Genomic DNA, 55,063 nt, shown 5'->3' on the forward strand with positions numbered 1-55,063 from the left:
CGGCGTGCCCCGGTCGCTGGCCGCGACGGGGGGGATCCTGCTGGGCAAGGACTATCATTTCGACCTGTGCCGCCCCGGTGTCGGCCTCTACGGTGGCCACCCCTTTGTCGAGGCGCGGCCCGTGGTGCGGCTGGACCTGCCGGTGATCCAGATCCGCGATCTGGCCGAGGGCGAAGTCGTGGGCTACGGCAACAGTTGGCAGGCCGCGCGGCCCAGCCGGATCGCCACGCTGGCGGCGGGCTATGCCGATGGTATCCTGCGGGCCCTGTCGAACGGCGCGACCCTGTGGCACGGCAAGACGCCTTGCCCGCTGGTCGGGCGGGTGTCGATGGACCTTCTGACCATCGACGTCACCGATCTGGATGAAGCGCCCCGCGCGCTGACCCTTCTGGGGCCGCGCCAGACCGTGGACGATCTTGCCGAGGCCGCGGGCACCATCGGATATGAAATCCTGACCTCTCTGGGCCATCGCTACCAGCGGCGGTATACCACGTCATGATCCGGGCGCTGGCCTCTGTCGGGGCGGGGGTTCTGGCCCTGCTGGCCGTGGTCGGACGGTTCGCGATCTTCACCGGCCAGACGATCAGCCACCTGTTCCGCCCCCCGTTCTACCCGCGTGAATTTGGCGTGGCGCTGATGCAGATCGGCTATTTCTCGCTTCCCGTCGTGGGGCTGACGGCGCTGTTCACCGGTGGGGCACTGGCCCTGCAGATCTACGCAGGCGGAGCGCGCTTCTCGGCCGAGGCGGTGGTGCCGCAAATCGTCGCCATCGGCATGGTCCGTGAATTGGGGCCGGTTCTGGTGGGGCTGATGATCGCGGCGCGGGTCACGTCCTCCATCGCCGCCGAAATTGCCACGATGAAGGTGACCGAGCAGATCGACGCGCTGGTCACGCTGTCCACCCATCCGATGAAATATCTGACCTTGCCAAGGGTGCTGGCCGCCACGCTGGTGATGCCGGTGCTGGTCGGGGTCGGCGACGTGATCGGGATTTTCGGTGGGTTTCTGGTGGGGACGGAACGGCTCGGCTTCAACGCGGCGACCTATCTGAAAAACACCGCCGATTTCCTTGAACCGCTGGACGTGATCTCCTCGCTGTCCAAAGGCGCGGTATTCGGGTTCATCGCCGCGCTCATGGGCTGCTATTTCGGGATGAACTCGGCGCGGGGCGCAATGGGCGTGGGCCGGGCGACGAAAGGGTCGGTGGTGGCTGCCGCCGTTCTGATTCTCGCCGCGAACTTCCTTCTGACAGAGGCGTTCTTTTCCGCATGATCGAGCTTCGGGATGTTCATAAGGCCTTTGGCAGCAACCACGTCCTGCGGGGACTGAACCTGACCGTGACCTCGGGCGAAAGCATGGTGGTGATCGGCGGGTCGGGGTCGGGCAAATCGGTTCTGTTGAAGAATATCCTTGGGTTGATCCAGCCCGATCAGGGGAAGATCCTGATCGACGGGCAGGACGTGACCCAACTGCCCCGCGATGCCTTTCTTGCCCGGTTCGGGATGCTGTTTCAGGGTGGCGCACTGTTCGACAGCCTGCCGGTCTGGCAAAACGTGGCTTTTCGCCTGCTGCGCGGGTCGCTGAAACGTACCTGGGACGAGGCGCGCGAGATCGCCATCGAAAAGCTGCGCCGCGTCGGGCTGGGCCCGGATGTGGCCGACCGGTTCCCGGCGGAACTATCTGGGGGGATGCAAAAACGGGTCAGCCTTGCCCGCGCCATCGCCGCTGGGCCCGAGATCATCTTTTTCGACGAGCCGACCACGGGCCTTGACCCGATCATGGCCGGCGTCATCAACGACCTGATCCGCGAGATCGTCACCGAAATGGGCGCGACTGCGATCACCATCACCCATGACATGACCAGCGTCCGGGCCATCGCCGACCGGGTGGCGATGCTGCACAACGGCAAGATGCGCTGGGTCGGGCCGATTGCGGAACTCGACACGTGCGGCGATCCCTATGTGACGCAGTTCGTGTCCGGCAGCCCCGACGGGCCGATCGAGACCCTCAGGTAAGGTAGGCGATGGAAATGGACCCAACCGCTGCAAACGGGCTACTGGCGATGGCAGTGTCTGGTCTTGTGGCCCTGCTGGCACTTTTCGGAATTGTCTGGGTCTTTCGGCGCGGGCCAAGATGGGCGCGCATACTGGTTGTGGTCGTGGTGATCCTCTTAGTCTTGGCGATCATCGCAGGCTATCTTTATATCCTTGCGCTGGCGCGGGCCTTCGCTGGGCCGTGACGCGAAACGTGAAGCAGGTAGGTGCCAAGTGAAAACAGTTCTGAAATTCGCAAATCTCGCCCTGCTGGTCCTGTTCCCCGTGGCCTGGTTTGCGCCGCTGATGCGGGCGGGGCTGGGGCTGCCGCTGTTCGATCTGAGCGAGATCAGCGTCATCTCAGGTCTGCAGAGCCTGTGGGACAGCGACGTGTTCCTGGCCCTGCTGGTTACCGCCTTTGCCTTGTTCGCGCCCTACCTGAAAACCATCGGGCTGGCGCTGATGCATTTTGGGCTGTTGCATCGCAAGGTGCTGCCGGTGCTGAACTGGATGGGCAAGCTGGCGATGGCTGATGTCTTTCTGATCGCCCTCTATATCGTTGTGGCCAAGGGGGTGGGCATCGGCAAGGTGGAAACCGCCTGGGGGCTCTACCTGTTTACCGGCTGTATCCTCGCCTCGCTCGCCATCTCGGCCCTGAGCGGTAAGGCCAAGGGGGCGGTGGGTTAAAACCCACCTTACATCAGGGGCGCTGCCCCTCTGGCCCTTTCGGGCCATTCACCCCGGGATATTTATTGACCCAAAGAAGGGGGCTGGACTCAGCGTCCATTCCTTCTTTGGGTCTCAAATATCCTCGGGGGGTCCGGGGGGCGAAGCGCCCCCGGGTAAGGTGGGTCTTGACCCACCACCCCTTGCGGATTGCCAAGCAGGCGACATTGGTCCAAAAGGTGAACATGGCCAAAGATCTGTCTTATCTCTGCTCCGAATGCGGGGCCGCGTTTTCCAAGTGGTCGGGCCGCTGCGATGCGTGCGGCGCGTGGAACACGATTGTTCAGGAACAGCCCCTATCGGCCGGTCCTGCATCGAAGTCCCTTGGTGGCAAGCGGGGGCAGGCCCTGACCCTGACCGATCTTGCCACGGAAGAGCCGGAGCCGCCCCGGACCGAGGCGGGCGTCGCCGAACTGGACCGGGTGCTGGGCGGCGGCTTGGTCAAGGCCTCGGCCCTTTTGGTCGGTGGCGATCCCGGCATCGGAAAATCCACGTTGCTGTTGCAAGCGGCGGCGCGGTTTGCCCGCAACGGGCTGAAGGTGATCTATGTCTCGGGCGAGGAGTCGGCGGCGCAGGTGCAGATGCGTGCCCGCCGTCTGGGCCTGACCGAAAGCCCGGTGCAATTGGCGGCGGAAACCAACCTGCGCAACATCCTGACCACGCTTGAGGCGGAAAAGCCGGATCTGGCGATCATCGATTCGATCCAGACCATGTGGGCCGATAACGTGGACAGTGCGCCGGGGTCGGTGTCTCAGGTCCGCGCCTCGGCCCATGAACTGACTACTTTCGCCAAGCGGCACGGGATCGCGGTGGTCATGGTCGGCCATGTCACCAAGGAAGGCGCCATCGCTGGCCCCCGCGTGGTCGAACATATGGTCGATACCGTCCTGTATTTCGAGGGCGAGCGCGGCCACCAATTCCGTATCCTGAGGGCGGTCAAGAACCGCTTTGGCCCCGCCGATGAAATCGGCGTGTTCGAGATGACCGGAAAGGGGCTGGCCGAGGTCAAGAACCCCTCGGCCCTGTTCCTGTCCGAACGGGGCAAGCCCGCGCCGGGCTCTGTCGTCTTTGCCGGCATCGAAGGCACGCGCCCGATGCTGTGCGAGTTTCAGGCCCTTGTCGCCCCGTCCCCCACGGCCCAGCCCCGGCGTAGCGTGGTCGGCTGGGACGGCGGGCGGCTGGCGATGATCCTTGCCGTGCTCGAGGCGCGATGCGGCGTCACCTTCACCGGGCTTGATGTCTATCTGAACGTCGCGGGTGGCTTGCGGATCAGTGAACCGGGGGCCGATCTGGCGGTCGCGGCGGCGCTGGTCTCGGCCCGCGAGGACGCGGCATTGCCCCCGGATTGTGTCATATTCGGCGAAATCAGCCTGTCTGGCGCCCTTCGCCCGGTGGTCCAGACCGAAAATCGGTTGAAAGAAGCGCAAAAACTTGGTTTCACCTCGGCCATCCTGCCGGAACTGCCCAAACGGGCGTCGGCTGCCGGACTGTCGCTGCGGGAAACCGCCGATCTTGCCGGTTTTGTGGAACAGGTATTCGGTCCGCGGCAGGCGGGCTGACGGGACAAGAGGGACATATGGAAGGCTTTACCATCATCGACGGTGTCGTCGCGGTCACGATCATCGTCTCCGCCCTTCTGGCCTACAGCCGCGGCCTTGTGCGCGAGGCATTGGCCATCGCGGGCTGGATCGGGGCCACCATCGTGGCCTTCATCTTTGCCGATCAGGTGCAGCCGCTGGTCAAACAGGTGCCGGTGCTGGGCGATTTCATCGGCGACAGCTGTGAATTGTCGGTGATCGCGGCCTTTGCCGCGGTATTTGCCGTGGCCCTGGTGATCTTCTCGATCTTCACGCCGCTGTTTGCCTCGGTGGTGCAGCGCTCGGCGCTGGGCGGGCTGGATCAGGGGCTTGGGTTCCTCTTTGGCGTGCTGCGCGGCATCCTGCTCGTGGCGGTGGCCTTCTTCCTATACGACACGATCCTGTCCAGTCAGGACCTTGCCATGGTGGATGACAGCCGGTCGGCCAAGATCTTCCGCAGCATGACCACCAATGTCGAGGATCAGAACCCCGAGGCCGCGCTGGGCTGGATCCAGTCGCAATACGATCAGCTGGTCGGGGCCTGTTCGGTCGAGTAAATGCCGACAGACAGGGCAGAGACATGGGGCCGCATCTGCGGCCCTTTGCTTTTGTGATCGGTTTGCGTGTGATAGTTTGATGACATGCCCCGCCCGACCGACTATCACGGGCGCAACTGCCCCAGACGGATTCGGAGCCCGACCCCGTGCGCACACAAATGCCCCCCGCCCATCCTTTCGACGACGACAAGCTGAAGGAGGAGTGCGGGATCTTCGGCGCCATTGGCGTTGCCGACGCGGCCAGTTTCATCGCGCTTGGCCTTCACGCCCTGCAACATCGCGGGCAAGAGGCCGGCGGGATCGTGACCCACGACCCCGAGACCGGGTTCAATCAGGCCCGCCGCATGGGCTATGTCCGCGATAATTTCACCAGCGCCGAGGTGATGCAGCTCTTGCCGGGCACCATCGGTATCGGTCACGTCCGCTATTCCACGGCCGGCAACAAGGGCCAGACCGCGATCCGCGACGTGCAGCCCTTCTTTGGCGAGTTTTCCATGGGCGGCGCGGCGATTGCCCATAACGGCAATATCACCAACGCCGATGCGCTGCGCCGCGAACTGGTCGAACGGGGGTCGATCTTCCAGTCTTCGTCGGACAGCGAATGCATCATCCACCTGATGGCCCGGTCCATGGGCCGGTCGATCCCGGACCGCATGGAAGAGGCGCTGCGCAAGGTCGAGGGCGCGTTTTCCGTCGTCGCCATGACCCGGACCAAGCTGATGGGGGTCCGTGACCCGCTGGGCGTGCGTCCGCTGGTATTGGGCAAGGTCGGGGAAAAGGGCTGGGCCCTCGCCTCCGAGACCTGCGCATTGGACATCATCGGGGCCGAATTCGTCCGCGAGATCGAGCCGGGCGAGATGGTCGTGATCAACACCGAGGGCAAGGTCGAAAGCAACTTCCCGTTCCGGAGACAGAAATCCCGGTTCTGCATCTTCGAACATGTCTATTTCTCGCGCCCTGACAGCATTCTGGGTGGCCGGTCGGTCTATGAGACCCGCGAAAACATCGGTCGCGAACTGGCCAAGGAAGCCCCGGTCGATGCCGATCTGGTCTGCCCGGTGCCGGACAGCGGCACGCCCGCGGCCATCGGATACAGCCTGCAATCGGGTATTCCCTATGCGATGGGGATCATCCGCAACCAGTACATGGGCCGGACCTTCATCGAACCGACCGAGCAGATCCGCAACATGGGTGTGCGGCTGAAGCTGAACGTCAACCGCGCCCTGATCAAGGGCAAGCGGGTGATCCTTGTGGACGACAGCGTTGTGCGCGGCACCACCAGCCGCAAGATCAAGGAGATGATCCTTGATGCGGGCGCGGCCGAGGTGCATTTCCGCATCGCCTCTCCGCCGACGGCCTGGCCCTGTTTCTACGGGGTGGACACGCCGCAGCGTGAAAAGCTGCTGGCCGCGACCATGAGCGAGGAAGAGATGTGCGAACATCTGGGCGTGGACAGCCTGCGCTTCATCTCGCTCGACGGTCTTTATCGCGCTGTGGGCGAGGCCGGGGGACGCGACCCCAAGGCGCCGGCCTACTGCGACGCCTGCTTCTCGGGCGAATACCCGGTGGCCCCGTCGGACATGATCGAAAAAGGGTTCGAACTGAAGGCGGCGGAGTAGGGCAACAGGGCCCCTTTCCGGCCTGCTGCTGACGATCGGCCATTCCCGCAGGGCGCTACCCGGTCACTGTAATCTGGGTGTTCCATGACCCGCAGGCCTGGGCGAGGTCGGGCGGCAGGGGTTTGTCGGTAAACATGGTGTCGATATCGGCAAGCGAGGCGATGCGAACCGGCGCGCTGCGGGTCAGCTTTGTCTGGTCGGCCACCAGAAATGTCTTGCGGGATTGGCGCAGGATCGCCTGACTGACGCTCACCTCCTGAATGTCGAAGTCCAGAAGGTCGCCCTCCCGGTCCAGCGCCGAACACCCGATCACGGCAAGGTCGAACTTGAACTGGCGGATCGTATCGGTGGCCAGGTTGCCCACCAGCCCCCCATCGGCCCGCCGCAACTGGCCGCCGGTCACGACAACCTCGCAATCGCTGTTCCCGGCAAGGATGTTCGCCACGTTCATGTTGTTGGTCACGACCATCAGGTTTTCGTGCCGCATTAGTTCCTGTGCCACCGCCTCGGTCGAGGTGCCGATGTTGAGAAACAGCGAGATATTGTTCGGAATTCGTGCCGCGCAGGCCTGGGCGATGGCGCGCTTGGCCTCTGGGTTGAGGCGGCGGCGCTCCTCATAACCAATGTTCGTCGTGCCGGACGGCAGGACCGCCCCGCCGTGCACCCGCTCCAGCCGCCCCGCCTCGGCCAGATCGGTCAGATCGCGGCGAATGGTTTGCAGGGTCACGCCAAAATGCTGCGCAAGGCCCTCGACCGTCACCTTCCCATCACGGCGCGCGATCTCAAGGATATCGGGATGGCGGAAGGTCTGGGACATGACAGGTCTTTCGGTTTGGTCGGCCGGCGCGGCGAAATCGCGCAAATTCGCGGGTGAGGGTGGAAAAAAACGAGCAGAATAGCAATCCATAAGATGTGTTTCACGGGAACTTGCCAGGATCCGCTGGCCAGAATGGCCATTAAAGTATTGATAACACTACAATGTGGGAAAGCGAACTAAAACGAACATATTGGATTGAAAATCGCACTCCTTTCTGCCAAATAGGGCGCATTGACGCGCCCGACAGGAGATTCGCGTGGCACTGGCTGACGACACACCGGACTATGATCTTTTCATCATCGGGGGCGGCATCAACGGATGCGGCATCGCCCGGGACGCGGCGGGCCGTGGCCTGTCGGTCGCGCTGGCCGAGATGAACGATCTGGCCTCGGCGACCTCGTCGGCCTCGACCAAACTGTTTCACGGCGGTCTGCGGTATCTCGAATACTTCGAATTCCGTCTGGTTCGCGAAGCGTTGATCGAACGGGAAGTGCTGCTACGGGCGATGCCGCACATCAGCTGGCCGATGCGGTTTGTTCTGCCTTATCATAGGGATATGCGGTTCGAGGGGGACACGCCGACCTCGAAAATCTTGCGGCTGGTTCTGCCCTGGATGAAGGGGCGTCGGCCCGCGTGGCTGATCCGGCTGGGCTTGTTCCTTTATGACAATCTGGGCGGCCGGAAGATCCTTCCGGGGACATCAACGCTGACCCTGCCCGGATCGAAAGAGGGCGCGCCGCTGAAGGACCGGTTCGCCCGGGCCTATGAATATTCCGACTGCTGGGTCGAGGATTCCCGCCTCGTCGTGCTGAATGCCCGGGATGCCGAGGCGCGCGGTGCCCGGATCATGACCCGCACCCAGGTCGTCAACGCCACCAGCGAAAACGGGCTTTGGAGAATTGAAACCCGCAATACCGAAACCGACGAGGTGGAAACCCACACGGCCCGAATGCTGGTCAACGCGGGCGGCCCTTGGGTCGGCGATATCATCCAGAGCAAGATGCATCTGAACTCGCGCGAGGGGGTCCGGCTGGTGCGCGGCAGCCATATCGTGACCCGCCGTCTCTACGATCACGACAAGTGCTATTTCTTCCAAGGCACCGACGGCAGGATCATCTTCGCGATCCCCTATGAGACGGATTTCACCCTGATCGGCACCACCGATGCCGAACATGCCGACCCTTCGGAAAAGCCGATCTGCACGCCGCAAGAGCAGGACTATCTGCTGGGCTTCGCCAACCAGTATTTCAAGCGACAGCTGACGCGGGACGATATCGTCTGGACCTATTCCGGTGTCCGCCCGCTGTATGACGACGGGGCCAGCAGCGCCACCGCCGCGACACGCGACTATACCCTGAAAGTGGACACAAGCGCCGGGGCCCCGGTGCTGAACATCTTCGGGGGCAAGATCACGACCTACCGGCGTCTTGCCGAAAGCGCGCTGGAAAAAATCGGGGCGCATCTGACCGTCAAAGCGGGCGCATGGACGGCGGGTGTCCCTCTTCCGGGCGGCGATTTTCCCGTTGATGGGGTGTCCCGGCTGATCGACGACCTACAGGCCAGATTTCCGTTCCTGACCAGCTATTGGGCGGGGCGCCTGACACGGGCCTATGGCACCGAGGCCGGGGAAATCCTTGGCAAGGCCAAGTCTGCCAAGGATTTGGGGCGGGATTTCGGCGCGACGCTGACCGCAGCCGAAGTCGATTGGCTGATGGCCAATGAATATGCACGCACGGCCGAGGATGTGGTCTGGCGTCGAAACAAACTGGGGCTGCGGCTGTCACGCGAACAGATCCGCACACTTGATGAATGGATGGCGCAGCGTCGCCAATCCAACGCTACGGCGTCAGCGTGACGTGACGGGGCAATTCCTGCCCTGACCGCAGGGATCGGAGCCACTGCCCCCTATTTTATCCGCTGCGCCAGGAAGCTTCCGAAGGACGCGTAGCTTCCGGGATCAATCTGCAGGGCGTCGCGAAGTGCCCCCCCAAGGTCGAACTGGAACCTGAGTTGGTCCAGCTCGGGCCGCTGGCTGACCAGAATATTGTCTGCCGCCGTCAGGCTCCAGAAATTCCCATCGTCCGGGCGATAGTCCTCGATGACCGGGGCCGGGGCCCCAAGGTGATATGCGAGGAGTTGGAAGTAGTCGGAGGCGAGCGCCGGGACAGGATGGACCAGGTTCATCACCCTTTGCGCCGTGGTCTCGATTGCACAGAGGTGCAGGAGGCCCTCGGCCAAGTCCCGTGCATGGACAAAGGATAATTGCACCTTGCCCTTCCGGGCGAGTTTCAAGGGGGCACCGCGCGTGATCCGGTCGAGCAGGTCCGGATCACGATTGTGATCGGGAATGCAGCCAAGCAGACCGCCGCGCCCGATAACATGGTTCGTGCGAAAGATGCGCCATGCCACGTCGGACCTTTTTGAGAGCGCCTGTTCTTGCGCCAGTTTGAGCCGTTGATACGGGAAGAGATCGCTGTCGGGCGTGACAACCTCGGCGGCCTCGTCATAGATGCCGTCGGGTTTTGGGCGGTACAAGAGGCTGGACGATACCATGGCCACAGATGCCCCGGCACGCTGGGCATAATCGGCCACCTCGTCAATCCGGTGCGGCGCCAGTCCGACAACGTCGACCATGGTGACCACGCGCAGGCTGGTCCCACAGTGGTCCTCCAAGAGCCGCGAGATCGCGCCGGGCGGCGCTGTCGACAGGTCGAGAAGGCGGTTCGAATAGGCGGCAGTGTCGTGGTCGGGATCGAGTGAAATCGACAAGACAGATGTCCCGCCAGCCTGGGCGCATTGGGCAAGTTCACGACCGATAACTCCGGTGCCTCCGAAGAGAACCACCACCTCTTGCCGCGTGCTCATCAACGTACCTTTCGGCCTTCGCGTGCTCTAAAAGAAAGGGCCGGTCAACTGACCAGCCCTTTCCAATCTCAGACCTGATCCGCGGATCAGAAGTGGAACGACGCCCGCAGCGAGAGGCTCTGCATCGGGCTCGGGTTCTCCGGGTTGCCGCCCGAAGTGTAGCCGTTCATGTGACGCTGGATATACTCGGCACCGAGCGAAATCTTGTCGGTGACCATGTATTCCACACCCAGACCAACGTTCGCACCGCTGACCATGTATTCATAGTCATTGGAGTAGCCGATCCCTTTGCCGAACGACATGCCGCCGAAACCGTAGACCAGCGCATCGCCAACCGGCATGCCCAGCGACAGTTTCAGGTCGGTCAGACCGTTGAGCATGTAGTCTTCCGGATCGTTGTCACCGTCATTCAACGCGTCTGCGTTGATCGGGCCGTTGATCGCAAGCTCGACACCCATCAGCATGTTCGGGTTGATGTTCCAGCGCGTGCCGACGTGACCGCCGAAGCTTTCGCCGCCAATCTGGTAGCCTTCGTCATAGACGTAGGGCTGGTAGGGCGAGGTGCCCCAGTTTGTACCGAACGACAGACCTGCGTAGGGGCCGGTCCAGTCCTGCGCTTCCGCAACGGCTCCGCCCGCTGCGAGCGCGGTTGCCGATGCAACGCTCGTCTTCAGCGCCTTTTTCATTTCCATGTAATTTCCCCTTGGCTCCTGTTGAAAATATCAATCGTTAACAAATATACAAAACGATGGCCCGATTTGACTTGAAACCATGCCCCTGCGTCAAGTTCGATGGGTGTATTCCCCCTGAAAAGTCGGCCTAGTTTCTCAAAATTGTAGTCATTATGTATCACCTTGGGCCGCTTTGCTGGCGAAATCGGCGTATTCAGGGCGACCATAGTTCCTAGTCTGGCTGAGTCGCTTTCGCGGCGACAACCTTCAGCACCAGATCGGCGCAGGCTTGGCGGTCCGGTGTTCCGTCGGCCTTTCTGGGTATGGCGTTCACCGGGCGGCACACCCTTGGCACAAGCTCTTCGCCCATTCGTTCTTCGACGGCAAATTTCGCGCTTGCGATGGCCTGCAGTTGGTTGGCGTCCTCTTCGTAGACAACGAACGCAAAGAGTTCTTCGTCCGCGCCCGGCTTTGGGTTTCGAAAGCAAATGGCGTCCTTGATCCCGGGGGTCTGGCGGAAGATCTGGTCAAGGACGAAGCCGTTAACCTTGGCACCGTAGATGTTGATGACGTTGTCGGAACGGTCGGCAAACGACAGGCGCCCATCGGCCGTCACTTTTGCAACGTCTCCCGGATAGAACCATCCGTCCCGGAAAGAATTCGCGCTTGCTTCGGGATCATCGAGGTAGCCCTTGGCCATATAGGGATTGCGGACCCGGACGACCCCACTTTCGCCCGGTCCGACGGGGGTGTTATCCAGTCCAAGGATCTGGAATTCGCTATCGCGCATCCGACCGGTCTGAACAGGCGCGCCGTCCGCGCCCAAGGTCCAGAACGTGGAATAGCTCTTGCTTGTCTCGCTGGCGCCATAGGTGTCGTCGACGGTTTCGAATGACTTGAGGAACTCAATCGCCTCGGCTTCGGGCAGTCGCGAACCGGCAAGCTCTACCACGGGGAGTTTCGGGGACAGGACGGCCCCGTTCAGGCGGGACTTCAAGAGCGATCGCGACCCCGACACCATGTTGATCCCGGCGTCATGCCAGGCATCGGGCGCAAGATCGAAATAGAGCGTAGAGAGGTTCAGCATCGCCGCAATGGCGCGGGCCAGAAACGGCCTGCTGTAGACATGCGCCAGCAAGACATGCTTGCTGCCGAGCGAAAATTCGTCCCCGACTGCAAGTGATCGCGCCACCACCATCGACTGGCTGAGCGCGAGATATTTCGGAATTCCCGTCGTGCCCGAGGTATGAACCCAGAGCCAATCTGCGTCGGCAGCGCCAGAAGGCGAGGTCGAGACATCAAACGGATCGGTCCGTGCCGGCGACCAATCGGGGTCGATTGCTATCGCGTCCGGGGAAGGTGCCTCTTTTGCATTGGGATCGTAGAGATAATGCGTTGGTGACAGCGCAACGGGCGTGTTGCCCTCGCCGGCAAAGGGGACGAATTGTGCCCCAAGCCATGAGGTCGCGAGCAAGACAGCAAGAACCAAGGTCGGCTCTGGCGTGCGCAGTTGCACCCGCGACCCGACCCCGACACCGGCGGCCTGCATGCGGCTTGCAAAGGACAACCCAAGCCTGCGCAACTGGTCGTGGGTCAGAACCTGGTCCGGGAAAACGAGCGCGGGTTGATCTGGGTGGGTCTTTGCTGCTTCCGCATGGACAGCGGCAACGAGCTTGCTCGTCAACATGTCTTGTCCTTTTCGTTCAAAGAGGGCTTTGGGAACAACGATTTAAACAGCTTGGCGCAGTCCCGTCTCATCGGGGTTCCGTCAAGCGTAACTGGTATCTCGGGGACGACAAGGACACTCTCCGGCGTCCTCACCGGACCAAGCTTGGATCGGCAGTGGTCGGTCGCGTCACGGATGGTCCGGTCGGCATCATGGCCCGGAAAAAGTTCCAGCAATGCCACGATCCTTGATGCCGGGGCGCTTGCCGGATCAGCAAAAACCGCAGCCTTTCGAACACCGGCCCCCTCGGTCAGCGCGGCTTCGATTTCCAACGGGTCGACCTTTGCACCCCCAAGGTTCAGGACATGATCGACCCGGCCAAGGATATCGAGCGCGCCGTCTGTCGTCCAACGGGCGAGGTCTCCGGGATAGAACCAACCGTCGCGGAATGACTTGGCGGTCGCGTCCGGTGCGTCAACGTAGCCATCGGTCATATAGCCATTCGAAATTCTGACCGTGCCGATCTCACCAACGCCGCAAAGCCCCCCGTCGTCGTCTACGATCTCGACGGTTGAATCTTGCGGAACGCCGACGCAGTCGATCCCGTTCTTGGTGGCGGTGTATCGGGTTACAAAGGATTTGTTGGTTTCCCCCGAGCCATAGACATCTTCAACGATATCAAAGCGTTCAAGGTATTTCGCGGCAATGTCGGCCGTGACCTTCGCGCCGCTGACCTGAAGCGTCGAGAACCGGGTCTGATCCGGGTTTGCGGCGGCCCAATCCTGAACCTGCTTATGGGCTCCGGCCACGAGGTTGACGCCTTCCTGCGCCATAAAGCGACTTTCGAACGTGTCGACGATGGTCGCGCCATTCACCAAGGCCGCCATCGCTCGCACGAAAAACGGACGGGTATTGCAGGGAAACAGCGATGTGAAACGGGTCTTGGCCCCCTGAAAATCAGACCGGACGGCGATCGACCGGTCGAATGCCATCTGATGCGTGAGCAGGAGCGCCTTGGGCGTGCCGGTCGTGCCCGATGTATAGAGGGTCCACCATGGATCCGACGCAGCCCCGTATCCGGCAAAGCCCTGTTCCACCTCTTCTCCGACCTGCGAAAACCGTGGCGACCATTCCGGAGAGATCAGGATCGACCGTCCGACCTTGGGCGCCACCTGATCCGGGGAATAGAGGATGACGTCGTCGTTCCCCGACGGCTGTGCCGCGCCGCTGAAAATCTCGAACCGTGCGCCCAGCAGGCTCGTCGCTGCCATGACCGCGACAGACACAATGGCGTCTCTGGACAGGAGATGGACGCGCGTGCTCCGGCCTATCCCCGCGTCGTTCATCCGGACCGCGAAGACCCTACACACCTGCCACAGTTTGTCATAGCTGAGCCGGATGTCGGCGGCGATCAGTGCATCGCGATCGGGGTGGGACTGTGCCGCTCTTCGGATCGCGCCGCCAATGTTGCTGGGTTGGGCAATGGCGGTCATGCCAGCTCCCCAAGGTCCCGGGCGCGGGCAAGGACCATTCTGGCGCAGGCGGACCGGTCAGGGTTGCCATTCTCGTCGCGCGGGTAGTCGGTGACGGGTTTGATGTTCCGAAGGGTCAGCCCGAACCCAAAAGCGCGCGTGAAGGCCTCGATGATCGTTTCCGAGATACTGTGCCGCCCGTTCGCGTCTTCGAACACAACGAAGGCCAGCAAGGGATCGGCGGCATTCGGCAGCGGGTTGGGAAAGACGACAGCCTCGGACACGCCTTCGACGCTGCGCACGACAAGATCCGCGAGGCTGGCCTGCATTTTGTAGCCGCCGACATTCAGCACCTCGTCGTCCCGCCCTAGGATATCAAGGTCGCCGTTCGGGCCCCAGCACCCAATGTCGCCGGGGTAGAACCACCCATCACGGAAGGCTTTCCGGGTCGCTTCCGGGGCGTTGACATAGCCATCCACCATATAGGTGTTGCGAACCCGGACCGTGCCCAAATCGCCCGGTTTTCTGGGCTGCAGGTTGTCGTCGACGATTTCGACCTCGCTGTCACGGGGAAGGCCCCGCGCGACGACCTCTCCGGTCGCGTCAAGTTCCAGTTTGTTTGAAAAACTCTTTGACGTCTCGCTGGCGCCGTAGACGTCGATCACCGTGTCGAAACTTTCCAAGTAGTGCTTTGCCGCCATCGGCGGGATCTTCGATCCGCTGACCTCAAGGCGCTCGATCTTCCGGGGTAGCCGCCGCCCTGTCATCATCTTGGTCATATGACTTGGCGAGGCAGAGACGAAGTTCACGCCGCTGGCCAGCCAGTGATCCGTGTCGATCCCTTCGACAATGGAGCATCCCTGAAGAAGGGCGGCAATCGCCCGTGCGAAGAAGGGCCGCGATGTGGGGGGGAAGAAGGTCGCGAAGGTGGTTGCGCGGGCCGGGAAATCATCAGCCACGGCGGCGCTGCGATCCCGGACCATTTGCTGGGACAGCGTGATGAACTTCGGCGCGCCGGTCGTTCCGGAGGTGTGCAGGAACATCCAAGGGTCAGTCGGATGTGACGGCGTGTAATCCGCGCCGTCGCCCCACCCGGACACGGGCGAAAACAATTCGGCTTCCAGAACCTGGAATGGAACCGCGGGGTGACCCGCCACCTCGGGCGTCCGCAAGAAATGCGTCGGAACAACAGTCTTGAAACGGGCAAGCGTCGGGCTTGCAATACAGAAACGGGACCCCAAAAGGGCGGTCGCAAAGAGCGTTGAAAGAATGGCAACGGTGTTCGTCGAATTCAGCGCGACAAGGCTCCCCCTGCCGACGTTCATCCGCGCCAGATGCATCGCGACACCGCGGATGACCTGCGCGAGATCGTGGTGGGACAGTGCGAAATCCTTGCCGATGATGGCGGGGAAATTTCGGGCCGATCCGGCTACGTCAAAGTAGTGCAACGCAATGTTATATGGACGTTCTTGGTCAGCCAACCTTGCGGCCTCCTAGGTAGATCTGGCGGCACAGGAACCGTTTCGCACCCCCGTCATGGGCGCGCGGAACCTCGGCAATCTGGATAAGGCGACGGGGCATACGCGCCTTGCCGATCACGGGTGCAACCAGCTGTTCGCACTGTGCGGCGATGTCCGACATTTCCACCCCGGGGCGGGGCACCACGAAGGCAAGCAACTCGTTGGGGCCATCGTCGCTTGGCACGTCAAAACACATGGCATCCGCCACTGCGGGAAGCGCACGCAGGTGGTCGTCAACTTCGGCGGCATTTATCTTTACGCCACCAAGGTTCAGGACATCGCCTGCGCGTCCAATGACAATCAACTCGCCGTTCTTGCCGACCTGTCCCAGATCGCCGGTATAGAACCATCCGTTTCGGAATGATGCCTGCGTGGCCTCCGGATTGTTCAGATACCCGTCGACAAGATAGCCGTTCCGGACCCTGACAATGCCGACTGTACCTGCCGGTACCGGACCGTCGTCCTCGTCGACGATCTGGACCTCGCTATCCAGCGGCAATCCCGTGGTCACGATCTGACCGTCCGGCCCCAGGGATTTCTGGTTCTTGAACGATCTGTTGGTTTCGGTCGATGCATAAAGGTCGATGACCGTGTCGAAATTTTCGATCAGGTGCCGGGCCAGCCCGTCGGACAATCGTGAACCGGACACATGCACCAATGGCATCTTCCGGGGCAGGCTGTTTGCTCCAAAGAATTCGGCCATCTGTGCGACTGACCCATACAGATGGTTGACGCCCGCCGCGAACCAAAGGTCTGGCGACCGGCTGTCCACGACCGTCGCACCATTGACGAAGGCGCTGAGGAAGCGGGTGATGTAGGGATAGGCGTTCGCCCGGAACAACGTTGCAAAGACTGTCTGGCGGGGAACGAAATCTTCGCGGGTGGCAGCCGCACGCAAGACCTGCTGTTGCTGGGTGATGGCGATGACCTTGGGTGCGCCTGTCGTTCCAGAAGTGGCGACAAACAAGAATGGAACGTCGGGCTGGATCTCCGGAACTGTGCCAGGATCAAGCGGGTCGGCGGTGAACCAAGAGGGATCCAATGCGATCCCGGCAACGTCGCCCCGCGACGGCGCGTCCCCAATCACGAGAGTCGGCGACAGGTCTTGCGGCAGATGTTGCGAGACACGCAGGCTGACCCAGGACGCGCCCAGCACCGCACAGGCAATCATGACCGGGGCCACCTCGGCCAGATTGTCGTCGCTCTGGGCCACGATCTTGCCCGGGCCGATCCCAGCGGCCCGCAGCCGCGACGCAACGGACAGAACCGCCTGTGAAAATTTCCGGTAGTTCAGCATCGACTGATCACTGACGATAGCGAGCTGATCAGGATGCTTTTCGGCAGTTTCGAGAATCAACTGCCCGATGTTCTTGAAGTGCTGCAATGTTGGGTCCCCTTCCCACGAAAGTGGTACATCAAACTTCATTCCGATAGAATATATGCAGCGCCAAATTCTGCGGTTCCGGCTCGTATTTCCGTACTATCAGGGTAGAGTTGCCCCAAACAATCTATCGCAACCGACGGAGACAGACATGCAACAGCACCGGACGCAGGTTGTCATCGTTGGGGCCGGGCCAGCGGGGATGCTTCTGGGGCTCCTGCTTGAAAAGGCGGGCGTAGATTGCATCGTTCTGGAACGCAGATCGCGCGAACATGTCCTTTCACGGATTCGGGCGGGCCTGCTTGAGCCGGGCGCGGTCGAGTTTCTTCGCGACAGCGGAGTCGGCGAGCGGATGGACCAGATCGGACGCCCGCGCGACGGAACCCGCATCGCGTGGCAGGGTCGGCCAAGTTTCATGATCAATGTCAAAAAGTGGACCGGGCTTGAGATGATGGCCTATGGCCAGACCTTTCTGACCGAAGACCTGTATTCCATGCGCGAAGCCACGGGGACGCCCTACTTCGACCAGATAACGGATCTTGAGATTGAAGGGATTGATGGAACCCGGCCCGAAGTTTCGTTCACGACCGCCGGACATTCGGTTCGGGTTCAATGTGACTTTGTCATTGGCTGCGATGGTGCGCAGGGGCCTTGTTCGCAACTGATTCCAGAGTCGATCCGGCAGGTCTATGAACGCAAGTTCCCGTTTGGCTGGCTTGGCATCATGGTCGAGGCACCACCAATCGACGATTTCACCTACATCCGCCATGAAACCGGGTTTGCGCTTGCCGCCCAGCGCACCCCGATGCTGAGCAGGTACTACGTCCAGTCGCGGCTTGATGAAGGTCCTGAGGCTTGGTCCGACGACCGGTTCTGGGACACCTTCCTTGGCCGCTGCCCGCCCGAGATTGCCGCGCAGGTGACAACCGGCCCGTCCATCGAAAAATCATTGGCCGCGCTGCGAAGCCGGGTGGTGGAACCGATGCGCTGGGGCAGGCTGTTTCTGGCTGGGGACGCCGCGCATGTCTTTCCGCCGACCGGCGCCAAGGGGTTGAATATGGCCCTGTCGGATATCCAGCTCTTGTCGGCAGCCCTGATCGCGCATTTTTCAGAAAAGGACGATCGGCTTCTGGACAGCTACTCCGCCGATGCTCTGTCGCGGGTCTGGGCGGCGCAGCATCTGTCTTGGCGGATGACGAAACTGCTTCATATCTTCCCGACGGACGACCCCTACGACCGGAAAATCAGGCAGGCAGAATATGATCTGATCCTGAAAAGCGAAGAAGTTCAAAGGGCATTGGCGTTTGAATACGCGGGCCTTCCGAACCTGCGGGGCTAGGCCCTTGGGCGCCGTCCCAGCTGCATGAGAAGCCGAAGACGTGCCCGCAGGCCCGCTTTCACGATGTGATTGAAGGGGCTGAGGGGCATGTCCCGCAGGATTGCCTTTGCCGTGTCTGGCTTGCTGCCGGGGCCGGTCAAACGGAATTGAGCGCCCTGCATCGGACCAAACAAGACCTTGACCCACATACGCGGAGAGGTCAGCGCCAGCCGCCATAGGCGCGGATGGCACCCGATGATCCGGGCGAGGTCGTTCATGTAGCGTGCATAGTCCACCAACCCGCGGACGCGGTCCCCGGTCGCCCCGAATTGATCGGAAAGCCGGGCACTGTCGGTACTGGCTACGGAAACCATCTGTGCGCGTGACGGCAGCGTCGCTTGTCCACTCAGGACCCGCGCCACAAGTCGCGACTGTAGCTCCATCACCGGGAACTGGCTGCCGAATGTGGGGCGCGAAAATCCGACCAGCGCCAGCGCGTCGCCCAGATCGGGAACGAAGATTCCCTTGAACCACGCGCGGGGGTCAAATTCGGGCAATGTGTCGGCCAGAAAGGGGACATCGGTCCGAAACCCGGTCGCGAAGAGGATCATGTCGACGTTGTCCAGCCGCACTCCGCTGTGCGTGACCAGAACGCGGCCTTCCTCTTTGACCTGTGCAATTCCATCCGTGAGCGTGGCGCCATGTTCGACGATGGCGCGCGGAAGGCCGAGGCTCTTTGTTCCAAAGACCCCCCGTATTCCGTGTGGCGAGGCAACCATCCCGTTCAAACGCGCGACCTCGGCCAAGACGTCCGATTTTTTGCCGCGCTCACGGTCCGCTTCGATCAGGTCCTTGCTGATGCGTTGGCCAGTCCAATAGGGCAAAGTCCAGAACGCGCGGTGCGTGGATATGTCGGCGGCGATCTCGCCCCGTTTGCGCGGGACGATCCAACCGGGGCCATTGCGAAGGCTGACGAAGGTTCGTTTGGCAACGGCCGCAATTTCAAGCGTAATGTCTGCGCCGGACTCGCCCCCGCCGACAATCACCACGGTCTTGTCCTTGAAGGCTTCGGAATTCCTGTATTGGGACGAATGCAACGCAGGGATTGCGGTGACATCCGCCGCCCATTCCGGCACCACAGGTGCCACGTTATTGCCCGTGGCAACGATCAGATGGGCAGCAGCCACTGGTCCGTCGTCCGTTGCCAATTCCCAACCGCCGCCGGGCGTTCGGATCGCGGTGTTTACCTTGGTGTCAAAGCGGATATGGGGCCAAAGGTCGAATTCGGTCGCATAGGCGGTCCAGTAGTCGGTGACCTGCTGCTTGGTCCAGAAGGTGCTTGCCGTGCCCTGTTGGATCGGGAAATCCGAGAACATGCTGAAGGCCGCTGAAGACGTGAGATACAGACCGTCATAGCTGCCCGCGAATAGTCCCCCGATCCGGTCGGACTTTTCCAGAAGACAGACGTTGCGAATACCTGCCTCCAGCAGCTCTTTCAGCGCGACCAGCCCGCCCGGCCCGGCCCCGACAACCACGGCCTTGAATGTCTGGTCATGCTGCATGGGCGAAATCTTTTTCACGTCTCGGCCCCGTGGCGATGTGGGCAATGACGGATCGCCGCATCGCTTTGACAGGCAGGTCCAACGGGGTGCTTCGTGTCATGTCTTGCTCAAATATGGCTTTCGACTTCTGAAATCAGCGACAGAATTGCCGCTTGGAAATTCGACATTCGGCACGGGCACCCCAAGAAAATCAGTCAGTGGCGCCCAGCCGTCTTTGACATTGTAGACCAGCAGTCTTTCAGGCGGAATTGTCGCGGTAACCCTGTCGATGTGGTCGTTATAGACCCGGATGGCGTGGTCCTTGTCCGCAAGCCGTCCACCGAAGATCTGTTCGAGAACCAGCCGATAGATGATGTCCGACCCGGCACGCCCTTCCGCGGTTTCGTCCATCGTCCGGCCCAATTCGGATGACGGCAGGATGGTTCGGCTGATGCTGTGATACCACGCGTCCGGGTCGCGCACGGTCAACACGACCTTCGCCGTTGGAAAATGGTCCGCCAACTCCTCCCAAAAGCAGCTAGCGGGCCAATCGACCTGAGACTTGAAACCGCTGAAGATCTTGCTCCAGTCCGGGCGCCCGCCGCGCGATACCTCGGTCCACATTTCCAATTGTTCGGGCGATCTGCGGACCTCATACATGTGATGACACGGCCCAAATCCAAGGATTTCAATAGCTTGTTTGAGCGAGTGGGTCCCGGTCCGCCCAAAGCCCGCGCCGATTACCTCGAGTGTCACTCTGATTTCCCCATCTCGTGCCGACCCAAAGTATCTCATTGATGCCTCTATGCAACATGGATAAACGAGCCCTATCGGTATGGACGGCAATTTCGAGGAACGCTGTCCTTGGCCCTTGAAGACCGCACAGTGAGGCGGTTCTACTACGGGGACGATTGACGCCAATGTGACATGACACCGCGCGGCTATCCTCGGGCGGCCCCAGATGGATCGACAAGATGCAACCCGACACTGGTCTTGAACCGGACCCGACGAGCGCAGACCTCCTGCTGCACGACGGGCTTATGTCGGCAAAACTTGCAGAACGCTTTGGCGCGATGATCGCGCGGCCCTCTGTTCAGGTAGACGAAGGTGATTGGATCATGCGCCGGTCGAGCCTCTACCAGGTGGCCAGCGACGCCAAGGTTCTTGATGCCACGCTCCGTATCTCCAAGCGGAATCTTCCCGATGCGTTGCTGACCGAATTGTTCGAGTCACAGGCGCTGCTCGGTGACCTGCTTCGCCGTTTTGGGATCAATGTCGAGTTGAGAAACCGGACGATCTATAAGGTAGAGGAGTCCGGGGGGCATCTTCGTTGGGGGCGGCGACACATCATGCGATCGCCCGGCACCGAATTGGTTCTGTGCGAAGTTGACGAACTGTTGGATTGCGCCGCAAACCTCGACAAACTTCTGCTGGACCAAGCCCAGAAAACATAATCTGCTGACCGGATCGCAAAGGCCGCCGCCAGCAATGTCCCGATGCTTTCGAAGGAACGCCCGCCCATGTGGCCGGGCGCCTTGACGGGCGACAAAGCCCGGCGGCACTAGACCGCCGGTTTCACCTGCATCAGCGCCATGACATCGGCCATTTCCGGGCCGCGTGCCTGACCGGTCACGGCCTTGCGCAGGGGCATGAACAGCCCCTTGCCCTTGCGGCCCGTCGCCTCTTTCACGGCAGTGGTCCAGGTGCCCCAGGTTTCGGCGGTGTAGGGCGGCTCGCCCAGCATCGACAGGGCGGTGGCGACGAACTCGGCATCCTCGTCGTCCACATCGGCCTGCGCCTTGCCGGTGAACACCTCCCACCACGGGGCCATGTCCGACAGGTAGGTGATGTTTTCGCGCACGACCGACCAGAACTGTTCGGCCACCGCGTCCGGCACCCCAAGGGCGGCCACGTCACCGGCAACGGTCGCGAAGGGCTTGGCCGCGTTCACACGCGCAGTCAGCGGTTCCAGATCGGCAGGGTCGAATTTCGTGGGCGCCGCGCCGAATTTGGTCACGTCGAAACCCGCCACGACCTCGGACAGGTCGCCGCGCAGTTCGACCGGGTCCGACGACCCCAGACGCGCCATCAGAGAGGTGATCGCCATCGGTTCGATCCCCTGTTCGCGCAGGTCGCGCAGCGCGAGATTGCCCAGCCGCTTGGACAGCTTTTCACCGTCTGGCCCGGTCAGCAGGGAATGGTGGGCAAAGCGGGGCACGGTGCCCCCCAGCGCCTGAATGATCTGGATCTGGGTCGCGGTGTTGGTCACATGGTCGGACCCGCGCACGACATCGGTGATCCCGAATTCCGTGTCATCGACCACCGAGGCGAGAGTATAGAGGATCTGGCCGCTGTCCTTGATCAGCACCGGGTCGGATACGCTGGCCGCGTCGATCGAGATCGGGCCGAGAATGCCGTCCTCCCATTCGATCCGTTCCCAGTCGAGCTTGAACCGCCAGTGGCTGCCGCCGCGTTCTTCGCGCAGCCGGATCTTTTCGTCCTCGGATAGGTTCAGCGCGGCGCGGTCATAGACCGGCGGCTTGCCCATGTTCAGCTGCTTCTTGCGCTTGAGGTCCAATTCGGTCGGCGTCTCGAAGCATTCGTACAGCCGGCCCATCTCGATCAGCTTTTCCTTGGCCGCAAGGTATTGGCCCAGCCGTTCGGACTGCCGTTCGATCCGGTCCCAGTCAAAGCCCAGCCAGGTCAGGCTGTCCTTGATCCCCTCGACGTATTCTTCCTTCGACCGTTCCTGATCGGTGTCGTCGATCCGCAGGATGAAGGTGCCCCCGTTTTGCCGGGCGATGGCATAGTTCATCAGCGCAGCGCGCAGGTTGCCGATGTGCAGCCAACCGGTGGGCGAGGGGGCAAAGCGGGTCGTGGTCATGGGTCTGGTCTCCTGTCGCGCTTGGCTCTTTCACACCGTGGCGTTTTTGTCCATATCCGGCGCATGGACTTCACCGCGCCCACCTGTGACGAGATCGAGGAATTGGCCCGCGAAACCGTGGCGCAGTTCCCCGATGCCTTTCGTGCGGCGGCCAAGGCGGTCGCGATCCGCGTGGCAGAATTCCCGGACGCAGAGATGCTGGCCGGGCTGGAGATGGACGACCCGTTCGAGCTGACTGGCCTTTACGATGGTATCCCGCTGACCCAGAAATCCAGCTTTGACCAACCCGAGGGGCCGGATGTGGTCTGGCTGTTCCGTCGCCCGATATTGGATGAATGGGCCGGGCGGGGGGATGTGACCCTTGCCGACCTCGTGGCCCATGTAACGGTGCATGAGTTCGCCCATCACTTTGGCTGGTCGGATGCGGATATCGCCGCGATAGACCGCTGGTGGGAATGATCCCGGCGCAAATGCGCAGGGGTTCTATGCAGAAATGCTGACTGGTCGGGTCACCGCGCCGCGCTAGGCTTCTTTTCCGGGTAACGCCTTATCTGGGAGGTCTGAAATGAAACTGACACGTCGACAAGCCATCAAGGCCGGGGCCGCGCTGCCCCTTGCAGCCGCTGCCGCCACGGTGCCGGGCGCGGGGGCCGCCATGGGCCATGCCGCCCGCCTGCCGCAGTCCCGCGATTTCACCCTTGGCGATTTCAAGGTGACGACCCTTCTGGCCGGGTCGCGCCCGGTCGAGGAGCCAAAGGGCATCTTCGGCCTCAACGTCGATGACGACACCTTTGCCGAGGTCAGCGCGGCGGCCCATATCCCCACCGATGTGGCGCAGTTCTTCTTTACCCCGACCGTGGTCAACACCGGGTCCGAGGTGATCCTGTTTGACACCGGGCTGAACGCCGGTGGCCTGTTGGATGCTCTGGCGGGGGCGGGTTATTCAGCGTCTGATGTGACCCATGTGGTCATCACCCATATGCATGGCGACCATATCGGCGGGCTTGCGGATGACGCGGGCAACCCGACCTTCCCCGATGCGGCCTATGTGACGGGGCAGGCAGAGTTCGATCATTGGGACATGTCCGGCAACGAAGGGTTCGAGGCCAAGGTGCGGCCGCTGGCTGACCGCTTCACCTTTCTTGGGGACGGCGGGGCGGTCCGGTCCGGCATCACCGCCGTTGCGGCCTATGGGCACACACCCGGCCACATGGGCTATATGCTGGAATCGAACGGCGCGCAGCTTTTGGTGATGGCCGATACGGCCAACCACTACGTCTGGTCGCTGGCCTATCCCGATTGGGAAGTCCGGTTCGACATGGACAAACCCACCGCCGCCGAAACCCGCAAGCGGCTTCTGGGCATGGCAGCCGCCGACCGGTTCCCGCTGATCGGCTATCACATGCCGTTCCCGGGCCTCGGCTATGTGGACACGCGCGGCGAGGGCGGCTTCCACTTTGTCCCGCATAGCTATCAATTGATGTAGCCCTCCTTGGCATCGGGGCGAATTCCGGGCATATGTTAGCGCCATCAGAATCCCGGAGGCCCCGATGCGCCCGATCGTCACGGTCACGCTTAACCCTGCGCTTGATATCGCCACCTCGGTCACCCATGTGACCGCGGGTGTGAAACTGCGCTGCACCCCGCCGCAGATGGATCCGGGCGGCGGCGGGTTGAACGTGGCCCGCGCGATTAACCTGCTGGGCGGGAAGGCCACGGCCTTTGTCGCGCTTGGCGGACATACGGGCCATAATCTGCGTGAACTGATCGAAACGGCCGGGCTGACGCTGGTGGTGCATCCCGCGCCGGGCGAGACCCGGCAAAGTCTTGCCGTCACCGACGAAGGGCTGGGCGATCAATACCGGTTCATGCTGCCGGGGCCGGAATGGGGGGTGGAAGAGCTTGCCGCCGCTTCCGACGCGATCAAGGCCGCATCCCCCGCCGACGCCATCGTCGTGCTGTCGGGCAGCGGGCCGCTGGGTGCCTCGCCCGACCTGTATCTGGACCTCTGCGCGGCGCTGAAAGGCGAGGGCCGGGATGTGATCGTCGATACTTCGGGCGCGGCCCTGCACCGGCTGGCCGAGGGGCAACACAAGATCAAGCCGTGGATTTTGCGGATGGATCAGGGCGAGGCCGAGGGCCTTGCCGGCCATGCGCTGCGGTCGAACGAGGAAACCGCCGCCTTTGCCCGCTACCTGCTGGTGCGCGGCGTGGCCGAAACCGTGATCATTGCGCGTGGCGCGCATGGGTCGGTTTTGGTGAATGCGGACGAAAGCCTTGCGGTCAAGGCGGCAACCGTCCCGGTCCGCAGCCGGGTTGGCGCGGGCGACAGTTTCGTCGGCGGCTTCGTCAAGGCGCTGGCCGACGGCAAATCCCTGCGCGAGGCGTTGTCCTGGGGGTCGGCCACGGCCTCGGCCGCGGTGATGACCGAAGGGACCGAACTTTGCCGCCCCGAGGATGCAGAGCGGTTGGTGGCGGAATCCCCCGTGACCCCGGTTCAGGTCGGCTGAACCGGCCAGCGGCTGTTCAGGTCGTCCAGACCGGCGCGGATCAGCTCTTCCAGAACCGATAGGTCCACATCGGCCAGTTTGGTGATGTAAAGGCAGGATTTGCCCTTCTTCCACTTGCCCAGCCGGTCAAGGATCGGGCCGAAATCCGTGTAGCCCGGCAGGATGTAGATCACCTGGTTCGCCTTGCGCGGGGAGAAGCCGGTGGCAAGGAAATCACCCTCGCGCCCGCTGTCATAGCGATAGTGGTACTGCCCGTATCCGATGATCGACGGCCCCCACATGCGCGGCTGAAACCCGGTGACATGCCGGAACAGGGCGTCCAGAACCTGCGCGTCGTCCCGCCGCTGCGGATGATCCACGGCGGCGATGAAATCGGCGGGGTCGGTCGCGGTTACCTGGGTCTTGTTCTGGGCCATGTCCCGCAGCCTAGCACGGGTCGGCCCGCCGCTCTAGCGGAAGGCGGGACCGTGCGCCCAGATGGTCAGCGAATGGCGTTCGCCGCGGGTCACCGGCGTGACCCGGTGCAGCATGTAGCTGGGAAACAGGGTCGCAGTGCCGCGCGTCTTCGGCGCCTCGACCGCATGGCTTGAGGGCATGACCTCGAGCGTGCCGCCGTCATACGCCTCGGGCTCGGACAGTTGGACGACCATGGTCAGCTTGCGTTTCGACGCCAGTTGTCCGTCGCCGATATCGGAATGCCATGTGAAATGGCCCTCACGCTCGGCCCCGTAGCGGGCGACCTGCGCACTTTCGGAGAAGTCAGTGAGGGCAAAGTCAAAGACATCGCGGTTGGCGATCCGCACCACGTCGATGATCCGGTCCATGACCCAATCCGCGCCCTCGACATCGTCCAGCCAGACCAGATCGGCGCGGCGCAGGTTGTGGTCGCGGGCCTGCCCGACAAGACGCGCATCCGATGCTTCGGCGGCGCAGCCGATGGCGACGATGCGGTCGCAATCGGTGGCGGAAAACGCAGCATCGACCGAATGGATGGCGATCATGGGAAGGGTCCGTCCTGTATGAAGGAAGACCCCGCCTAGGGCCGGACCTGACCCCGATCTTGTCTGTTTTCGACCTGAAGGTCTGTTTGCGCCCTAAATCCGGGTCAGCCCATGATCCGTTCGCGCAGGCTGCGGTGGCTGACGATCGGGCCCTGGTCGAAACTGTCGGTCGCCTTGCGCGTCGCCGGAACCGGGCGCGGGGCGCGGTGCGACCGGGCCGGGCTGGGCTGGGCCGCTGGTTCTTCGGTCCTGGGGGCGGCGAACAGGTCGTCAAAGACCTTGTTCTTCGCGGCGTCGATACCCTTATCCACCGGCTTCTGGTGCCGTGCCAGCAGGGCCCGCGCGGCCGAGGCACCGGCGGCAGTCAGGATTTCGTCGGCCATTTCCCCGGCGGGGCCGTTCAGATGGGTCCAGCGGATCTGGATCTTCCTGGCAAAGACTTTGCCCTTGCCGATCTTCACCTCGACCCATTTCGTCGTGGGGATCCACCAGATCCGAAGGGTGCGCACCTGCACGCCCTGAAAATCGGACCATGGCCGTTTCGATTTCCCCATGACAGAGAACCCTTCGTCATCCGCGTAGAAACTGGGCGCCGGACGCCAGAGGGCAAAGGCGCAGGTGACCGCGGCCCAAAGTCCGAACAGAAGCGATACGCCGCCGATCAATGGGGAAAAGGCATCGGTCCCGCCCGATCCAATGGCGGCGCCGGTTAACAGGGCCTTGCCGAACAGGGCAAACCCGATCCCGATCCCGACGCCGGTGATCAGGTTCTGTTTGCGCGGAAAAAGAACAATGGCCATGAATGCCTCCCCTTGCGTTTCGCCCAAGGGTTGCGTGGGCATTCCGGCCGTTTTCGACCGCATTCAGGGTATTTTTGGGGCGGACTAGGTCGGCGCGGGGCCAAGTGACTGACGCCACTTGATCGTGGTTTCCAACTCCTCGCCCGGTCCGGGGTCGTCGCCCGCCCGCAGCGCCAGAAGCCGCCGGGCCGCCCGCCGCCCCATTTCCCGGTGGGGGACGTGCACGGTGGTCAGCCCCGGCGTCACGATCCCGGCAAGGTCGATGTCGTCAAACCCGGTGATCGACACATCCTGCGGCACCCGCAGACCCAGATCGCGGGCCTTCATCAAGGCACCTGCGGCGAACACGTCGTTGCCGCACAGAACCGCCGTGGGGCGCGGCGTCTGGTCCATCAGGCGGGCGAACCGCTCTGCGCCGTTGTCGATTGAATAGGTGGTTTCCTCGATCAGCAGGTCAGCGGGGTCCAGCCCGTGATCCGACAGGGCCGAACAGATGCCCCGGAAACGTTCGCGGGCCCGGTCGTTGCCCGATCGTTCCGCCGTAATGACGCCGATGTTGCGGTGCCCCTGCGCCAAAACCTCTTCGGTCAGTGCCTTCATCGCGGCGAAGTTGTCAAACCCGACAGAGTGCCGCCGCACCGAATTGTCATGCACCCAGGCCACGACATAGGGAATGCCGCGCCGGTCAAGAAAATCGTAGGTCTGCGCGGTGCGGTCGTGGCCGATCAGCAGCAGCGCATCGGCCCCCCGCGCGACCAACGCCCGGATCTGATCCTCCTCCCGGTCAGGGTCATAGCTGGACGAGGCGACCAGAAGGGTGATCCCATTGGCCTGCAATTCGTCCTGAAACGCCTGAAGGCCCCGGGCAAAGATGGCGTTTTCCATGGTCGGGATGATTGCGCCAAAGGTATTCGTGCGCTTCGCGGCAAGGGCCCGAGCCCCGAAATTCGGCGCATAGCCAAGATCACGGACCGCTTCCATGACCCGCTGCCGGGTGCGTTCACTGACCTGATCGGGCGAATTCAGACAGCGCGAGACCGTCGCGGTCGAGACACGCGCCCGCGCCGCCACGTCTTCCAACGTGGGCACGGTTGCGGTCGGGTCTCGCTCTTGTCTTGTCAAAACCTCTGGCTTTCCTGATGGGCGGGCCGGGCATCTGTTCCGGTCGTGGTCCCTTATCCCTTACATCATAGCGGTTGGCGGGGTGTATCCATGGATACAATGTAAGCGCTTGCATTTGAATATGTAAGCGCTTACATTTTTTGAGAATCGAAAATTCTCGGGAGCACGCGCGTGGCACTGGCACTTTCGGCACTTCTCTTCGGCTGCTTCGTTCTGGACGTGGTCGCGGGGGCTTGGTTCGACATGTCGGTTCTCAGCGATGTGCAGGAGATGCTGATTCTTGCATGCGCAACGGTCGCCTTCGTGACGGCGATCCTGAAGCGCGAACGTGATTCAAAAAAAGAACACTGACACATGCTCAATAGGGAGGAGCACATGCGTAGAACGACACCCGAACTGGCGTCCGAGGAACGCCGGAACTTTCTGAAGCTGGCCGCATCCGGCAGCTTTACCGCCGCATTGGTGGCCGGGGCAGGGGGGATGCTCTGGTCGTCCGAGGCTGCGGCCCAGACCCAGCAGGAAGAAGCGGAGCGGGAGGCTGCCGCCGAATACACCATGACGCTGGCCACGGCCTATGTGCTGGGCGCGTCGCGCAGCTATCCGATCATGCAGCTGGACCTGAAGGAAAACATCCAGAACGCCACCAACGGCAAGGTCTATGTGAAACTGGCACCGGGCGGCCAACTGGGCGCCGGTGGCGCGCTTGCGCAGGCGGTTCAGACCGGCACCATCCAGTGTGCGCAGCATTCGCTGGCCAACTTCGCGCCTTTTGCCTCGACCGTAGACCTGATCAACATGCCCTACCTGTGCGGTTCGAACCAGCGCTTCACCAACCTTGTGAATTCCGACACCTGGAAATCCGAAGTGCATCCCAAGGTCGAGGCCGCAGGCTTCAAGGCGCTGATGTACATCAACATCGACCCGCGCGTGGTTGCCGTGCGTCAGGGTGGCGATGCGGTCATCACCCCCGCCGACATGGCCGGTGTAAAGTTCCGCGTGCCCGGCTCTGCCATGCTGCAGCAGTACTACCGCATGGTCGGCGCCAACCCGACCCCGGTGGCATGGGGCGAAACCCCCTCGGCGATCAAGCAGGGCGTGGCCGATGCGCTTGACCCCTCGGTCGGCGCGCTGTTCGTCTTCGGCTTCAAGGACATCCTCAGCCACGTGACCTTTACCCAAGCCGTGCCGGACAGTCAGGTCTATTCGATGAACCTTGAATGGTTCAACTCGCTGCCTGCCGACGTGCAGGAAGGGATCGAATGGGCTGGCGAAATGACCGCGCACCAGAACCTTGCCAAGGTTCCGTCCGCCCGCACCCATGCCATGGCCGAGCTGGCCAAGGCAGGTGTCCAGTTCCATTCGCTGACCGAGGATCAGCTGGCCGAATGGCAGGCCGCGGGTGGCTACCAGCGGTCCGAATGGGACGAGTTCAAGGTCGAGCTGGCCGGGTCGATGGAGACCTTCGCCAAGCTGGAAGAGGCCGCGGGCACCCAAGGCCGCTACTACGTGCACGACGCCTGATCGGCGCCACTTGCGGACCGGCGCACCCCGCGCCGGTCCCAACCCTGATCACAACATTGCCGTGACCATAGGGGTCGGGGGCTGCCCAGTGCGCGCCCTGGCGGCGGGAGGTATGGAATGTCGGGCATCCTGAAAGCCCTCAACCAAAACGCGGAACGCTGGCTGTTGCTGGGGTTCTACGTGATGCTTGTGGCGACCATGTTCATCGAGGTGCTGCGGCGCGAGCTGCTGGCCTATTCCTCGATCTGGGGCGAGGAGATCGTCCGCTATTCCTTCATCTACCTTGCCTGGATCGGCGCGGCATCCGCCGTGCGCGAACGCGGGCACATCCGGATCGACGTGATCCTGCAATACGTCGGGCCACGGGTGAAGGCGCTTTTGTACATGTTCGGGGACGTGGTGATGTTCGCGGTCGCGCTTGTCGCGCTTTACTGGTCGTTCGAAACGGTCCTCGTTTCGGCAAAGTTCGGGTCGGTGACCCACGGGCTGCGGATAAGCCAGGTCTGGTTCCTGATGGCGGTGCCCACCGGGTTCGCGCTGGTGGTGGTGCGGCTGGTCCAATCCTTCCTGCGTGACCTTCACGATCTTCGGCACGGACGCCCCGTGTACGAAGGCGACAAGCTGTTCGACTGAGGGGGCCACCATGCTTTGGAATACACTTCAGGAACAGACCATCGACCTTGGATGGGAATTCTATGGGCCGGTCCTTCTGTTCGTCCTTCTGGTCGCGCTGGCGGTGCCGGTCTGGGCCGCGATAGGATCGGCCGCGATCCTGATGCTGATGATCTCGGGTGCCTTGCCGCTCAGCCTGATCGGCGAAAGCCTGTTTCACGGGATCGACCATTTCGCGCTGACCGCCGTGCCGCTGTTCATCCTGACGGGGGACGTTCTGGTGCGGACCGGGCTGTCGCGCAAGTTTCTGGACGTGGCCGAGGCGCTGACACAATTCGCCAAGGGCGGGTTCGGGTCGGCCACCGTGCTGGTCTGCGGTATGTTCGCCGCGATCTCCGGGTCCGACGCGGCAGGGGCCGCCGCCGTGGGCCGGATGACCATCGACCGGCTGGTCGAAAGCGGTTACCCGCGCCCCTATGCCTGCGCCCTTGTCGCCGCGGGGGCCTGTACCGGCATCCTGATCCCGCCGTCGATCGCCTATATCATCATCGGCCTCGTGCTGGGGATTTCCGCCTCGACCCTGTTCCTTGCGGCACTGATCCCGGGGATCGCGATCCTTCTGTCGATCCTTGCCACCAACATCATCATGAACCGGCTGTATGGCTGGGAAGGTGGCGGCAACATGTCGTTCCGCGACTGGGCCACGCGCCTTGGCGCGGCGCTGAAATCCGGCTGGTATGCCTTCATCGTGCCGGGGATCATCTTCTACGGCATCTTCTCGGGCCGGCTGACCCCGACCGAGGCCGGGGCGACCGCCGTGGTCGTGACCATCATCATGGGGTTCATCCTTGGGACGCTGAAACTGTCGGACTTTCCCGCGATGCTGGTCAGTTCGGCCAAGGTCAACGGGGTGATCCTGCCGATCATCGCCTTTTCCCTGCCGCTGGCGCAGGCGCTGGCGATCCTTGGGGTGCCGCAGGGGTTTGTCTCTGCCGCGACCTCGCTGAGCGACGAACCCTGGGTTCTGATCCTGCTGATGATCGGCATCCTGATCGCCGCGGGCTGCGTCATGGAAACCACGCCCAACATCGTGATCCTTGCGCCGATCCTGAAGCCGCTGGCGGATAACATCGGTATGAACGAGATCCAGTTCTGTATCATGATGATCACCGCGCTGGGGGTGGGCTTCATCACCCCGCCGCTGGGCCTGAACCTTTTCGTGGTGGCAGGGCTGACCGGGGAATCCATCCTGCGCATTGCCTATCGGGCCATTCCCTTCGTCTTCTTCATGCTGATCGTGACGCTTTTCATCGCTTATATTCCGGCGATTTCGACAACCTTTCTTCCCGACATCTACAAGTAACAGGACCACACCATGCCCAGAGAGTATCTCAAGAAGGCCAAGCTTCATTCGCGCAGCGACGCGTCCGAAACCAGAGAGATCGTTCGTGGCATTCTCGACGATATCGAGGCGGGCGGGGACGAAGCCGCACTGCGCTATGCCGCGAAATTCGATCAGTACGAGGGCGAGATCATCCTCTCGCCCGAGGCCATCGCCGCCGCAACCGAAATGGTGCCGGAAAAACTGCGCCGGGATATCGAATTTTCCCATGCCAACGTGAAGAAATTTGCCGAGGCGCAGCGTGATACCGTCGCCAATTTCGAGGTCGAGGTGGTCCCCGGCCTGATCGCCGGGCAAAAGGCGATCCCGGTTCATGCGGCGGGCTGCTATGTTCCCGGTGGGCGTTACAGCCACATCGCCAGCGCGATCATGACGGTCACCACCGCCAAGGTCGCGGGCTGCAAGAATATCGTGGCCTGTTCGCCGCCGCGCCCCGGCGTGGGCATCGCCCCGGCCATCGTTTACGCCGCCCATGTCTGCGGCGCCGACAAGATCCTTGCCATGGGCGGGGTGCAGGGCGTGGCCGCGATGACCTTTGGCCTGTTCGGGCTGCCCAAGGCAAATATCCTTGTCGGCCCCGGCAACCAGTTCGTGGCCGAAGCCAAGCGGATGCTGTTTGGCCGTGTGGGGATCGACATGATCGCGGGCCCGACCGACAGCCTGATCCTTGCCGACAAGACTGCCGATCCGATGATCGTCGCCGCCGACCTCGTGGGGCAGGCGGAACATGGCTATAACTCTCCGGTCTGGCTGGTCACGGACGACCGGGCGCTGGCCGAAGAGGTGATGCGGCTGGTCCCCACCCTGATCGACGACCTTCCGGACGTGAACCGCGACAACGCCGCCGCCGCATGGCGCGACTATGCCGAGGTGATCGTCTGCGCCGACCGCGAGGAAATGGCCGCGACCTCGGACGACTATGCGCCCGAGCACCTGACGGTGCAGGCCGCCGATCTGGACTGGTGGCTGGAACGGCTGTCCTGCTACGGGTCGCTGTTCCTTGGCGAAGAAACCACCGTTGCCTTTGGTGACAAGGCCTCGGGCACCAACCACGTGCTGCCGACCTCTGGCGCGGCCAGCTATACCGGGGGGCTGTCGGTCCACAAATACATGAAGATCGTCACCTGGCAGCGGGCCACCCGCGAAGGGTCGAAACCCGTGGCCGTGGCGACCGCCCGGATCGCCCGCCTTGAAGGGATGGAGGGCCATGCCCGGACGGCGGACATCCGGCTGGCAAAATACTTCCCGAACGAAAACTTCGACCTGACGCCGGAAGATGTCTGACACGTCCGGGTTGTTCAGCGTCGCGGGCCGCGTCGCCTGTGTTACCGGGGCCAGTTCCGGCCTTGGGCGGCAGGCGGCGCTGGTCCTTGCGCGGGCCGGGGCACAGGTTGTGGGGGTGGCGCGTCGTCGTGACGCCCTGCAATCCCTGTGCGACGCGGCCGGTCCGAATTGCGCCGCCGTCGATGCCGATATCGCCGACCGGGGCGCATTGGCCGATACGGTCGCCCGGATCGCCGCGCCTTTTGGCCCGCCCGACATTCTGATCAACGCCGCCGGGCTGAACACCCGCGAACCGGCGGATGATGTGACGGATGCAGGCTGGGACGCGACGCTGGCAATCAACCTGTCCGCGCCGTTCTTCCTTGCCCGCGCCATGGTGCCGGCGATGAAGGAAAAGGGCTGGGGCCGGATCGTCAACTTCGCTTCGCTTCAATCCACGCGGGCCTTCCCCGGCGGCATCGCCTATGGCGCGACCAAGGGCGGCATCGCCCAGATGACCCGCGCCATGGCCGAAGCCTGGTCGGCCCATGGGATCACCGCCAACGCGATCGGGCCGGGATTCTTCCCGACCGAGCTGACCAAGGCGGTTTTCGACGATGCCGGTCGCGCCGCCCGCAATGCCGCGCAGACCTGTATCGGACGCAACGGCCGCCCCAACGATCTGGACGGCACGGTCCTGTTTTTCTGTTCCGAGGCGTCGGCCTATGTCACCGGCCAAATCCTGATGCTGGATGGGGGGTTCACCGCGAAATGAAGGCGCTTGTCTATACCGGGGTGGAAACACTTGCCTATCAGGATGCCGCCGACCCGGCCCCGGCAAAGGGCGAGGTCCTGATCCGCGTCGACAGCGTCGGGATTTGCGGGTCGGATATGCATGCCTATCTTGGCCATGACGCGCGCCGCCCCGCGCCTCTGATCCTTGGGCACGAGGCGGCGGGTGTCATCACCGGCGGGCCGCGCGATGGCGAACGGGTGACGATCAACCCGCTGGTCACCTGCGGCATCTGCCCGGCCTGCCAAAGCGGGCGGGAAAACCTGTGCCCGTCGCGGCAGATCATTTCCATGCCGCCGCGCGAAGGGGCCTTTGCCCAGTGGGTCACCATGCCCGAACGCAATCTGGTCACGGTGCCGGAGCATGTATCGCTTGGGCAGGCCGCGCTGGCCGAACCGATCGCCGTCAGCTGGCATGCCGTGCGCCTCGGGCTGGCGGCGCTGCACCCGTCGGACGACCGTCGCGCGCTGGTGATCGGTGGCGGGGCCATCGGGCTGGCTGCCGCACTGGCGCTGCGGGCGATGGGCTGCGACGATGTGACCGTGGCCGAACCGAACCCGACCCGCCGCGCCTATCTGGAAAAGCAGTGCGGGCTGACGACAGTTCCGACGGCGGAGGGGGGATATCCCATTGTCGTCGATGCGGTCGGCTTTGCCGCGACCCGGGCCATCGCCTCGGCCCGGGCGACGCCGGGCGGGGTGATCGTGCATATCGGGCTGGGCGAAGACACAGGGGGTCTCGATATCCGGCGGATGACCCTGCAAGAGATCACCTTTATCGGCACCTACACCTATACCGCGCAGGATTTCCGCGACACCGCGCAGGCGATGTTCGACGGGCAGCTCGGGGCGCTGGACTGGGTCGAGGAACGGAGCCTGTCAGACGGGCAGGGGGCCTTTGCCGATATCCGCGCGGGCAAGGTTGCCGCGCCGAAGATCGTGCTGAAGCCTTAGCCCGCAGCGTAATGGAACCCGTCGGTCAGGCAGTTCGACAGGCGCAGTTCCACGGGCGTGCCGCCAAGATCCCGCGCCACCCGTTCGATGCACAACAGCGGGGTGCCCTCGACGCAGGCCAGCCGCGCAGCCTCTTCCGCGGTGGCGGACCCGGCCCGCAGCCGCTCGTCGGTGCGCCCGACACGGATACCCCAGCGTTTGGCATAGAGGTTGTAGAGGTTATTCGGGATATCCGCAGCCGCCGGGAAATCGGGAAACAGCGCCCGGACCAGAACCACCGTTTCGGAGATCACCGGGCGTCCGTTCAGGCTGCGCACCCGGTCGATGCGCAATGTATCGGCGCCGCGGTCGATCTCCAGCAGGCGGGCGACAAGGGCCGCCGCCCGTTCCTTGCGCACCGACAGCACCTCGGATGTTGGCAGCACCCGGTCGCCATCGTCGGGCTGGATGCGGAAGAACTGGAACACGAATTCCGCGTCGTCGGAACTGGCGACAAAGGTGCCCCGGCCCTGCTTGCGGCGCAGGATGTTGTCGCGGACCATCTCGTCCAGCGCCTTGCGGACCGTCCCCTGCGAGACGCCCAATTCCTGCGCGAGCTGGATCTCGCTCGGGATCACATCGCCCGCCACCCAGTCGCCGTCGATCAGGCGCAAAAGCAGGCGTTCGCGCACCTGCTGGTACAGCGGCTTGAGGCTGATCGCGTTGCTGTCCTGTGGCATCCCTTTGCCCCGATTAAATCCCTGCTTCTGTCCCAATACTCTACCGACTCGGATTGACAAGTCCATGGTCTTGAGTCTTATATAAGACAAAAGATACACGATAGGAGTCCCCGATGGCTGAAATTCCCCACCTGCTCGTCCACGAGCACGACGACAATGTCGGCGTCGTTGTTGTCGAAGGTCTGACCGCCGGCACCGACATGCTGTGCTGCGTGACCCACGACAATTCCACCTTCCGGATGACCTCGGGCGCGGATGTGCCGATTGGCCACAAGATCGCGCTGAAGGATCTCAAGGCCGGGGACACCGCCATGAAATACGGCGAGGACATCGGCAAGATCATCGCCGACATCCCCAAGGGCGCCCACGTCCACACCCACAACTGCAAAACCAAGCGCTGGTAAGGAGACCGGATCATGGCATCGAAATATTCCAACATGACTGTCCGGGCCTACCGTCGCGAAAACGGCCGGGTCGGTGTCCGCAACCACGTTGTCATCCTGCCCGTGGACGACATTTCCAACGCCGCCTGCGAGGCCGTGGCCAACAACGTCAAAGGCACTATGGCGATTCCGCACGCCTATGGCCGCCTGCAATTCGGCGAAGACCTTGAGCTGCACTTCCGCACCATGATCGGCACCGGGGCCAACCCGAACGTCGCCGCCGTGGTTGTCATCGGGATCGAACCGGGCTGGACCAAGCGCATTGCCGACGGCATCCGCGCCACCGGCAAGCCGGTCGCCGAGTTTTCGATTGAACAGAACGGCGATTTCGAAACCATCCGCCGCGCCTCCTGGGCGGCGAAGGATTTCGTGCATATGACCTCGGAATACCAGCGCGAGGAATGCTCGATCTCGGAACTCTGGGTCTCGACCAAATGCGGTGAATCCGACACCACCACTGGTCTCGGCTCCTGCCCGACGGTCGGCAACATGTATGACAAGCTGCTGCCCGAAGGGATCACCGGCTTCTTCGGCGAAACCTCCGAAATCACGGGGGCGGAACACATTTGCCAGAAGCGCGCGATCAACGAAGAGGTTGGCGAGCGTTGGTACAAGATGTGGAAGGCCTATCAGGACGACGTGATCTTCGCTCACCAGACCGACGACCTGTCGGACAGCCAGCCCACCAAGGGCAACATCGAAGGCGGCTTGACCACCATCGAGGAAAAGGCGCTGGGCAACCTTGAAAAGATCGGCCGGACCTCGAAGTTCATCGACATTCTAGAACCCGCCGAACAGCCGAAGTCGGGCAATGGCCTTTACTTCATGGACTCCTCCTCGGCGGCTGCCGAATGCGTGACCCTGATGGCCGCCGGTGGCGCCGTGATCCACACCTTCCCCACCGGGCAGGGCAATGTGGTCGGCAACCCGATCGTCCCGGTGATCAAGATCACCGCCAACCCACGCACCGTGCGCACCATGTCCGAGCATGTGGACGTCGACGTATCCGGCATCCTGCGCCGCGAACAGACCATCGACGAGGCGGGCGACGCCCTGATCGAGATGATCTGCCGCACCGCGAATGGCCGCAACACTGCTGCCGAAGCGCTGGGCCATCGGGAATTCTCGATGACGAAGCTGTATCGCAGCGCCTAAGATAAGGGGCGGGCGGCCCATCGCCGCCCGCCTTTTGCCAGGATGACCGCGACCACAGAAACCCTAAGCCTGACCGAGGCGACAGACCTCCTGCACCGGGCATTTGCCGCCAATGGCGCGCCCGATCCGGTGGCGCTGTCCGTGGCCCGCGCCCTTGTCGCGGCCGAGGCCGAGGGGCAGGTGGGCCACGGGTTTTCCCGCCTGTCGGACTATGTCGCGCAGATGCAGGCCGGCAAGGTGCGCGCCGATGCCACCCCCGATCTGACCCGCACTGGCACAGCCGCCTTGCATGTGGATGCGGGGTTCGGCTTTGCCTATCCGGCGCTGGACCTCGGGATCGAGGCGGGGATCGCGGCGGCGCGGGACTATGGCACCGCATCGGTCGCCATTTCCAGGTCACACCACTGCGGCGCCCTGTCGGTGCAGGTGGACCGCATCGCCCGCGCCGGACTGGTCGGGCTGATGGTGGCGAACACGCCCTCGGCCATGGCGCCCTGGGGGGCAAAGACCCCGCTGTTCGGCACCAACCCCATTGCCTTCGCCGCGCCGCGCCCGGACGGGCCACCGCTGGTCATTGACCTGTCCCTGTCGAATGTCGCGCGGGGCAAGGTGATGAACGCGAAAAAGACCGGTCAGCCGATCCCCGAAGGCTGGGCGCTGGACCGCGACGGAAACCCCACGACCGACCCTGACGCCGCGCTGGCGGGGTCCATGGTCCCGATCGGCGGGGCCAAGGGCACTGCCCTTGCCCTGATGGTCGAGGTTCTGGCCGCCGGATTGACCGGCGCGCGGTTCAGTTCGGAAATGTCGTCCTTCCTCTCTGCCGATGGCCCGCCGCCGGGGGCGGGGCAATTCCTGCTTCTGCTGCGGCCCGGCGACCCGGTCGGGTTTGCCGCCCGGATCGAGGCGCTTTTGTCCCAGATCGCGGCGATGGAGGGGGCGCGGCTGCCGGGGCAACGCCGCCTTGCCGCGCTGGCGAAGGCGCAGTCCGGGGGGCTGACCATCCCGCGTGCCTATGTCGATGCCGCCCGAGACATGGCCGCCGCCACCTCCTGACGAAAGAATTCCGATGCCAGACCTCCAGATGACCGGCCTGCGCGAGCGGGCAAATGCACTGTTCCCCGGATTGCTGGTTGCCGTCCTGATCGCGCTGGCCAGCCGGTTCGTCGCCGAACACTATGGCGCGCCCGCGATGTTGCTGGCGCTTTTGTTCGGGATGTCGCTGAACTTTCTGGGGTCCGAGGCCCGGACCCGGCCCGGCATCGACTTTGGCTCGCGGCAGGTGCTGCGGCTGGGGGTCGCCCTTTTGGGGGTGCGGATCAGTGCCGACATGCTGGGCGTTCTGGGCTGGGACGTGATCGCGCTGGTGGTGGCCGGGGTCGGGGCGACCATCGGCTTTGGCCTTCTGTCGTCGCGCCTGTTCGGGTTCCGCTACCGCTTTGCCTTCCTGTCGTCGGGGGCGGTAGCGATTTGCGGGGCCTCTGCCGCCATGGCCATCGCCGCGATCCTGCCCAAGGATGACCGGTCCGAGGAACGGCTGATCTTCACCGTGGTCGGGGTCACGCTTCTGTCCACGGTCGCGATGATCCTCTATCCCGTGCTGGCACAGTTCGTGGGGTTTGACGACCGGACGACGGGGATCTTCATCGGGGCCACGGTGCATGACGTGGCGCAAGTGGTCGGCGCGGGCTTTTCGGTTTCCGAGGAAACCGGCAACGTCGCAACCCTCGTCAAGCTTCTGCGGGTGGTGATGTTGGCCCCCGTGGTCATTATCGCGGCCATGGTGATCCGCGCGGCCGCCGGCGCGGGCGAGGTCGGGGGCAAACGCCCGCCGCTGGTGCCGCATTTCGTGATGGGGTTCATCGGGCTGGCTGCGCTGGGCGTGGCGGGGCTGCTACCCGCCGGGGTCACTGCGGCGGCCTCCGAAGGGTCGCGCTGGCTCTTGCTGATCGCCATTGGATCGGTCGGGCTCAAGACCCTGCCCAAGGATATCCTGAATGTCGGCATCACAGCGGCGCTATTCCTCGTGGCCGAGACTGTCTTCCTCGCGCTTTTCATCGTGGTCGGGCTGACCGCTCTCGCCCCGTGACGCGAACAGGGCGTTCGGCAATCTGGATGGATATCTGTTCTCAACTGGACCTAACTTTCGCCCGGGGCTGAGTCATAGTGACCTAGGGTAAGCGTTGCCGCGGGCGCCCGAGGCGGGATCGTCTTTCGACCCGCCGGACCGTCCGCACCGCCGGTGCATCTGGCACCGGCACGACGTGTCATCCCGGTGCACTGTGGAAACCGGCGATCGGGATCGGCCGATGTCTTTTCCGCAGCGCCGAAACGGGTGGTCCAAACTTCTTTGGCCATCAGGAACAGGAGGCGATGACACGACCCGATTTTCCCAAGTCTTCAAGTTCAAGCGATGCCTCAGGATCGACCTTTATGATTTTGAAAATGAATGGAAAAGAGGGCGTCCGAACGGAGCCAATTTTCATCATCGCAGGGCGCTTTGAAGATGGAAAAGTAGGTCGGCATAATTGCTGCGCCGCGGCGGATAATCTTCGGACGCAGGCGTTGCCGCACGACGCTCCGGGCTTTAGGCTGACGGGGTGAACAACAAAAAGCCAGCCGGGGACACGCCGGAACTGGTGGTTCTATAACAAGGGAGAAAATGATGAAGATTGGACGTTTCAAGAATACGGTTGCGACCTTTGCGACCGGGGCTGCGATGCTCATGGGCGCGCAGGCCGTGGCCGAGGAAATCACGGTTGCCTACTTCCTCGAATGGCCGATGCCGTTCGAATACGCCAAGCAGATGGGCACCTATGAAGAGGCCCTTGGTGTCGACATCAACTGGGTCAGTTTTGAATCCGGCGTGAAGATGTCCGCTGCCATGGCCTCGGGCGATGTGCAACTGTCGGTCAGCCAGGGCGTGCCGCCCTTCGTGGTCGCCACTTCCGCCGGGCAGGATCTGCAGATCCTCGACGTTGCCGTGTCCTATGCCGACAACGACAACTGCGTGGTCCGGGCCGAGCTTGAGATCGACAAGATGAACGCCGGGGAACTGGCCGGGCGCCGCGTGGCCGTGCCGCTGGGCACCGCCGCGCACTACGGGTTCCTGAACCAGATGAACCACTTCGGGGTCGATGTGGCGTCGATGGACGTTGTCGACATGGACCCGCCGGATGGTGCGGCTGCCTTCGCGCAGGGCGCGGTTGATATGTTCTGTGGCTGGGGCGGGTCGCTGCGCCGCGCGCTGGAACATGGCAACGTGCTTCTGACCGGCGCTGAAAAGACCGACCTTGGCATCCTCGTCTTCGACGTGACCTCGGGCCCGGCGGACTGGGTTGCCGAAAACGGGGATATGGTTGCCGCCTTCCTGAAGGTGACCGCCGATGCCAACGCCATGTGGGCCGATCCGGCGAACCACGCCGAAATGCTGCCGCTGATCGCCAAGGACGCGGGCATGTCGGAAGAGGCGACGATGGAAACCATTTCCACCTTCGTCTTCCCCACCATCGAAGAACAGCTGAGCCCGACCTGGCTGGGTGGCAACGCGCAGGCCTTCATGAAGGGCGTCGCCGACGTCTTTGTCGAGGCGGGGTCGATCGACGGTGCGCTGGACACCTATGAAAACGCAGTGAACACCGGCCCGCTCGCGGCTGCCGCTGACATGTAAGACCTTCGTGGAGGGGCGGGTTGTCCCGCCCCTCCCGTTTCGGCCGGACGCACGGCTGTGCGCCCGAAAATCCCACACGTGCGAAAGCAAAGGCCGATATGTCGGGACTATCAATTCAGAATATCTCTATGCGCTTCGATCTGCCCAACGGCAGTTCGGTTCAGGCGCTTCAGAACGTGTCGCTTGACCTCAAACCCGGAGAGTTGATGAGCGTGCTGGGCCCGTCGGGCTGCGGCAAGACCACGCTGTTGAACATCGTCGCGGGGTTTCTGGCCCCGACCGACGGCAAGATCGTGATGAATGGCCATACCGTCACCGGCCCCGATGCCGAACGCGGAATGGTGTTCCAGCAGGGCGCGCTGTTCGAGTGGATGGACGTGCGGTCCAACGTCAGCTTTGGCCCCCGCATGAAGGGCCAGTCCGAGGCCCAGTGGGGTGCTCATGTCGATCACCTTCTCGACGTGACCGGTCTTGGGGGGTTCAAGGACAAGGCGATCTACGAATTGTCCGGCGGGATGCAGCAGCGGGTCGCCCTGGCACGCTGCCTTGCCAATGACCCAGACGTGATCCTGATGGATGAACCGCTGGGCGCGCTGGATGCGCTGACCCGCGAAAAGATGCAGGGCCTTGTCCTGAAACTTTGGAAAGAGACGGGCAAAACCATCATCCTGATCACCCATTCGGTGGAAGAGGCGCTGCTTCTGGGCGAACGTCTACTGGTCATGGCCCCGCGTCCGGGCCGCATCCACAAGGAATACCGGCTGCCCTTTGCCGATATGGGCGTGGGCGCGGACCTGCGCGACGTAAAGAAAGCCGAAGGCTATGCCAGCACGCGTGAAGAAATCCTCGAGATGATCTGGGACATGGAAGAAGAAATCATGGGCCGGACGGAGGCGGAAAAATGACCGGGCTTATTATCCTTCTGGTATATGTGGCGATCTTCGTCGGGTCGTTCTTCCTGATCCGCGCATTGGTGCGCCGCACCACCAACGATTTCACCTCGCTCAAAACCGTGACCTTCGGCGACGAAAGCGCGGTCACGTCGAACCGCTCGGCCTCGATCATCTCGGTCCTGACGATCTTTCTGATCTGGGGCGCGTTTACCGGGTCCAACTGGATCCCCAGCTTCCTCCATGCGCCCGGCCCCTTCGTCGGCGACACCAGTTTCACCTATACTCTCGAGGCGGCGGATGGGTCGCGCGATGACGCGACCGTGCATGTGCGGGTTGTTGGTTTCGGCGAAGAGACCGCCAATTTCGAGGTCGATCCGGGTGACGGTTTCGCCAAGGATGACGCGGTGTCGATGAACGCCTCGCGGTCCACGACGATTCTGTTTGACCGCAACGACGAGATCAAGCGCAGCGATGATGCCCGCGTGGTTGCGATCAACGGCGAGGCCATCGGGCCGGATACCGATCTGACGCTGGACGTTGGCCGCTTTGCCCTGACCGACAAGGGCGCGATCAGCTTTGCCCCGCCGTCGGGCCTTCAGATGGAGCCGATCTGGCTGCCGCCGCCCGAGGCTGTGGTGTCGCGTGTGATCGAGATTTCCAATGACGGGTATCGCGACAGCACCCTGTGGCGGCACCTTGGCTATTCCCTGTTCCGGGTCGTGGCGGGGTTCTTCTTCGGGGCGCTTCTGGGCATCCCACTGGGCTATGCCATGGGCCTGTCCAACTGGTTCCGCGGCTGGTTCGAACCGATTGTCGAATTCATGCGCCCGGTGCCGCCCCTGGCCCTGATCCCGCTGGTCATCATCTGGTTCGGGATCGGAGAGACGGGCAAGATCATCTTGTTGTTCCTTGCCTCGCTCTGGATCATGGCCATTGCGGCGCGGGCCGGGGTGTCCGGGGTGAATATCACCAAGGTGCACGCGGCCTATTCGCTGGGGGCGTCCAAGTTCCAGATCATGCGGCATGTGATCGTGCCCAACTCCCTGCCGGAAATCTTCACTGGTGCCCGCGTGGCGATGGGGGTCTGCTGGGGCACCGTGGTTGCGGCCGAACTGGTCGCCGCGTCGGAAGGGGCGGGGATGATGATCATGGTCGCGTCCAAGTTCCAGCTGACCGATATAGTGTTGATGGGGATCATCCTGATCGGGGTGATCGGGTTTGGCATCGACATACTGATGCGCAAGATCGAACGGACGCTGGTGCCGTGGAAGGGCCGCAGCTAGGCCCTGCCACCCCCTAATACGCGAACCGCCCCGCCGGACATTCGGCGGGGCGGTTTCGTTTTGGGGATAGGGCGGCGGGGTCAGGCGCCGCTGTTGTCCCGCCAGCGGTTGACGATGGGATAGCGGCGGTCCAGCCAGAACGCCTTTTTCGACAGGCGGGGACCGGGGGCGGACTGGAACCGCTTGTATTCCGCGATGTAAAGCAGGTGTTCGACTCGTTTCACCACATCCCGGTCATATCCGGCGGCGACGCAGTCGGCGACGCTGGCATCCTCGTCCACCAGCATTTCAAGTATACCGTCCAGCACCTCGTAGGGCGGCAGGCTGTCCTCGTCCTTCTGGTCGGGGCGCAGTTCGGCGCTGGGCGGCTTGTCGATGATGTTGGGCGGGATCACCTCGCCCTCCGGCCCCAGCATCCAGTCGCGGTGATTGGCGTTGCGCCAGCGGCAGCTTTCGAACACCCGCATCTTGTAGAGATCCTTGATCGGGTTGTAGCCGCCCGCCATGTCGCCATAGATCGTGGCATAGCCGACCGCGACCTCGGACTTGTTGCCGGTGGTCAGCAGCATTTCCCCAAACTTGTTCGACAGCGCCATCAACAGCAGGCCGCGCAGGCGGGACTGGATGTTTTCCTCGGTAATGTCGGGGCTGGTGCCTTCGAACAACGGGGCAAGGGTATTGGTGATCGCCTTGCGCCCCTCCGAGATCGGGACAAAATCATATCGGCAGCCCAGCCGGGTCGCCGCGTCCTTGGCATCGTCCAGCGAGGCCTGAGAGGTGTATTCGGAGGGCAGCATCACGCAGCGCACGTTTTCCGCGCCAAGCGCATCGACCGCGATGGTGGCGACGATCGCGCTGTCGATGCCGCCCGACAGGCCCAGCAGGACCTTCTTGAACCCGGTCTTGCGCAGGTAATCGCGCAGGGCCAGCACCATCGCGTGGTAATCCTGTTCGACCAGCGGCGGATATGTGGCCTTGGGGCCGTCCTCCGCCTCCCAGCCCCCGTCCTCTGTCTTGTGGAAATCGACGTGGGCGATCGCCTCGTCAAACACCGGTAATTGCAGGGCGAGCTTGCCGCCGCGGTTTAGGATGAAGCTGCCGCCGTCGAACACCTGATCGTCCTGCCCGCCCACCTGGTTGAGGTAGACCAACGGAACATCGTTTTCGACGACCCGCGACACCATCGTATTGATCCGCTTGTCGAACTTGCCCCGGTAATAGGGCGACCCATTGGGGACCACGATCATCTCAGCCCCGGATTCGACCATTCCCTCGGCCACGTCCACATACCAGGCATCTTCGCAGATCGGGCTGCCGATGCGCAGCGGGCCCACGTCATAGGGGCCCGAAATCGGGCCGCGCCGAAACTGGCGGACCTCGTCGAAGACATCGTAGTTGGGCAGGAAATGCTTGTACTGCTTGGCGACGATCCGCCCGCCCTTGCAGATCAGATAGGCGTTATACAGCCGCCCCTCTTCCATCCACGGCCCGCCGATGGCCAGCATCGGACCGTCCGCGCAGTCGGCCGCCAGCGCCTCGACCGCGGCCATGGCGTCCTGATGGAAGGCCGGTTTCATCACCAGATCCTGCGTGGAATAACCGGTGATGAACATCTCGGGCAGGGCCACAAGGTCGGCGCCCGCCGCCTTGCCCTGTTCCCATGCCGCGCGGGCCTTGGCGGCGTTGCCGGACAGGTCGCCGACGGTTGCGTTCAACTGGCCAAGGGTCAGGCGGAATGTGTCGCTCATGGCGGGCCTCTTTTGCGGTCTGCCACAGGGTTTAGCAGATCAGGGGGCGGGGGAAAGCCGGATCGCGCCATTGCACGGCCTGTGCCCGACCCGGCCTCGCGCGGGAATCCCCCCTAAACCGTTGTCGGCGCGGGTTTCCTCCATTAGTCTCCGACGGGCTGACAGTGGGGACCAAACACATGGCTTTGAATCGGGCGCATTCGGGCGTTTTCGGACTGACGCTTCTTCTTGCTGCGGGGCTGCCGGGGTTTGCAGCGGCGCAAAACGTGCAGACCAAGCAGTATGACGATGGCGGGGTCTATGAAGGGTCGTTCCTGAACGGAAAGCAGCATGGGATCGGCACTTACCGCCTGCCCAACGGCTATGAATACACCGGCGAGTGGTTCGAAGGCGAGATTCGCGGCAACGGCACCGCGCGATTCCCCAACGGGTCCGTCTACGAGGGCCAGTTCGAGGCCGGGAAACCCCATGGTCAGGGCAAGATCACCTTTGCCGATGGCGGCACCTACGAGGGCGAATGGGTCGACGGGAACATGTCCGGGCAGGGCGTGGCCCTTTACGCCAATGGCGTCCGCTACGAAGGCACATTCCGCAATGCGATGCACCACGGCAGCGGATCACTGACCAGCCCGACCGGCTATGCCTACACGGGCACATGGGAAAACGGGGTCAAAGAGGGCGCGGGCACCGTCACCTATGTCGATGGTGCGGTCTATGTGGGCGAGATGTCGCGCGATCAGCGCGAAGGTCAGGGCGAACTGACCATGCCCGACGGGCTGGTCTACGCGGGCAACTGGGTCAACGGCCAGATCGAAGGGCAGGGCCGGTTGGTCCAGCCCAATGGCGATATTTACGAAGGCGATCTGGTTGAGGGTCGGCGTCAGGGGACGGGCACCGTCACCTATGCCAATGGCGATGTCTATCAGGGCGGGTTCCAGGATGACAAACGCCACGGGCAGGGCACGTTCCGGGGCGTGGACGGCTATGTCTACGTCGGCAGCTGGGCTGACGGAAAGATCGAAGGGCAGGGGCAGGTCACCTATCCCGACGGATCGGTCTACACCGGCGAATTCGCCGACGACCTTGCCAACGGGCAGGGCAAAATCACCTATCCGGACGGATCGACCTATGAAGGGTCATGGGAAAACGGCGTCATCAACGGGCGCGGCATTGCGACCTATGCCAACGGGCTGGTCTACGAAGGCGAATTCCTGAACGCCAAGAACCACGGTCAGGGCACGATGACCTATGCCGACGGCTACAGCTATGCCGGGGAATGGGCCAACGGGCAGCGCAACGGTCAGGGCGTGGCCACCTATGCCGACGGGACCGTCTACGAAGGTCAGTTCCTCGATGGGCAGCGGCACGGCACCGGCAAGATCACCATGCCCGGCGGCTTCACCTATGAAGGCCAGTGGCAGAACGGCGAGATTTCGGGCCTGGGGGTGGCGACCTATGCCAACGGCGATATCTATGAAGGCATGTTCGTTGCGGGCCGCAGGCAGGGCGACGGAACCATGCGCTATGCCAGCGGCGAGGTTGCCAGCGGTGAATGGCAGGAGGGCGCGCTGGTGTCCGGGGCCGACGCCCCAGAGGCGACCGATGCCGTCCCGACCCCGGAAGATGCTACTGAAGAGGACACAAGCGGCAACCAGTGAACGCGGTCGAACACCTGCACAGCAGATTGGACCGAAACGGTCAGATGGCGGCTGTGAGCCCATTGTGTTGAAAAAGTCGGTGTTTGCTCGAGTGCACGAACTTTGCCGAAATTGCCTCCCGAGAAAGAGTCGCTTCGCAATCACAGTTTGCCAAAAGCCGACCGGAAGGGAGGATGTTCCAAAATCTTGAATCGATTTTCAAGTGGTGGAGTTTTTCAACACAATCGGCCCAGACGGACCAAACAGCTTACCTGATTTTTACGCATGCTCTGGTTCCGTAGCCGTCGGCACCAAAGGCCGTGACAGGTACAGCGATGTCGACATCCTCGAGCATTGACCAAACCTCTTTGAGCCAGACAATTGACGTGTCCACAATGACATCATTGACCTCGAAGTCTGTATTGAATGGATCAAACAGCGGAACGTTGGGGGCAAGTTTGCCGTCCTCGAAGCTAACACTAAACAAATACCGATAGCCATCGATAGCCTTGTTTAGGCAGTGTAAATCAGGACCTTCAAGATGAACCAAGATGTCAAACATACCGTCTGGTTCTTGATTGGGGTGAACACCAATCGCGATACCCATAGCTTTGGGGGGCATGGAGGACTTGATCTTCTGCACTTGGGCAACTGCATCCGCCGTATGCTGGCGCAGTATATGGAGAAGAGACTCGGAGTAGCTTGCGGCGTTCACGTTGAAGGTCCTTGCTAATGTTTCGCCCAATGATGGCAATGGTTTCACGACCGATCAACGGCAGCTTCGTCCCGCAAAGCTGCCTCTCCGCCCCTTTGGGTCATCGTGGCCGAACCAAAAATAGCGAGTTTTTCTTATTAGGTGCCAAACGCTAGACCCTGCTGAAACATTCGCGCACGGGTCATCACGCTTTGGTCAGGGGGCTTTCGGCGGGAGGCGGCTGGGGCCATTGTAGGGGCATCCATCCAACCACGGACCCTGCCATGCTGACCCGCCGATCCCTGATCCTCTCCGCCGCTTGCCTGCCCTTTACCCGCGCGGTCCGCGCCGCCACGCCCGAGGTCTTCGCGACCCATGGTATCGCGATCCACGGCACCGACCCTGTCGCCTATTTCCGGCAATCTGCGCGGGTCGATGGGGATGCCGGTTTCGCGCTGGTCTGGCGTGGGGCGGAATGGCGGTTTTCCAGCGCCGAGAACCGGTTGGCCTTTGAAATGGACCCTTCCGCCTATGCCCCGCAATACGGCGGCTATTGCGCCTATGCGATGGCGCAGGGGGCGATGGCCCCGACCGTGCCAGAGGCCTGGACGGTGCATGAGGGCAAGCTTTACCTCAACTTCTCGACCGGGGTGCGCGAGCTGTGGCGGCAGGACATTCCGGGCCATGTCGCGGCGGCCGACGATCATTGGCCACGGGTCATCGGCGGGTGATTGCCGATCTTAGGGCTTTGTTCACAATTCGCTGAGAAGCTCTTTAAAGACGCCGCTGGCTGCCTATTTCGTGGGGTAGACGCGCGAATTTGGAACATCCGCAGCGTCATTTCACTGTCCCTCGTTCCAACACTTGCGCCCGGTCCCCACCGGGCGCTTTTTTCTGGTCCGAAGGCCGTGTAGAGGGCGGATATGGAAACGCAAGATGACATGATCCGGCGGGTGCTGGCCGAGGCGCGGGTGATCGCGCTGGTCGGCTATTCGGCCAATGCGGACCGGCCCTCGCATCAGGTGGCCCGGTTCCTGCAGGACCGGGGGCACCGGGTGATCCCCGTCAATCCGGGGCTGGCCGGGCAGGAGCAATTGGGCGAAGTGGTTCGCGCCGATCTCGCCTCGGTCCCCGAAGAAGTCGACATGGTCGATGTGTTCCGCGCCTCCGACGCGGTGCCCGAGATCGTCGAGGCGGCGCTGGGGCGCTGGCCGGAGTTGAAGACCCTCTGGCTGCAACTGGGCATTTCCCATGCAGAAGCCACCGCCCGCGCACGCGCGGCGGGGGCCACGGTGATCGAAAACCGCTGTCCAAAGATCGAATACGCCCGGCTGGGCCTTTGACGGGGTGGTGGGTCAAGACCCACCTGACCCGGGGGCGCTGCGCCCCCCATCCTGAAAACTCGTGGCCCCAGAGGATATTTCCAACCCAAAGAAGAATGGACTCTCATTTTGCCCCAAATACTCCGGGGTGAATGGCCCGAAAGGGCCAGAGGGGCAGAGCCCCTGACGTAAGGTGGGTTTCAACCCACCATCCTCTACGGGCGAGCGGCCTTTTCGGCGATGCCCGATTGTGCCGTGCGCCGGTCCAGTTCAGCCTCGATATCGGCCAGGGTCACATCACGGGCCGCGCACATGACCAGCAGGTGATAGAGAGCATCCGCCGCCTCGGCGGTCAGCTTGTCCCGGTCACCCTTCACCGCCTCGATGATCGCCTCGACGGCCTCTTCCCCGAATTTCTCGGCGCATTTCTCCGGCCCCTTGGACAGAAGCTTCGCTGTCCAGGAGCTGTCCGGGTCCGCGCCCTTTCGGGCCTCGATCGTGGCGGCGAGTGTTTGAAGGGTCACGTCATCCTCATGGGCAGGCCGGCGGCGGCCATGTGGGCCTTGGCTTCGCCGATGGTGTAGGTGCCAAAGTGGAAGATGGAGGCGGCAAGAACCGCGCTGGCCCCGCCCTTCGTCACCCCTTCGACAAGGTGGTCCAGCGTGCCGACCCCGCCCGACGCGATCACCGGAATATCCACGGCATCGGATATGGCACGCGTCAGCGGCAGGTTGAATCCGGCCTTGGTCCCGTCCCGGTCCATCGAGGTAAGCAGGATTTCCCCCGCTCCCTTTTCGGCCGCCGTTCGGGCGAATTCGACCACGTCGATCCCCGTGGGCTTGCGCCCGCCGTGGGTGAAAATCTCCCACCGGCCCGGCTCTACCGTCTTGGCGTCGATGGCGCAGACGATGCATTGCGACCCGAACCGCAGCGCGGCCTCGGTCAGAACATCGGGGTTGGCCACGGCAGCGGAATTGAACGACACCTTGTCGGCCCCGGCCAGCAGCAGGGCCCGCACGTCCTCCTGTGTCCGCACGCCGCCGCCGACGGTCAGCGGGATGAAACAGGCCTCGGCGGTGCGGGTCACCAGATCGAACATCGTGCCCCGGTTTTCATGGGTCGCGTGGATGTCGAGGAAACACAACTCGTCCGCGCCCGCGGCGTCATAGGCCTTGGCCGCCTCCACCGGGTCGCCCGCGTCGATCAGATCGACGAAATTGACACCTTTGACCACGCGCCCATCGGCGACATCAAGGCAGGGAATGATGCGGGTCTTGAGCATGTGTCAGCCTTTCAGCGCCGTCAGCGCCTGTGTCAGGTCAATCGCCCCGTCATACAGCGCCCGGCCCGAGATCGCACCGGAAATCACGCCGGTGTCTTTCAGCCGCAGAAGGTCGTCCAGCGACGACACCCCGCCCGAGGCAATGACCGGGATGCTGACCGCGCGGGCCAGCGCCTCGGTCGCGTCGATGTTCGGGCCGCTCATCGCGCCATCGCGCAGGATGTCGGTATAGATGATCGCAGCCACGCCCGCGTCCTCGAACGACCGGGCAAGATCGGTGACCATCACGTCGGTTTCCTCGGCCCAGCCCTTGGTCGCGACCTTACCGTTGCGGGCGTCGATCCCCACGGCCACATGGCCGGGGAAGGCGCGGGCGGCCTCGCGCACGAGGTCGGGGTTTTCGACGGCCACGGTGCCAAGGATCACCCGCTGCAGCCCCTTGGACAGCCAGTTTTCGATCGTGCCCATGTCGCGGATGCCGCCGCCCAGCTGGGCAGGCACCTTGCAGTCGCGCAGGATCGCCTCGACCGGGGCGGCGTTGACGGGTTCGCCTGCGAAGGCGCCGTTCAGGTCCACCAGGTGCAGCCATTCACAGCCCGCTTCGACAAAGGCGCGGGCCTGCGCAGCCGGGTCGTCGTTGAAGACGGTGGATTTCTCCATGTCCCCGTGCACCAGCCGCACGGCTTGCCCGTCTTTCAGGTCGATGGCGGGGTAAAGGATCATCGGGCGGCTCCGTCGCTGTAGGTTTGCCGCCCTTATGCATCCCCGGCGGCGGATTGCAACAAATCCCCCCGACCCAACGTCAGTCTTGCCCGGAATCACCAAGTCGCGGCAGGGTTCGGGCAACGTTCAGGGAGGATACGTTGATGAAGAGTTTTGTTCTTGGTCTTGTGGCAGCGGTCGGGCTGGCCGGGGCTGTGGCCGCTGACCCGCTGGAAGGCATCTGGCAGACCGAGGTGGATGACGGCTCCTATGCCCTTGTCACGGTCAGCCCCTGTGGCCCGGCCTTTTGCGGGGTGATCAGCCGCACCTTCAATTCGGACGGCGAATATCAGTCGGAGAACATCGGCCGCCAGATCGTGATCGACATGGTGGCGGAAGGGGACGGCCACTACGAAGGCAGCGTCTGGCGTCCGTCGAACGACAAGATCTACATCGGCAAGATGGATATCGAAGGCAACACCGTGCGCCTGCGCGGCTGCGTGGCCGGTGGTCTGATCTGCGCGAGCCAGACCTGGACCAAGGTTCAGTAATCTTCGCCAATCGCTATTGATTGGCCCCGGTTTGCGCCGGGGCCTTTCCTGTTTCAGGGCGTGGATTGCAGCTACGCAGCGTTGGTCGGGATAAGATCCGTATAGATGAACCCATCCCGCTCGACCGTTTCGCCGGTCTCGACCGGGATCGGGGCGGAAAATATCGGCCCCGCCACGACGGCGGAATGGAACTCTCCGTTTTCGCCACAGGGGTCCACGCCCTCGGGCAGATCGGCAAGAAAGCGTTCGTCATAGCGCCGTCCGCACAGATCGCGCGGCATTTTCGACGGATCGCAGGTGACGATCCGCGCGTCGAACCCATCGGCGATGATCATCCGGGCCAATTGGTCGGTGGGAATGCCCCAGACCGGGAAGACCGGCGTGATGCCGGTCGGCGCCAGCTGCTTGATCCGGTAATCCCGCACGTCCTCAAGGAACAGGTCGCCAAAGACCATATGGGTCACGTCCAGCGCCTTCACCTTGTCCATCGCGGCCTCCATCCGGGCCTCGTATTCTTCGTTGGAACAGGGAAAGGGCAGGGGCACCTCGATCAGCGGCAGACCGGCGGCGCGGGCCTGCGCCCTGAGAAGCGCGTTGCGGGTGCCATGCATAGCGACCCGGTCGAAGGCCTCGTTCGTGGTGGACAGCATGGCGACCACCTCGATCTCGCCTTCCTGCCGGACCTTGTGCAGCGCATAGGCGCAATCCTTGCCGGAGGACCAGCCGATAATAGCGCAGGGTTTGGTCATGGGCTCCACGTCAGGAAATTGCCGATCAGGCGCAGGCCGACGGCCTGGCTTTTCTCGGGGTGAAACTGGGTGCCGATGATGGTGTCTCGACCGACGATGGCGGTGATGTCCCCGGCATAATCCACATGGGCGATCCGCTGGGCCGGGTCCGTGACCTGCATGTGCCAGCTGTGCACGAAATAGGCGTGGTCGCCGGTTTCGATGCCGTCCAGAACCGGGTGGGGCCGGTCGATCACAAGATCGTTCCAGCCCATATGCGGCACCGGCAGGGTCGGGTCAGCCGGGGTGATCTTCACGATCTCGCCGGGGATCCAGCCGAAACCGGGGGTTTCTTCATATTCATGGCCGACGGTTGCCAGCATCTGCATTCCTACGCAGATGCCAAGGAAGGGCACCGCCCGCACCTCGACCGCCTCGCGGATCGCCTCGGCCAGACCGTCGAACCGGTGGAGTGCCGCATGACAGGCCGGAAAGGCCCCGTCGCCGGGCAGAACGATCCGGTCGGCGCGGGCCACCACATCGGCGTCCGAGGTCACGACGACCGAGCCGCCGCCCACCTCGCGTGCCATCCGCTCCAGCGCCTTTTGCGCCGAATGCAGGTTGCCGCTGTCATAGTCGATAAGAGCCGTGAGCAAGACTGACCTCCGTTTGCCCGCCTCCCCTATCTCAGGTGCAGGACCTCGTCCAGTATGACAGGATCAATCGGTGTTCCCTCTGGGGTTGCGGCATGCGCCTGAAAGGTCTTGTAACCCGCCGGAACCAACGTGCCGCGCACGGCGCTTTCCAGAAAGATGTATTTGCTGTTGTCGGGGGAGAATTCGAACCAGCCGGGATCATCGAAGGTGCCGGCATAGACACCCAGCCGATCGGGCCAGCGGGCGAAGGTCAGGTTGGTCTTGGTGCCGCAGTCACCGCAGAAGTGGACATAGACGTCCGCTCCGCTTCCAGTGGACACATGCGTGTAGACCTTCGGCTCGCCAGCGATGAACCGGAACGCAGAGGTGTCAAAGATCGGTTCGACCAGTCCTTGCGCACCCGTTGCCCGCTGGCAGAACCTGCAAAAGCAGACGGTCACCCAAAGCGGCGCGGTCTCCACTTCGTAGCGAAGCTTGCCGCACAGGCAGCCACCTTGTTCGTGGTCCATGTCAGTCCCCCTTCGGCCAAGGCCAGAAGGGGGAAGACTAGCACGTTTAGGGTGCTAAAGCGCGCCCTTTGTGGACGGGATCGCATCCGCCTTGCGCGGATCGGTCTCCACGGCCATGCGCAGGGCGCGGGCCACGGATTTGAACGCGGCCTCGGCGATGTGGTGGCTGTTGAACCCGTGCAACCGGTCGATATGCAGGGTGATGCCGCCATGGGTCGACAGCGCCTGAAAGAATTCGCGCACCAGTTCGGTGTCGAAGCTGCCAATCTTCGGGGTTGGCAGATCCAGATTGCAGATCAGGTAGGGGCGGCCCGACAGGTCCAGCGCGCACCGCACCTGCGCGTCATCCATGGCAAGGTGACATTCGCCGTAGCGGCGGATGCCCTTCTTGTCGCCAAGCGCCTTCGACAGGGCCTGCCCGATGGCAATGCCCGTGTCCTCGACCGTGTGGTGGTCGTCGATGTGCAGGTCGCCCTTGGCCCGGATCGTCATGTCGATCAGCGAATGGCGGGACAGCTGGTCCAGCATGTGGTCGAAGAAACCGACCCCGGTCTGGTTGTCATAGGTGCCGGTCCCGTCAAGGTTCAGCTCGACCGAGATCTCGGTCTCGGCGGTCTTGCGGGTGATCGTGGCGCTGCGCATGGGCCTGTCCCTCGTCGTTTCGCGTCTTGGGCAGGCTATAGGCCGAAGCGGGCGCGGGGAAAAGGGGCAGGGCACCGGGGCGGGGCGTTTCGAAATCTCTGTGCCCTTTCAGCAAGTTTTAACTGAATGCGGTGAAACCTGTCGGAAACCGGAGCCAGAAAGGACCGATCCGATGCATGCACTGATTTTCGATACCGACCCGACCGCGATGGTGCGGCAGGCTGCCATCCTGATGGACAAGGGGTTCAACGTGTCCTGCGCCGAAAGTGCCGCCACCGCGCGGGCCTTCCTGTCGTCGGACACCGTGGACCTGCTGATCGCCGGGGCCAGCGGGCCGGGCATGGCGGACAAGCTGCGCGCGATGCTGCCCGCGATGGGCGGCGGGCAGGTCGCTGTTCTGGTCATGGGCGAGGCCTCGGGCCCGGATTTCGCCGATCTTTCCGCCCGACTGCCCGGTTTCTACGGCATGGTTGGCCGCGCGGCCGGGCCGGACCTTCTGGCCCAGCTTGCGGTTTCCGCCGTCGCGGGGGTGGATATGGAACAGGCGCACCGGCGCCGGCAAAGGTTCGTCGCGGCGGCGACCGCGGTGATGGCCAACCGGACCACACGCAGCGTGGCCAGCCCTCCGCCCGCTGTCGCGGCCCCCGTCCTGCCCGCCGCGCCTGCACCGGCCCCGTTTCTGGAGGACTGGACACCCGCGCACCCAGCCGACCCGGCGGTCACCGGGCCGCTTTCCCCGCCCAACCGCGACCCGATGCCGGACCGGCGGTTGCACCTGTCCTGACCGGCGCGCCGGGGATTGCAGCGCCCCGGCCGATGGGGCAGGGTGGCGGCCAAAGAAAAGAGGCCGCCATGACCACCTGCGTTTTCGTCCAGATCCGCTGCAAACCCGGCACCACCTACACGGTGGCCGACGCCATCGCGCTCAAGGAAATCCATTCAGAGCTTTATTCGACCAGCGGCGAATGGGACCTGCTGATGAAGCTTTACATCCCCGCCGACGCGGACGTGGGGCATTTCATCAACGAAGCACTGGGCGACATCCCCCAGATCGAACGCAGCATGACCACGCTGACGTTCAAGGCGTTCTGATAAAACCCCGGTTCCGAGAGTAGGTGCGCGTTGGATCACCCCAAAGACATCTACGACCCGAAGTTCGTAGCCGACCTGTTCGATCGTTGTTCTTCAAACTATCGGCGTTGGAGCGCCATCAGCTCTTTTGGCTTCATCGCGATTTGGCGCCATCAGTGTGTTGCACGCCTTCGGGGGGCCAAGACGTCGGGCGCGGCCGTCGTCGATCTGATGGCGGGGACCGGAGAGGTATGGCCGCACCTGCTGCGTCGCTTTCCCGACCTCGCCCAGATTACGGCAATCGACATCTCGCACCGCATGCACCTCGAAGCGTTGCAGAAGTTGCATGGAAAATATGCTGATCGGATATCGCATTTCGAAGCCGACGCCTTGCAGACCGATCTCCCGAGCGAACAGGCCGATCTCGTGGTCTCGACCTTTGGGCTCAAGACGTTCAACAGGGACCAACAGGCTGTGCTTGCTGCCCAAATTGCCCGCATCCTGAAACCGGGTGGGCGGTTTTCCCTTATCGAAGCTTCCGATCCAAAGGGTTGGGCGCTTCGGCCTCTATACAGGTTCTATCTTGATAGGGTTCTGCCGCAGGTGGAGCGCTTCTTTCTGAACGGCGCGCATGATTTCAGCATGATTGGGGATTACACGCGCAATTTTGGCAACTGTCTCCACATGGCAGATGCGTTGCGGCAGGCTGGGCTGGAGGTGGAGTACAAGACCCA

60 protein-coding genes (2 of these 60 cut by a window edge) are annotated in these 55,063 nt (G+C 63.0%); 36 read left to right on the forward strand and 24 right to left on the reverse strand.

The annotated features are described in order from the left end of the window. The 8 genes from alr to purF all read left to right on the forward strand — a co-directional run. On the forward strand, positions 1 to 499 hold the end of the coding sequence (gene alr, locus EU803_RS03020; protein ID WP_129679604.1) for an alanine racemase. The gene continues 539 nt to the left of window position 1, outside the view; 499 of the gene's 1,038 nt are visible here — the last part of the coding sequence; its start codon lies beyond the left edge, outside the window; the stop codon is at positions 497 to 499. Then, positions 496 to 1,272, forward strand: a complete 777-nt coding sequence (locus EU803_RS03025; RefSeq protein WP_129679606.1) for an ABC transporter permease — start codon at positions 496 to 498, stop codon at positions 1,270 to 1,272. The genes alr and EU803_RS03025 overlap by 4 nt, the downstream gene beginning before the upstream one ends. Continuing rightward, positions 1,269 to 2,015: an ATP-binding cassette domain-containing protein gene (locus EU803_RS03030; RefSeq protein ID WP_129679608.1), complete on the forward strand. Its 747-nt coding sequence runs from the start codon at positions 1,269 to 1,271 to the stop codon at positions 2,013 to 2,015. The genes EU803_RS03025 and EU803_RS03030 overlap by 4 nt, the downstream gene beginning before the upstream one ends. 14 nt (positions 2,016 to 2,029) lie before the next feature. Beyond that, positions 2,030 to 2,239, forward strand: a complete 210-nt coding sequence (locus EU803_RS03035; RefSeq protein ID WP_129679610.1) for a hypothetical protein — start codon at positions 2,030 to 2,032, stop codon at positions 2,237 to 2,239. A 28-nt stretch (positions 2,240 to 2,267) separates the two neighbouring features. Beyond that, positions 2,268 to 2,720: a paraquat-inducible protein A gene (locus tag EU803_RS03040; protein WP_129679612.1), complete on the forward strand. Its 453-nt coding sequence runs from the start codon at positions 2,268 to 2,270 to the stop codon at positions 2,718 to 2,720. Between the two features lie 224 nt (positions 2,721 to 2,944). Continuing rightward, the gene (gene radA, locus EU803_RS03045) at positions 2,945 to 4,318 is read left to right on the forward strand and encodes a DNA repair protein RadA (RefSeq protein ID WP_129679614.1); all 1,374 of its coding nucleotides are present in this window, start codon (positions 2,945 to 2,947) and stop codon (positions 4,316 to 4,318) included. Between the two features lie 17 nt (positions 4,319 to 4,335). Continuing rightward, entirely contained in the window at positions 4,336 to 4,893 is a 558-nt protein-coding gene (locus EU803_RS03050) for a CvpA family protein (RefSeq protein WP_129679616.1), read from the forward strand. A gap of 158 nt (positions 4,894 to 5,051) precedes the next feature. Further along, on the forward strand, positions 5,052 to 6,512 hold the full coding sequence (gene purF, locus EU803_RS03055) for an amidophosphoribosyltransferase (protein ID WP_129680160.1): 1,461 nt from the start codon (positions 5,052 to 5,054) through the stop codon (positions 6,510 to 6,512). A gap of 55 nt (positions 6,513 to 6,567) precedes the next feature. On the opposite strand, the gene EU803_RS03060 is transcribed toward purF, so the two are convergent. Continuing rightward, the gene (locus tag EU803_RS03060; RefSeq protein WP_129679618.1) at positions 6,568 to 7,329 is read right to left on the reverse strand and encodes a DeoR/GlpR family DNA-binding transcription regulator; all 762 of its coding nucleotides are present in this window, start codon (positions 7,327 to 7,329) and stop codon (positions 6,568 to 6,570) included. A 256-nt stretch (positions 7,330 to 7,585) separates the two neighbouring features. Between EU803_RS03060 and glpD the strand changes: the two genes are divergently transcribed. Then, the gene (glpD, locus tag EU803_RS03065; protein ID WP_129679620.1) at positions 7,586 to 9,184 is read left to right on the forward strand and encodes a glycerol-3-phosphate dehydrogenase; all 1,599 of its coding nucleotides are present in this window, start codon (positions 7,586 to 7,588) and stop codon (positions 9,182 to 9,184) included. Positions 9,185 to 9,234: 50 nt separating this feature from the next. Here the strand turns inward: glpD and EU803_RS03070 are convergent, their stop codons facing one another. The 6 genes from EU803_RS03070 to EU803_RS03095 form a co-directional block, all read right to left on the reverse strand. Further along, positions 9,235 to 10,194, reverse strand: coding sequence for an NAD(P)-dependent oxidoreductase (locus EU803_RS03070; protein WP_129679622.1), 960 nt, complete (start codon positions 10,192 to 10,194; stop codon positions 9,235 to 9,237). A gap of 86 nt (positions 10,195 to 10,280) precedes the next feature. Then, positions 10,281 to 10,886, reverse strand: a complete 606-nt coding sequence (locus tag EU803_RS03075) for an outer membrane beta-barrel protein (protein WP_129679624.1) — start codon at positions 10,884 to 10,886, stop codon at positions 10,281 to 10,283. Positions 10,887 to 11,097: 211 nt separating this feature from the next. Next, on the reverse strand, positions 11,098 to 12,552 hold the full coding sequence (locus EU803_RS03080; protein WP_129679626.1) for a class I adenylate-forming enzyme family protein: 1,455 nt from the start codon (positions 12,550 to 12,552) through the stop codon (positions 11,098 to 11,100). Next, positions 12,546 to 14,024 (reverse strand): class I adenylate-forming enzyme family protein, encoded by a 1,479-nt coding sequence (locus EU803_RS03085; protein WP_129679628.1) that lies wholly within the window; start codon positions 14,022 to 14,024, stop codon positions 12,546 to 12,548. Before EU803_RS03085 ends, EU803_RS03080 begins: the two co-directional genes overlap by 7 nt. Further along, entirely contained in the window at positions 14,021 to 15,484 is a 1,464-nt protein-coding gene (locus EU803_RS03090) for a class I adenylate-forming enzyme family protein (protein ID WP_129679630.1), read from the reverse strand. The genes EU803_RS03085 and EU803_RS03090 overlap by 4 nt, the downstream gene beginning before the upstream one ends. Then, entirely contained in the window at positions 15,477 to 16,907 is a 1,431-nt protein-coding gene (locus EU803_RS03095; RefSeq protein WP_165352761.1) for a class I adenylate-forming enzyme family protein, read from the reverse strand. The genes EU803_RS03090 and EU803_RS03095 overlap by 8 nt, the downstream gene beginning before the upstream one ends. 148 nt (positions 16,908 to 17,055) lie before the next feature. On the opposite strand from EU803_RS03095, the gene EU803_RS03100 reads away from it, so the two are divergent. Further along, entirely contained in the window at positions 17,056 to 18,243 is a 1,188-nt protein-coding gene (locus EU803_RS03100; RefSeq protein ID WP_129679634.1) for a 4-hydroxybenzoate 3-monooxygenase, read from the forward strand. Here the strand turns inward: EU803_RS03100 and EU803_RS03105 are convergent. Together EU803_RS03105 and EU803_RS03110 are read right to left on the reverse strand one after the other, a co-directional pair. Beyond that, positions 18,240 to 19,802, reverse strand: coding sequence for an NAD(P)-binding domain-containing protein (locus EU803_RS03105; protein WP_129679636.1), 1,563 nt, complete (start codon positions 19,800 to 19,802; stop codon positions 18,240 to 18,242). The two genes, EU803_RS03100 and EU803_RS03105, sit on opposite strands and share 4 nt — an antisense overlap. Positions 19,803 to 19,880: 78 nt before the next feature. Further along, entirely contained in the window at positions 19,881 to 20,558 is a 678-nt protein-coding gene (locus EU803_RS03110) for a sulfotransferase family protein (RefSeq protein WP_242494261.1), read from the reverse strand. 179 nt (positions 20,559 to 20,737) lie between these two features. On the opposite strand from EU803_RS03110, the gene EU803_RS03115 reads away from it, so the two are divergent. Continuing rightward, on the forward strand, positions 20,738 to 21,217 hold the full coding sequence (locus EU803_RS03115; RefSeq protein WP_129679639.1) for a hypothetical protein: 480 nt from the start codon (positions 20,738 to 20,740) through the stop codon (positions 21,215 to 21,217). A 107-nt stretch (positions 21,218 to 21,324) separates the two neighbouring features. Here EU803_RS03115 and gltX read toward each other — a convergent pair whose 3' ends face one another. After that, positions 21,325 to 22,647 (reverse strand): glutamate--tRNA ligase, encoded by a 1,323-nt coding sequence (gene gltX, locus EU803_RS03120; RefSeq protein ID WP_129679641.1) that lies wholly within the window; start codon positions 22,645 to 22,647, stop codon positions 21,325 to 21,327. Between the two features lie 63 nt (positions 22,648 to 22,710). Here gltX and EU803_RS03125 point away from each other — a divergent pair, with 63 nt between their 5' ends. The 3 genes from EU803_RS03125 (at position 22,711) to EU803_RS03135 (ending at position 25,157) form a co-directional block, all read left to right on the forward strand. Then, positions 22,711 to 23,106 carry a metallopeptidase family protein gene (locus EU803_RS03125; RefSeq protein ID WP_129679643.1) on the forward strand — a complete coding sequence of 132 codons (396 nt, stop codon included), beginning with the start codon at positions 22,711 to 22,713 and terminating at the stop codon, positions 23,104 to 23,106. 106 nt (positions 23,107 to 23,212) lie between these two features. After that, positions 23,213 to 24,133: an MBL fold metallo-hydrolase gene (locus EU803_RS03130; RefSeq protein WP_129679645.1), complete on the forward strand. Its 921-nt coding sequence runs from the start codon at positions 23,213 to 23,215 to the stop codon at positions 24,131 to 24,133. Between the two features lie 64 nt (positions 24,134 to 24,197). Next, positions 24,198 to 25,157: a 1-phosphofructokinase family hexose kinase gene (locus EU803_RS03135; RefSeq protein WP_129679647.1), complete on the forward strand. Its 960-nt coding sequence runs from the start codon at positions 24,198 to 24,200 to the stop codon at positions 25,155 to 25,157. On the opposite strand, the gene EU803_RS03140 is transcribed toward EU803_RS03135, so the two are convergent. The 4 genes from EU803_RS03140 to EU803_RS03155 form a co-directional block, all read right to left on the reverse strand. Then, the gene (locus EU803_RS03140; protein ID WP_129679649.1) at positions 25,145 to 25,573 is read right to left on the reverse strand and encodes a DUF1801 domain-containing protein; all 429 of its coding nucleotides are present in this window, start codon (positions 25,571 to 25,573) and stop codon (positions 25,145 to 25,147) included. The two genes, EU803_RS03135 and EU803_RS03140, sit on opposite strands and share 13 nt — an antisense overlap. A gap of 33 nt (positions 25,574 to 25,606) precedes the next feature. Then, a complete protein-coding gene (locus EU803_RS03145; RefSeq protein WP_129679651.1) occupies positions 25,607 to 26,158 on the reverse strand; it encodes a 2OG-Fe(II) oxygenase in 552 nt (183 codons plus the stop codon). 104 nt (positions 26,159 to 26,262) lie between these two features. Then, the gene (locus tag EU803_RS03150; protein WP_129679653.1) at positions 26,263 to 26,958 is read right to left on the reverse strand and encodes a hypothetical protein; all 696 of its coding nucleotides are present in this window, start codon (positions 26,956 to 26,958) and stop codon (positions 26,263 to 26,265) included. An 84-nt stretch (positions 26,959 to 27,042) separates the two neighbouring features. Then, complete coding sequence (locus tag EU803_RS03155) at positions 27,043 to 28,047, reverse strand: LacI family DNA-binding transcriptional regulator (protein WP_242494262.1); 1,005 nt, start codon at positions 28,045 to 28,047, stop codon at positions 27,043 to 27,045. Positions 28,048 to 28,251: 204 nt separating this feature from the next. On the opposite strand from EU803_RS03155, the gene EU803_RS03160 reads away from it, so the two are divergent. From EU803_RS03160 to EU803_RS03190, 7 genes are all read left to right on the forward strand, one after another. After that, complete coding sequence (locus EU803_RS03160; RefSeq protein WP_129679657.1) at positions 28,252 to 28,431, forward strand: hypothetical protein; 180 nt, start codon at positions 28,252 to 28,254, stop codon at positions 28,429 to 28,431. A gap of 24 nt (positions 28,432 to 28,455) precedes the next feature. After that, a complete protein-coding gene (locus EU803_RS03165) occupies positions 28,456 to 29,601 on the forward strand; it encodes a TRAP transporter substrate-binding protein (RefSeq protein WP_129679659.1) in 1,146 nt (381 codons plus the stop codon). A gap of 117 nt (positions 29,602 to 29,718) precedes the next feature. Next, positions 29,719 to 30,234 (forward strand): TRAP transporter small permease, encoded by a 516-nt coding sequence (locus EU803_RS03170; protein ID WP_129679661.1) that lies wholly within the window; start codon positions 29,719 to 29,721, stop codon positions 30,232 to 30,234. A gap of 10 nt (positions 30,235 to 30,244) precedes the next feature. After that, positions 30,245 to 31,576, forward strand: coding sequence for a TRAP transporter large permease (locus tag EU803_RS03175; protein WP_129679663.1), 1,332 nt, complete (start codon positions 30,245 to 30,247; stop codon positions 31,574 to 31,576). A 12-nt stretch (positions 31,577 to 31,588) separates the two neighbouring features. Beyond that, positions 31,589 to 32,899: a histidinol dehydrogenase gene (gene hisD / locus EU803_RS03180; RefSeq protein ID WP_129679665.1), complete on the forward strand. Its 1,311-nt coding sequence runs from the start codon at positions 31,589 to 31,591 to the stop codon at positions 32,897 to 32,899. Then, the gene (locus EU803_RS03185) at positions 32,892 to 33,653 is read left to right on the forward strand and encodes an SDR family oxidoreductase (protein WP_129679667.1); all 762 of its coding nucleotides are present in this window, start codon (positions 32,892 to 32,894) and stop codon (positions 33,651 to 33,653) included. The genes hisD and EU803_RS03185 overlap by 8 nt, the downstream gene beginning before the upstream one ends. Next, a complete protein-coding gene (locus EU803_RS03190; protein ID WP_129679669.1) occupies positions 33,650 to 34,624 on the forward strand; it encodes an alcohol dehydrogenase catalytic domain-containing protein in 975 nt (324 codons plus the stop codon). Before EU803_RS03185 ends, EU803_RS03190 begins: the two co-directional genes overlap by 4 nt. Here EU803_RS03190 and EU803_RS03195 read toward each other — a convergent pair. Beyond that, positions 34,621 to 35,343, reverse strand: coding sequence for a GntR family transcriptional regulator (locus tag EU803_RS03195; RefSeq protein WP_129679671.1), 723 nt, complete (start codon positions 35,341 to 35,343; stop codon positions 34,621 to 34,623). The genes EU803_RS03190 and EU803_RS03195 overlap by 4 nt on opposite strands. Before the next feature lie 113 nt (positions 35,344 to 35,456). Between EU803_RS03195 and EU803_RS03200 the strand changes: the two genes are divergently transcribed. The 8 genes from EU803_RS03200 to EU803_RS03235 all read left to right on the forward strand — a co-directional run bounded on the left by EU803_RS03200 (position 35,457) and on the right by EU803_RS03235 (position 42,787). Continuing rightward, positions 35,457 to 35,747, forward strand: coding sequence for a UxaA family hydrolase (locus tag EU803_RS03200; RefSeq protein ID WP_129679673.1), 291 nt, complete (start codon positions 35,457 to 35,459; stop codon positions 35,745 to 35,747). Positions 35,748 to 35,759: 12 nt separating this feature from the next. Further along, the gene (locus EU803_RS03205) at positions 35,760 to 36,941 is read left to right on the forward strand and encodes a UxaA family hydrolase (RefSeq protein ID WP_129679675.1); all 1,182 of its coding nucleotides are present in this window, start codon (positions 35,760 to 35,762) and stop codon (positions 36,939 to 36,941) included. Between the two features lie 42 nt (positions 36,942 to 36,983). Continuing rightward, positions 36,984 to 37,997: an Ldh family oxidoreductase gene (locus EU803_RS03210; RefSeq protein WP_129679676.1), complete on the forward strand. Its 1,014-nt coding sequence runs from the start codon at positions 36,984 to 36,986 to the stop codon at positions 37,995 to 37,997. 13 nt (positions 37,998 to 38,010) lie between these two features. Then, a complete protein-coding gene (locus EU803_RS03215; protein WP_129679678.1) occupies positions 38,011 to 39,030 on the forward strand; it encodes a putative sulfate exporter family transporter in 1,020 nt (339 codons plus the stop codon). A gap of 284 nt (positions 39,031 to 39,314) precedes the next feature. Then, positions 39,315 to 39,545 (forward strand): hypothetical protein, encoded by a 231-nt coding sequence (locus EU803_RS03220; protein ID WP_129679680.1) that lies wholly within the window; start codon positions 39,315 to 39,317, stop codon positions 39,543 to 39,545. Positions 39,546 to 39,660: 115 nt separating this feature from the next. Further along, on the forward strand, positions 39,661 to 40,611 hold the full coding sequence (locus EU803_RS03225; protein ID WP_129680162.1) for an ABC transporter substrate-binding protein: 951 nt from the start codon (positions 39,661 to 39,663) through the stop codon (positions 40,609 to 40,611). Between the two features lie 98 nt (positions 40,612 to 40,709). Beyond that, on the forward strand, positions 40,710 to 41,516 hold the full coding sequence (locus tag EU803_RS03230; RefSeq protein WP_129679682.1) for an ABC transporter ATP-binding protein: 807 nt from the start codon (positions 40,710 to 40,712) through the stop codon (positions 41,514 to 41,516). Then, on the forward strand, positions 41,513 to 42,787 hold the full coding sequence (locus EU803_RS03235; protein ID WP_129679684.1) for an ABC transporter permease subunit: 1,275 nt from the start codon (positions 41,513 to 41,515) through the stop codon (positions 42,785 to 42,787). Before EU803_RS03230 ends, EU803_RS03235 begins: the two co-directional genes overlap by 4 nt. An 80-nt stretch (positions 42,788 to 42,867) precedes the next feature. Here the strand turns inward: EU803_RS03235 and EU803_RS03240 are convergent, their stop codons facing one another. After that, positions 42,868 to 44,535 carry an NAD+ synthase gene (locus tag EU803_RS03240; RefSeq protein WP_129679686.1) on the reverse strand — a complete coding sequence of 556 codons (1,668 nt, stop codon included), beginning with the start codon at positions 44,533 to 44,535 and terminating at the stop codon, positions 42,868 to 42,870. Between the two features lie 179 nt (positions 44,536 to 44,714). Between EU803_RS03240 and EU803_RS03245 the strand changes: the two genes are divergently transcribed. After that, entirely contained in the window at positions 44,715 to 46,193 is a 1,479-nt protein-coding gene (locus EU803_RS03245; protein WP_129679688.1) for a 2-isopropylmalate synthase, read from the forward strand. Between the two features lie 247 nt (positions 46,194 to 46,440). Here EU803_RS03245 and EU803_RS03250 read toward each other — a convergent pair whose 3' ends face one another. After that, complete coding sequence (locus tag EU803_RS03250; protein ID WP_129679690.1) at positions 46,441 to 46,887, reverse strand: DUF6389 family protein; 447 nt, start codon at positions 46,885 to 46,887, stop codon at positions 46,441 to 46,443. A 263-nt stretch (positions 46,888 to 47,150) separates the two neighbouring features. On the opposite strand from EU803_RS03250, the gene EU803_RS03255 reads away from it, so the two are divergent. Further along, positions 47,151 to 47,597, forward strand: a complete 447-nt coding sequence (locus tag EU803_RS03255; RefSeq protein ID WP_129679692.1) for a YHS domain-containing (seleno)protein — start codon at positions 47,151 to 47,153, stop codon at positions 47,595 to 47,597. A 192-nt stretch (positions 47,598 to 47,789) separates the two neighbouring features. After that, positions 47,790 to 48,209 carry a CoA-binding protein gene (locus EU803_RS03260; protein WP_129679695.1) on the forward strand — a complete coding sequence of 140 codons (420 nt, stop codon included), beginning with the start codon at positions 47,790 to 47,792 and terminating at the stop codon, positions 48,207 to 48,209. A 194-nt stretch (positions 48,210 to 48,403) separates the two neighbouring features. Here EU803_RS03260 and EU803_RS03265 read toward each other — a convergent pair whose 3' ends face one another. The 3 genes from EU803_RS03265 to hisA are packed head-to-tail and all read right to left on the reverse strand — an operon-like array spanning position 48,404 to position 50,193. Beyond that, positions 48,404 to 48,712, reverse strand: coding sequence for a phosphoribosyl-ATP diphosphatase (locus EU803_RS03265; RefSeq protein ID WP_129679697.1), 309 nt, complete (start codon positions 48,710 to 48,712; stop codon positions 48,404 to 48,406). Further along, positions 48,709 to 49,470: an imidazole glycerol phosphate synthase subunit HisF gene (gene hisF, locus EU803_RS03270; RefSeq protein WP_129679699.1), complete on the reverse strand. Its 762-nt coding sequence runs from the start codon at positions 49,468 to 49,470 to the stop codon at positions 48,709 to 48,711. Before hisF ends, EU803_RS03265 begins: the two co-directional genes overlap by 4 nt. A gap of 3 nt (positions 49,471 to 49,473) precedes the next feature. Next, the gene (hisA, locus tag EU803_RS03275; RefSeq protein WP_129679701.1) at positions 49,474 to 50,193 is read right to left on the reverse strand and encodes a 1-(5-phosphoribosyl)-5-[(5-phosphoribosylamino)methylideneamino]imidazole-4-carboxamide isomerase; all 720 of its coding nucleotides are present in this window, start codon (positions 50,191 to 50,193) and stop codon (positions 49,474 to 49,476) included. Positions 50,194 to 50,336: 143 nt separating this feature from the next. Here hisA and EU803_RS03280 point away from each other — a divergent pair, with 143 nt between their 5' ends. After that, positions 50,337 to 50,723 carry a DUF2147 domain-containing protein gene (locus EU803_RS03280; RefSeq protein WP_129679703.1) on the forward strand — a complete coding sequence of 129 codons (387 nt, stop codon included), beginning with the start codon at positions 50,337 to 50,339 and terminating at the stop codon, positions 50,721 to 50,723. Positions 50,724 to 50,794: 71 nt separating this feature from the next. Here EU803_RS03280 and EU803_RS03285 read toward each other — a convergent pair whose 3' ends face one another. The 4 genes from EU803_RS03285 to hisB are packed head-to-tail and all read right to left on the reverse strand — an operon-like array spanning position 50,795 to position 53,258. Then, on the reverse strand, positions 50,795 to 51,472 hold the full coding sequence (locus EU803_RS03285) for an ATP-binding protein (RefSeq protein ID WP_129679705.1): 678 nt from the start codon (positions 51,470 to 51,472) through the stop codon (positions 50,795 to 50,797). After that, positions 51,469 to 52,107, reverse strand: a complete 639-nt coding sequence (gene hisH / locus EU803_RS03290) for an imidazole glycerol phosphate synthase subunit HisH (protein WP_129679707.1) — start codon at positions 52,105 to 52,107, stop codon at positions 51,469 to 51,471. Before hisH ends, EU803_RS03285 begins: the two co-directional genes overlap by 4 nt. Before the next feature lie 26 nt (positions 52,108 to 52,133). After that, a complete protein-coding gene (locus tag EU803_RS03295) occupies positions 52,134 to 52,616 on the reverse strand; it encodes a GFA family protein (RefSeq protein WP_129679709.1) in 483 nt (160 codons plus the stop codon). Between the two features lie 54 nt (positions 52,617 to 52,670). Next, positions 52,671 to 53,258 (reverse strand): imidazoleglycerol-phosphate dehydratase HisB, encoded by a 588-nt coding sequence (gene hisB, locus EU803_RS03300; RefSeq protein ID WP_129679711.1) that lies wholly within the window; start codon positions 53,256 to 53,258, stop codon positions 52,671 to 52,673. A gap of 172 nt (positions 53,259 to 53,430) precedes the next feature. Between hisB and EU803_RS03305 the strand changes: the two genes are divergently transcribed. The 3 genes from EU803_RS03305 to EU803_RS03315 form a co-directional block, all read left to right on the forward strand. Next, positions 53,431 to 54,042 (forward strand): hypothetical protein, encoded by a 612-nt coding sequence (locus tag EU803_RS03305; protein WP_129679713.1) that lies wholly within the window; start codon positions 53,431 to 53,433, stop codon positions 54,040 to 54,042. A gap of 68 nt (positions 54,043 to 54,110) precedes the next feature. Further along, on the forward strand, positions 54,111 to 54,350 hold the full coding sequence (locus EU803_RS03310; RefSeq protein ID WP_129679715.1) for an Lrp/AsnC ligand binding domain-containing protein: 240 nt from the start codon (positions 54,111 to 54,113) through the stop codon (positions 54,348 to 54,350). A 30-nt stretch (positions 54,351 to 54,380) separates the two neighbouring features. Then, positions 54,381 to 55,063: the 5' portion of a class I SAM-dependent methyltransferase gene (locus tag EU803_RS03315; protein WP_129679717.1), read on the forward strand. It continues 46 nt past the right edge of the window; the window shows 683 of its 729 coding nt (coding positions 1–683); the start codon lies at positions 54,381 to 54,383; the stop codon falls past the right edge of the window.

The sequence above is a fragment of the Loktanella sp. IMCC34160 genome, from assembly GCF_004145845.1.
Classification (GTDB): domain Bacteria; phylum Pseudomonadota; class Alphaproteobacteria; order Rhodobacterales; family Rhodobacteraceae; genus SELP01.

Bases quoted from the DNA above. Each gene is read 5' to 3' on its own strand.
- EU803_RS03165 (WP_129679659.1), top strand. From the start codon at position 28,456: ATGCGTAGAACGACACCCGAACTGGCGTCCGAGGAACGCCGGAACTTT.
- EU803_RS03075 (WP_129679624.1), bottom strand. From the start codon at position 10,886: ATGGAAATGAAAAAGGCGCTGAAGACGAGCGTTGCATCGGCAACCGCG.
- EU803_RS03115 (WP_129679639.1), top strand. From the start codon at position 20,738: ATGCAACCCGACACTGGTCTTGAACCGGACCCGACGAGCGCAGACCTC.
- EU803_RS03255 (WP_129679692.1), top strand. From the start codon at position 47,151: ATGCTGACCCGCCGATCCCTGATCCTCTCCGCCGCTTGCCTGCCCTTT.
- EU803_RS03295 (WP_129679709.1), bottom strand. From the start codon at position 52,616: ATGGACCACGAACAAGGTGGCTGCCTGTGCGGCAAGCTTCGCTACGAA.
- hisD (WP_129679665.1), top strand. From the start codon at position 31,589: ATGCCCAGAGAGTATCTCAAGAAGGCCAAGCTTCATTCGCGCAGCGAC.
- EU803_RS03235 (WP_129679684.1), top strand. From the start codon at position 41,513: ATGACCGGGCTTATTATCCTTCTGGTATATGTGGCGATCTTCGTCGGG.
- radA (WP_129679614.1), top strand. From the start codon at position 2,945: ATGGCCAAAGATCTGTCTTATCTCTGCTCCGAATGCGGGGCCGCGTTT.
- EU803_RS03100 (WP_129679634.1), top strand. From the start codon at position 17,056: ATGCAACAGCACCGGACGCAGGTTGTCATCGTTGGGGCCGGGCCAGCG.
- EU803_RS03230 (WP_129679682.1), top strand. From the start codon at position 40,710: ATGTCGGGACTATCAATTCAGAATATCTCTATGCGCTTCGATCTGCCC.
- EU803_RS03135 (WP_129679647.1), top strand. From the start codon at position 24,198: ATGCGCCCGATCGTCACGGTCACGCTTAACCCTGCGCTTGATATCGCC.
- EU803_RS03225 (WP_129680162.1), top strand. From the start codon at position 39,661: ATGCTCATGGGCGCGCAGGCCGTGGCCGAGGAAATCACGGTTGCCTAC.
- EU803_RS03240 (WP_129679686.1), bottom strand. From the start codon at position 44,535: ATGAGCGACACATTCCGCCTGACCCTTGGCCAGTTGAACGCAACCGTC.
- EU803_RS03200 (WP_129679673.1), top strand. From the start codon at position 35,457: ATGGCTGAAATTCCCCACCTGCTCGTCCACGAGCACGACGACAATGTC.
- EU803_RS03125 (WP_129679643.1), top strand. From the start codon at position 22,711: ATGGACTTCACCGCGCCCACCTGTGACGAGATCGAGGAATTGGCCCGC.
- EU803_RS03190 (WP_129679669.1), top strand. From the start codon at position 33,650: ATGAAGGCGCTTGTCTATACCGGGGTGGAAACACTTGCCTATCAGGAT.
- EU803_RS03130 (WP_129679645.1), top strand. From the start codon at position 23,213: ATGAAACTGACACGTCGACAAGCCATCAAGGCCGGGGCCGCGCTGCCC.
- EU803_RS03170 (WP_129679661.1), top strand. From the start codon at position 29,719: ATGTCGGGCATCCTGAAAGCCCTCAACCAAAACGCGGAACGCTGGCTG.
- EU803_RS03260 (WP_129679695.1), top strand. From the start codon at position 47,790: ATGGAAACGCAAGATGACATGATCCGGCGGGTGCTGGCCGAGGCGCGG.
- purF (WP_129680160.1), top strand. From the start codon at position 5,052: ATGCCCCCCGCCCATCCTTTCGACGACGACAAGCTGAAGGAGGAGTGC.
- hisB (WP_129679711.1), bottom strand. From the start codon at position 53,258: ATGCGCAGCGCCACGATCACCCGCAAGACCGCCGAGACCGAGATCTCG.
- EU803_RS03085 (WP_129679628.1), bottom strand. From the start codon at position 14,024: ATGACCGCCATTGCCCAACCCAGCAACATTGGCGGCGCGATCCGAAGA.
- hisA (WP_129679701.1), bottom strand. From the start codon at position 50,193: ATGATCCTTTACCCCGCCATCGACCTGAAAGACGGGCAAGCCGTGCGG.
- EU803_RS03305 (WP_129679713.1), top strand. From the start codon at position 53,431: ATGCATGCACTGATTTTCGATACCGACCCGACCGCGATGGTGCGGCAG.
- EU803_RS03030 (WP_129679608.1), top strand. From the start codon at position 1,269: ATGATCGAGCTTCGGGATGTTCATAAGGCCTTTGGCAGCAACCACGTC.
- EU803_RS03215 (WP_129679678.1), top strand. From the start codon at position 38,011: ATGCCAGACCTCCAGATGACCGGCCTGCGCGAGCGGGCAAATGCACTG.
- EU803_RS03110 (WP_242494261.1), bottom strand. From the start codon at position 20,558: ATGAGATACTTTGGGTCGGCACGAGATGGGGAAATCAGAGTGACACTC.
- EU803_RS03140 (WP_129679649.1), bottom strand. From the start codon at position 25,573: ATGGCCCAGAACAAGACCCAGGTAACCGCGACCGACCCCGCCGATTTC.
- EU803_RS03210 (WP_129679676.1), top strand. From the start codon at position 36,984: ATGACCGCGACCACAGAAACCCTAAGCCTGACCGAGGCGACAGACCTC.
- EU803_RS03025 (WP_129679606.1), top strand. From the start codon at position 496: ATGATCCGGGCGCTGGCCTCTGTCGGGGCGGGGGTTCTGGCCCTGCTG.
- EU803_RS03285 (WP_129679705.1), bottom strand. From the start codon at position 51,472: ATGACCAAACCCTGCGCTATTATCGGCTGGTCCTCCGGCAAGGATTGC.
- EU803_RS03280 (WP_129679703.1), top strand. From the start codon at position 50,337: ATGAAGAGTTTTGTTCTTGGTCTTGTGGCAGCGGTCGGGCTGGCCGGG.
- hisF (WP_129679699.1), bottom strand. From the start codon at position 49,470: ATGCTCAAGACCCGCATCATTCCCTGCCTTGATGTCGCCGATGGGCGC.
- EU803_RS03205 (WP_129679675.1), top strand. From the start codon at position 35,760: ATGGCATCGAAATATTCCAACATGACTGTCCGGGCCTACCGTCGCGAA.
- EU803_RS03185 (WP_129679667.1), top strand. From the start codon at position 32,892: ATGTCTGACACGTCCGGGTTGTTCAGCGTCGCGGGCCGCGTCGCCTGT.
- EU803_RS03060 (WP_129679618.1), bottom strand. From the start codon at position 7,329: ATGTCCCAGACCTTCCGCCATCCCGATATCCTTGAGATCGCGCGCCGT.
- EU803_RS03070 (WP_129679622.1), bottom strand. From the start codon at position 10,194: ATGAGCACGCGGCAAGAGGTGGTGGTTCTCTTCGGAGGCACCGGAGTT.
- EU803_RS03195 (WP_129679671.1), bottom strand. From the start codon at position 35,343: ATGCCACAGGACAGCAACGCGATCAGCCTCAAGCCGCTGTACCAGCAG.
- gltX (WP_129679641.1), bottom strand. From the start codon at position 22,647: ATGACCACGACCCGCTTTGCCCCCTCGCCCACCGGTTGGCTGCACATC.
- EU803_RS03145 (WP_129679651.1), bottom strand. From the start codon at position 26,158: ATGATCGCCATCCATTCGGTCGATGCTGCGTTTTCCGCCACCGATTGC.
- EU803_RS03310 (WP_129679715.1), top strand. From the start codon at position 54,111: ATGACCACCTGCGTTTTCGTCCAGATCCGCTGCAAACCCGGCACCACC.
- EU803_RS03035 (WP_129679610.1), top strand. From the start codon at position 2,030: ATGGACCCAACCGCTGCAAACGGGCTACTGGCGATGGCAGTGTCTGGT.
- EU803_RS03080 (WP_129679626.1), bottom strand. From the start codon at position 12,552: ATGTTGACGAGCAAGCTCGTTGCCGCTGTCCATGCGGAAGCAGCAAAG.
- EU803_RS03150 (WP_129679653.1), bottom strand. From the start codon at position 26,958: ATGGCCATTGTTCTTTTTCCGCGCAAACAGAACCTGATCACCGGCGTC.
- EU803_RS03175 (WP_129679663.1), top strand. From the start codon at position 30,245: ATGCTTTGGAATACACTTCAGGAACAGACCATCGACCTTGGATGGGAA.
- EU803_RS03245 (WP_129679688.1), top strand. From the start codon at position 44,715: ATGGCTTTGAATCGGGCGCATTCGGGCGTTTTCGGACTGACGCTTCTT.
- EU803_RS03220 (WP_129679680.1), top strand. From the start codon at position 39,315: ATGACACGACCCGATTTTCCCAAGTCTTCAAGTTCAAGCGATGCCTCA.
- EU803_RS03050 (WP_129679616.1), top strand. From the start codon at position 4,336: ATGGAAGGCTTTACCATCATCGACGGTGTCGTCGCGGTCACGATCATC.